Origin of the sequence: Escherichia sp. E1V33, assembly GCF_004211955.1 — a bacterium.
In the GTDB taxonomy this organism is placed as follows: Bacteria; Pseudomonadota; Gammaproteobacteria; order Enterobacterales; family Enterobacteriaceae; genus Escherichia.
Genome location: NZ_RHJI01000002.1, coordinates 1 through 57,671, shown reverse-complemented (window position 1 = coordinate 57,671; position 57,671 = coordinate 1). Strand labels below are relative to the sequence as shown.

Sequence of the window (57,671 nt, the reverse complement as noted above, 5' to 3'; positions counted from 1 at the left end):
AAAAGGTGTAATGCATTGCTGTCGCTGTTAAATCCTTGAGTTGGCCGGGAAACATCGTTCGCGCAGATCAAATCAAGGTTTTTACGAATACGTTTTTGCCGGGCGTATTCTTCCACATTATTTGTTTCGGCCGCAAATCCAACAACATAAGGCCTTTGGTCTTTTAGTGCGGCAACTCCGGCGACGATATCGGGGTTTTTGACCATTTTTATTGTTAATTCATCCCCCTGAGTCGCCTGCTTTTTGATTTTTTCACTGGCGACAGCGGCTGCGCGATAATCGGCCACGGCGGCGCAACCGATAAAAATATTTTGCTGCTGTACAGAGGCCTTCACGGCAGCTTCCATCTCCAGTGCGGTCATCACATCAACACGTTTAACAAACGGCGGTGTCGGCAGCGAAACCGGTCCGGAAACCAGCGTAACGTTCGCTCCGCGACGGGCAGCGGCAGCGGCGATAGCAAAGCCCATCTTGCCGGAGCTGTGATTGGAGATGTAACGCACCGGATCGAGCGGTTCGCGTGTCGGGCCGGCGGTAATCATAATGTTCAGATGTTTCAGGTCGTTGACGGGCGAAAAATGTGCGACTGCCATATCAACAATGGTTAATGGATCGAGCATTCGCCCTGGGCCAATATCACCACAGGCCTGACTGCCGCTATCTGGCCCCCAGATCAGCAAACCACGTGAGGCAAGCACCTCTAAATTATGTTGGGTCGCCGCAGCACGATACATCTGCTGGTTCATGGCTGGCAGTACGGCAACAGGCGCAGGCGTAGCCAGGCAAATCGTTGACACCAGATCATTCGCCATCCCGGCAGCTACGCGGGCAATCAAATCAGCGGTGGCTGGGGCGAGAATCACTAAATCAGCCCATTTACCCAGCTCAATATGACCCATCGCCGCCTCGGCTGCTGGATCCAGCAGACTATCGGAAACGGGGTAACCAGAAACCGCCTGCAAGCTAAGTGGGGTGATAAAGGCTTTTGCCGCTTCGGTCATGGCTACGCGGACGTCTGCTCCGCGATCGCGCAAACGACGCACCAGCTCAGGGGTTTTATAGGCAGCAATACCGCCGCTGATGCCGAGAACGATTTTTTTACCGGCCAGGCTCATGATGATTTTTCCTGTAGGGGGACACCAGAAGTTGGCGATTTTATCACAATACTTTTGTTGTCGTGCTTTCACCTGAGAATCACTTTGCGAGGCGCTTTCCAGGATTGAAAACTGGCCATCGATTTAACCAAACGACTATGACAGGATGCGCCCTCCACAAAGGAGGTGAAGGTGAAAAACAATGTAGAATTGTTGATGCCACGTGAAAAAATGCTGAAGTTGGGCATTGGCGCGTTAACGGATGTTGAACTGCTGGCGCTATTTCTGCGAACGGGTACGCGCGGTAAGGATGTCTTAACCCTGGCGAAAGAGATGCTGGAGAATTTTGGGTCGCTTTACGGCTTGTTATCCTCTGAATATGAACAATTTAGTGGCGTTCATGGAATTGGTGTGGCGAAATTCGCCCAGTTAAAGGGGATTGCTGAACTGGCGCGACGTTACTACAACGTACGGATGCGCGAAGAAAGCCCGTTGCTCAGCCCGGAGATGACGAGGGAGTTTTTACAAAGCCAACTTACGGGAGAGGAACGAGAGATCTTTATGGTGATCTTTCTCGATTCCCAACACCGGGTCCTTACCCACAGCCGACTCTTTTCCGGCACGTTAAATCATGTGGAAGTCCATCCACGAGAAATAATTCGTGAAGCGATAAAAATAAACGCTTCGGCACTGATCCTTGCCCATAATCACCCTTCTGGTTGTGCTGAACCCAGTAAAGCGGATAAACTCATTACCGAACGGATAATAAAAAGTTGTCAGTTCATGGAATTACGCGTGCTCGACCATATCGTGATTGGGCGTGGAGAATATGTTTCTTTTGCCGAACGCGGCTGGATTTAATCCGCTATGCGCGATCCTTCGGGATCTTTGTCTGTTCGGGACTTGAGCACATCGCCGAGTCAGCGTATACTACGCCACCTTTGAGAATCTCGGGTTTGGCATTTGGGCCTGGCAATCGAGAGTTCACATAGAACTGCGATGACCGGGCTGTAAAGCCTGACGAGGCGCCAATACCCCATACGAAGCTCGAGCTAATTTGATTTTTGGAGAATAGACATGTCCCGAGTCTGCCAAGTTACTGGCAAGCGTCCGGTGACCGGTAACAACCGTTCCCACGCACTGAACGCGACTAAACGCCGTTTCCTGCCTAACCTGCACTCTCACCGTTTCTGGGTTGAGAGCGAGAAGCGTTTTGTCACCCTGCGCGTATCTGCTAAAGGTATGCGTGTAATCGATAAAAAAGGCATCGATACAGTTCTGGCTGAACTGCGTGCCCGTGGCGAAAAGTACTAAGTACTTAGAGGAAATAAATCATGGCTAAAGGTATTCGTGAGAAAATCAAGCTGGTTTCTTCTGCTGGTACTGGTCACTTCTATACCACTACGAAGAACAAACGTACTAAGCCGGAAAAACTGGAACTGAAAAAATTCGATCCAGTTGTTCGCCAGCACGTGATCTACAAAGAAGCGAAAATCAAATAATTTTCGCTTTGATGTAACGAAAAACCTCGCTACGGCGGGGTTTTTTGTTATCTGCCTGCCCCCATATTGACTGCATCTGTTCATTCCTGGAGATGCTATGCCTGAATTACCCGAAGTTGAAACCAGCCGTCGCGGCATAGAACCGCATCTCGTTGGTGCAACCATTCTTCATGCGGTGGTGCGCAACGGACGCTTGCGCTGGCCGGTTTCAGAAGAAATCTACCGTTTAAGCGATCAACCAGTGCTTAGTGTACAGCGCCGCGCTAAATATCTGCTGCTGGAGCTGCCTGAGGGCTGGATTATCATTCATCTGGGGATGTCTGGCAGTCTGCGCATACTTACGGAAGACCTTCCCCCTGAAAAGCATGACCATGTTGATTTGGTGATGAGCAATGGCAAAGTGCTGCGCTACACCGACCCGCGCCGCTTTGGCGCCTGGTTGTGGGCCAAAGAGCTGGAAGGCCACAATGTGCTGGCACATCTTGGGCCGGAGCCACTTAGCGATGATTTCAATGGCGAATACTTGCATCAGAAGTGCGCGAAGAAAAAGACGGCGATTAAGCCCTGGCTGATGGATAACAAGCTGGTAGTAGGAGTGGGGAATATCTACGCCAGTGAATCACTGTTTGCAGCGGGGATCCATCCGGATCGGCTGGCGTCATCACTGTCGCTGGCAGAGTGCGAATTGTTAGCTCGGGTAATTAAAGCGGTGTTGCTGCGTTCGATTGAGCAGGGTGGTACAACGCTGAAAGATTTTCTGCAAAGCGACGGTAAACCTGGCTATTTCGCTCAGGAATTGCAGGTTTATGGGCGAAAAGGCGAGCCGTGTCGGGTGTGTGGTACGCCGATTGTGGCGTCTAAGCATGCGCAACGGGCGACGTTTTATTGCAGGCACTGCCAGAAATAATTGATGCGAGCCGGATGGTAAGCCATCCGGCATAAAAGCTACGCTAATTTTGCCATCAATGCCTGATGGACATTCTCCGGCAGGAAATGGGTGACATCGCCCTGATGGCGCGCCACTTCTTTAACCAGCGATGAAGAGATAAACGACCACTCTTTCGAAGGCATCAGAAAGACGCTTTCCAGTTCCGGCATTAAGTGGCGATTCATATGCGCCAGTTGCATTTCATATTCAAAATCCGCTACCGCACGCAGGCCACGAATCAGCACAGTGGCGTGTTGATTGCGGGCGAAGTTCGCCATCAAATCGCTAAATCCGACCACTTCAACGTTTCCCAGATGCGCAGTTGCCTGTTGTGCCAGCGCCACACGCTCTTCCAGAGTAAACATCGGTTTTTTACTGGGGCTGGCGGCAATCGCCAGAATAACGTGATCGAACATCTGCGTGGCGCGCGTCACGATATCGATATGACCATTGGTAATGGGATCGAAAGTACCCGGATAAATCGCCCGTTTTTGCATAACAACCTCAATGCGTTTTCGGTGGCAGGTAAGGTTCCAGCAGTTGAAGCAGACGCTGCAGCGCGCCCTGGTTTTGATACAGCACTTCAACGGCATGACGGCCATAGAAACTACGGTAATCAGCGTCAGTGAGTAAAGAGGAAACCTCTTTTGCCAGCGACGCGGCATCAGTGATGGTTATCAGCCCGCTTGCCTGCTCCAGCCGCGCGCAAATGTCTTTAAAGTTAAAGGTATGCGGCCCCATCAACACCGGGATAGCGTGTGCAGCGGCCTCCAGCGGATTATGCCCACCGCGTTCAACCAGTGAACCGCCAACAAACGCGAGATCGGCAATACCGTACAACAACATCAGTTCGCCCATCGTATCGCCAACCACCACCTGTGTACTGGCGGAAGGAACCTCTCCGGAAGAGCGTGTGATATAGCTTAGTCCAGCCTGACGGACAAGGTTAATCGCGTCCGGGAAGCGTTCAGGGTGACGAGGAACAAGAATGAGCAATAAATTCGGGAACTGTTGCAACAGTGCCTGATGGGCGGCAATCACTACGCTCTCTTCGCCATCATGAGTACTGGTGGCAATCCATACCGGACGATGCGGTGCCCACTGACGGCGCAGTGTTACTGCTTTAGCGGCCAACTGTGGCGTCACTGAAATATCGAATTTCAGGCTGCCGGTGACGGTTACCTGATTGTTTTTTGCACCCAGCGTCACAAAGCGCGCAGCATCTTCTTCATTTTGCGCAGCAATCAGCGTAATACGACGGAGCAAGCGACGAACAAATTTACCCAGTTTGGCGTAACCTGCGGCAGAGCGCGCAGAAAGACGCGCATTGGCAATAACCAGCGGAATTTTGCGCTTATGTAGTGCCGCGATCAGGTTAGGCCACAGCTCAGTTTCCATAATCAACACCAGCTTCGGGTCGACCTTATTAAGGAAACGGTTGAGTGCATCGGGCAGATCGTAAGGCAGATAGACGTGCTGAACATCTTTTCCAAAAGCCGATTGTACGCGCTCCGAACCAGTCGGCGTCATAGTCGTGACAGTGATTGGTAAATCAGGGTAGCGATGACGCAGCGCACGCACTAACGGGATTGCCGCCAGAGTTTCACCGACGGAGACGGAGTGCAGCATAATGCCGCCTGGTGTTAGCGGATGGCGGTAAAAACCGTAACGTTCACCCCAGCGTTTTCGATAGGCCGGAGCCTTACGTCCGCGCACCCAGAGCCGTATCCAGATTAGCGGCTGAATAAGGTAGAGAAGGGCGGTGTAAAGCAATTCGAGCATAATAAATAGCTGACTTATGGATGTGCTGGGGATTCTATGTATTTAGCGGTGGCTTTACCATTACTTTTCCCGTTTTTGACTTAAATAGCTTCAGTTTGGTCTGATCTGCCGCTACATCTTCATTTTTTTTGTATTTTTATGCGATTCATTGAAATCGGCCCCATTTTCAACTCTACATAGGCCGTACCGACCTTATCGGCATGATATTTTTTATCTATTTGATTTTTATAATTAAAACATATTTTGTGTATAAAAATCATTCGGGTCGGATTGCTGCGAAAGAAATGATACACTAGCACGTCAAAGTAAGTGCGTTATCAGTATTCAGGTAGCTGTTGAGCCTGGGGCGGTAGCGTGCTTTTTTTCTGCTTAACTTAACCAGACAATCATACAAAAGAGTCGCTAGTGGAAAAGCCATTTCGAAAAATCCTGGTCATAAAGATGCGATATCATGGAGATATGTTATTAACTACTCCTGTCATCAGTACGCTCAAGCAGAATTATCCTGATGCAAAAATCGATATGCTGCTTTATCAGGATACCATCCCTATTTTGTCTGAAAACCCGGAAATTAATGCGCTCTACGGGATAAGCAATAAAGGTGCGGGAACATTCGATAAAATTAAAAATGTGCTTTCGTTGATAAAAACTCTGCGCGCGAATAATTATGACCTGGTCATTAATCTTACGGATCAGTGGATGGTGGCGCTGCTGGTACGTTGTTTACCCGCACGGATGAAAATATCGCAACTTTATGGTCATCGGCAGCATGGCATTTGGAAAAAAAGCTTCACTCACTTAGCGCCAATACACGGTACACATATTGTTGAGCGGAATTTATCGGTCCTTGAGCCATTAGGTATTACCGATTTCTACACTGACACAACAATGAGTTACGCCGAAGATTGCTGGAAGAAGATGCGCCAGGAATTAGATGCCCTGGGCGTAAAAGATCATTATGTTGTCATCCAACCGACAGCGCGTCAGATATTTAAGTGTTGGGATAATGATAAATTTTCTAAGGTTATTGATGCGCTGCAACAGCGAGGGTATCAGGTTGTGCTGACCTGTGGGCCTTCGGCAGACGATCTCGCTTGTGTAGATGAAATTGCACAAGGTTGCAAAACGAAACCCATTACTGGCCTTGCAGGTAAAACACGTTTTCCTGAACTGGGTGCGTTAATTGATCATGCAGTGCTTTTTATTGGCGTAGATTCTGCGCCGGGACATATTGCAGCGGCAGTGAAAACGCCAGTCATTAGTCTATTTGGTGCAACGGATCACGTATTCTGGCGTCCCTGGACCGACAATATTATTCAATTCTGGGCGGGGAATTATCAGAAAATGCCGACCCGGCATGAACTTGACCGCAACAAAAAATATCTTTCTGTTATCCCAGCGGAGGATGTGATCGCCGCTACGGAAAAGCTGTTGCCAGAAGATGCCCCTTCAGCTGACAGGAATGCACAATTATGATCGTGGCGTTTTGTTTATATAAATATTTTCCATTTGGTGGGCTTCAACGTGACTTTATGCGCATTGCATCAACAGTTGCCGCACGGGGCCACCATGTTCGGGTTTATACGCAGTCGTGGGAAGGTGATTGCCCGAAAGCATTTGAGCTTATTCAGGTGCCAGTTAAGTCCCATACCAACCATGGACGCAATGCAGAATATTATGCCTGGGTACAAAATCATCTCAAAGAGCATCCCGCAGATCGCGTTGTTGGGTTTAATAAGATGCCTGGCCTGGATGTTTATTTTGCCGCTGATGTTTGTTACGCCGAGAAAGTTGCGCAAGAAAAAGGTTTTTTATATCGTTTAACATCACGATATCGCCATTATGCCGCATTTGAGCGAGCGACTTTCGAGCAGGGTAAATCGACGAAACTTATGATGCTGACCGATAAGCAAATCGCCGATTTCCAGAAGCATTATCAAACTGAACCTGAACGTTTTCAAATTCTTCCTCCCGGTATTTATCCGGACAGAAAATACAGTGAGCAAATCCCAAACAGCCGTGAAATTTATCGCCAGAAAAATGGCATAAAAGAGCAACAAAACTTATTACTGCAGGTTGGATCAGATTTTGGCCGTAAAGGTGTAGATCGCTCAATTGAAGCTTTGGCATCGTTACCGGAATCATTACGTCACAATACGCTTTTATTTGTTGTTGGTCAGGATAAGCCGCGAAAATTTGAAGCGCTGGCAGAAAAACTCGGCGTGCGGAGCAATGTGCATTTCTTCTGCGGTCGCAATGATGTGTCAGAATTAATGGCAGCCGCTGATTTATTACTGCATCCCGCTTATCAGGAAGCCGCGGGTATCGTTCTTCTAGAAGCGATCACTGCTGGGTTACCTGTTTTAACAACAGCGGTATGTGGGTACGCGCATTATATTGCGGATGCCAATTGTGGAACGGTCATCGCTGAACCTTTCTCCCAGGAACAATTAAATGAAGTTTTACGTAAAGCGTTAACTCAGTCGCCATTGCGAATGGCCTGGGCGGAGAATGCTCGCCATTATGCCGATACTCAGGATTTGTATAGCTTGCCAGAGAAAGCCGCGGATATCATTACAGGTGGTTTAGATGGTTGAATTAAAAGAGCCGCTTGCCACACTTTGGCGTGGTAAAGATGCTTTTGCAGAGGTCAAAAAACTGAACGGCGAGGTCTTTCGTGAACTGGAGACTCGTCGTACATTACGCTTTGAACTGTCCGGGAAAAGCTATTTTCTTAAATGGCACAAGGGGACGACATTAAAAGAGATTATAAAAAATCTACTCTCATTGCGGATGCCCGTTTTGGGCGCAGACAGAGAGTGGCACGCTATTCATCTCCTGAGTGATGTTGGCGTTGATACAATGAAGGGCATTGGGTTTGGCGAAAAAGGGTTAAATCCATTAACTCGCACATCATTTATTATTACCGAAGATCTCACTCCCACGATTAGCCTTGAAGATTATTGTGCCGATTGGGCAGTCAACCCGCCTGATATACGTGCTAAGCGCATGCTGATCGCACGTGTAGCAGGCATGGTGCGTAAAATGCATGCAGCAGGGATAAATCACCGCGACTGTTACATTTGCCACTTTTTGCTTCATTTGCCATTTACTGGCCGGGAAGATGAATTAAAAATTTCAGTTATCGATCTGCATCGGGCACAGATACGTGCAAAAGTACCGCGCCGCTGGCGCGATAAAGACCTGATTGGTTTATATTTCTCATCAATGAATATTGGCCTGACGCAAAGAGATATCTGGCGATTTATGAAGGTTTATTTTGGGATGCCTTTACGCAAAATATTGTCTCTTGAACAGAATTTATTGAACATGGCAAGCGTTAAGGCCGAGCGTATTAAAGAGCGAACACAACGCAAAGGATTATAAAAATATTTATCAGTATGTACTGGAACTAACTTTATTATGACTATTTATTTTATAAATTGGGTTGCAGATTATGAATTAAAAATGATCCAGTACCTGAAAAAAAAGTACAAGATAAAAAACATAACAACACCAAAAAAATATAACTGGATTAATAAAAAAATATCAAAAATAGGGATGGATAATGCATGGCTGGGGCGATTATTCATCAAGCATTACCTCAATGATATTAAAAAAGATGACATAATTATCATTAATGACAGTGTTGTTAATAAAGGTATCAATAAACAAATATTAAAAAATATTAACTGTCATAAAGTTTTGCTTCTAAGAAATACTGTTGGCGAAGATTTTATTCTTGATAACGCGAATTATTTCGATATTATATATGATTTTGAGCATAGATTTATAGGGAATGAAAAGATCAAGGCAATAGAACAATTTTTTCCTATAGGAATGGATGACATTAGAAATTATAGTTTATCTGACAAAAATAACAGCCAGCCAATATGTTTTTTCCTTGGTCGTGATAAAGGGCGTCTTCAAATAATTAATGAGTTAGCCGAGAGATTAACAACACTAGGATGTAAGCTAGATTTTAATGTTGTCAAAGATAAGACATCATCTACGACTTCAAAGTATTTGATTGAAAAACAAATATCTTATGAAGAGAATATTAGAAGAACATTAAATGCTAATATAATTGTTGATATAACCAAAGAAAACCAATCTGGCTGGACTCTTCGTATACTTGAGGCACTATTTTTCAATAAAAAATTAATTACTAATAATATAAATGTACTTGGTTCAGAAATCTATAGTGAATCTCGCTTTTTTATAATAGGTCATGATGATTGGGATAAGTTAGAGTATTTTATTAACTCATCTGTTAAACCAATGGATTATGATAGTTTATATAAATTCAGTCCAGATAAAATGATGTCAACGATTGTTTCTGATTTTATAGACAAATAAAACCGTTAAAACAGTGAGTTTTACTCAATTAATGAGAGTTTCTATGAAAATAGCGTTTATCGGCGAAGCTGTTTCTGGATTTGGCGGCATGGAAACTGTCATCCGTGATGTTATTACTACCTTCAGGCAACAACATATCCAAAGTGAAATGTTTTTCTTTTGTCGTAATGACAAAATGGATAAGGGATGGCTGGAAGGTATTAAATACTCATGTTCATTTTCCAATATTCGTTTAGGTTTTTTGCGTCGGGCGAAACATATTCATGCTCTAAGTAAATGGCTTCAGGAGTACCAACCAGATATCGTTATTTGTATTGATGTGATCTCCTGCCTGTTTGCCGCAAAAGCACGTAAAAAATCAGGAATTGATATGCCAGTATTTTCATGGCCACATTTTTCTTTAGATCACAAAAAACATGCTGAATATATCACCTGTGCCGACTATCATTTAGCAATCAGCTCTGGCATTAAACAGCAAATGATTAATCGAGGTGTAGCAGAATCGACGATAAATGTTATTTTTAATCCCGTCGAAACTAAAGACTCAGTCATTCCCGCGCCCGAGGAAGGTGAAACGGCAACGTTTATTTATGTTGGACGTATGAAATTTGAAGGCCAGAAGAGAGTTAAAGACCTGCTTGATGGCTTATCACAAGCGAAAGGTAACTGGAAACTCCATGTATTGGGTGATGGCTCCGATTTCGAAAAATGCCAGGCTTATGGTAGAGAATTAAATATTGATGATCGAATTGTCTGGTATGGTTGGCAACAATATCCCTGGGAATTGGTCCAGCAAGATATTGAAAAAGTGAGTGCGTTATTGCTCACGTCATCTTTTGAAGGTTTCCCAATGACCCTACTTGAAGCCTTGTCGTGGGGGATTCCTTGTATCAGTGCCGATTGTGTCTCCGGGCCTGCTGACATTATTCAACCTGATGTCAATGGCCATCTGTATCAACCGGGAGATATTGCTGGTTTTGTAACTCTTCTAAATAAATATATAGCAGGTGAAATTCATATCGAACATGAAAAAATTCCTGCGTCGATCGATGAATTTTACCAATCGAAGTATTACGATAGATTACATAAGGTAATTATTTCTGCTATTTCCCGGAGGAAATAATGCAGCAGGTGTTTTTCCAGGAAACTGAGTTTCTTAATTCAGTTATTGATTATGATCATAAAGTAGAAACAGAAAATCTTTGTCTGGACATCGCTTATGGAACCGACAAAAACTTTCTATTTGGTTGCGGAATTTCGATTGCTTCAATATTAAAATATAATGAAGGAAGTCGATTGTGTTTCCATATTTTTACTGATTATTTTGGTGATGATGATCGTAAGTATTTTGATGCCCTGGCGTTGCAGTATAAAACCAGAATTAAAATATATCTGATTAATGGTGATCGACTGCGCTCATTGCCTAGCACTAAGAATTGGACTCATGCAATATATTTTCGTTTTGTTATTGCAGATTACTTTATTAATAAGGCGCCTAAAGTCCTTTATCTGGATGCAGATATCATTTGTCAGGGGACTATTGAGCCACTAATTAATTTCTCATTTCCTGACGATAAAGTCGCAATGGTTGTTACAGAAGGGCAAGCTGACTGGTGGGAAAAACGCGCCCATTCGTTAGGTGTTGCGGGAATTGCTAAAGGTTACTTTAACTCCGGTTTTTTATTGATTAATACTGCCCAATGGGCGGCTCAGCAGGTTTCTGCACGAGCTATTGCAATGCTAAATGAGCCAGAAATAATCAAAAAAATAACACATCCTGATCAGGATGTGTTAAATATGTTGCTGGCGGATAAACTTATTTTCGCTGATATTAAATATAACACCCAGTTCAGCTTAAATTATCAACTCAAAGAAAGCTTTATAAACCCAGTAACCAACGATACTATTTTTATCCATTATATCGGGCCAACCAAGCCCTGGCATGATTGGGCCTGGGATTATCCTGTATCACAAGCCTTTATGGAGGCAAAAAATGCTTCGCCATGGAAGAATACGGCGTTGCTGAAACCGAACAATAGCAATCAATTAAGATATAGCGCAAAACATATGCTTAAAAAGCATAGATATCTAAAAGGATTTAGCAACTATCTTTTTTATTTTATTGAAAAGATAAAGCATTAAAACTGGGAAACTATAAAGTAATGATATAAGGGTAGCATTGTGGACTCATTTCCTGCCATAGAGATAGATAAAGTTAAAGCCTGGGATTTTCGGCTAGCTAATATAAATACTTCTGAATGTTTAAATGTTGCCTATGGTGTCGATGCTAATTATCTTGATGGTGTAGGTGTTTCCATCACATCAATTGTCCTAAATAATCGACATATTAATCTTGATTTTTATATTATTGCTGATGTTTATAATGATGGTTTTTTTCAAAAAATTGCAAAGCTTGCAGAGCAAAACCAATTAAGAATCACGTTATATAGAATTAACACTGATAAGCTCCAGTGCTTGCCTTGTACACAGGTCTGGTCAAGAGCAATGTACTTCCGTTTATTTGCATTTCAATTATTGGGTTTAACGCTTGATCGTTTGCTTTATCTTGATGCAGATGTTGTTTGTAAAGGCGATATTAGCCAACTATTACATCTGGGTTTAAATGGAGCGGTTGCTGCTGTTGTTAAAGATGTTGAGCCAATGCAAGAAAAGGCGGTATCCAGGTTGTCTGATCCTGAATTACTTGGGCAGTACTTTAATTCCGGTGTCGTTTATTTAGACTTAAAAAAATGGGCTGACGCAAAACTAACAGAAAAAGCGTTGTCTATTCTTATGAGTAAAGATAATGTTTATAAATACCCTGATCAGGATGTTATGAATGTCTTACTGAAAGGGATGACAATATTTTTGCCTCGTGAGTACAATACAATTTATACAATTAAAAGTGAATTAAAAGACAAAACACATCAAAACTATAAAAAGCTGATTACAGAAAGTACTCTTCTTATTCATTATACAGGTGCAACTAAACCGTGGCACAAATGGGCAATTTATCCATCGGTAAAATACTATAAAATAGCTTTAGACAATTCCCCCTGGAAAGATGACTCTCCACGAGATGCGAAATCAATTATTGAATTTAAAAAAAGATATAAACATCTTTTAGTGCAACATCATTATATCTCAGGAATTATAGCAGGAGTCTGTTATCTTTGCCGAAAATATTACCGTAAATAACATTTAACTGGTTTATTATGATTCAGAAGAGCAAGATCAAAGACTTGGTTGTTTTTACCGATGAAAACAATTCAAAGTACCTCAATGTATTAAATGACTTCTTGTCTTATAATATAAATATCATCAAGGTTTTTCGTTCTATTGATGATACAAAAGTTATGCTTATTGATACCGATTACGGTAAATTGATTCTTAAGGTTTTTTCTCCGAAAGTTAAGCGTAACGAACGTTTCTTTAAGTCTCTGTTAAAAGGTGATTATTACGAACGCCTTTTTGAGCAAACCCAAAAAGTACGAAATGAAGGGTTAAATACACTCAATGACTTTTATTTATTGGCTGAACGGAAAACCTTACGTTTTGTCCATACTTATATCATGATCATCGAGTATATTGATGGCATAGAGTTGTGTGATATGCCCGATATTGATGATGCGCTAAAAAATAAAATTCAGCAATCAATTAATGCCTTACATCAACATGGCATGGTTTCTGGCGACCCCCATCGTGGTAACTTCATTATAAAAAATGGTGAGGTTCGAATTATCGATCTCTCCGGAAAGCGTGCTTCAGCGCAGCGTAAAGCGAAAGATCGTATTGACTTAGAGCGTCATTACGGTATTAAAAATGAGATTAGAGATCTAGGCTATTATCTTTTAGTATATCGTAAAAAAATGCGCAATTTTATGCGGCGTTTGAAAGGGAAACCAGCGCGCTAAAAAAAATCCCACAATTACATGTCTTCACCAGGACAGTTTTAAGCGGAGTTATTTATTTCACAGGTTTATCATGAAGAATATTAGATACATTGACAAAAAAGATGTTGAAAACCTGATTGAAAATAAAACATCTGATGATGTTATTATTTTTCTTTCGGGCCCTACATCGCAAAAAACACCTTTGTCAGTATTACGAACAAAGGATATTATTGCTGTCAATGGTTCTGCGCAATATCTGTTAAGTAATAATATCGTTCCTTTTATATATGTACTTACAGATGTCCGATTTTTACATCAGCGTCGTGATGATTTTTATAAATTTAGCCAGAGAAGTCGTTATACCATAGTAAACGTTGACGTTTATGAACACGCTTCCAAAGAAGATAAACTTTATATCCTCCAGAACTGCCTCGTGTTACGGTCCTTTTACCGTCGGGAAAAAGGTGGTTTTATAAAGAAGATTAAATTTAATATTTTGAGACAGATTCACAAAGAACTGCTGATCTCTGTACCGTTGTCTAAAAAAGGTCGTCTGGTTGGATTTTGCAAGGACATTAGTCTTGGTTATTGCTCATGCCATACTATTGCCTTTGCTGCAATTCAAATCGCATATTCACTTAAGTATGCGCGGATTATTTGTTCTGGTCTTGATTTAACGGGTAGCTGTTCTCGTTTCTATGATGAGAATAAGAATCCCATGCCCTCGGAATTAAGTAGGGATTTATTCAAAATATTGCCATTTTTTCGTTTTATGCATGATAATGTAAAAGATATTAATATTTATAATTTATCAGATGATACAGCTATTTCTTACGATGTAATTCCATTTATTAAACTTCAAGACATCAGTGCAGAAGAATCAAAAGATATGACAAGAAAAAAAATGCAATATAGAACTTCAACCGATTCTTATGCTAATTAATCATCCTGAAACTAAAATAATATGGTATAAAAATGCGCTTAGGAACTTTTCACAAAAAGAAAAGATTTTATATAAACAAAATCAAGATTAATTTCCTTTCTTTTTTATTTCGTAAGAAAATAAATAATCAAATTACAGATCCAGCACAAGTTAAATCATGCCTTATTATTCATGATAATAATAAACTTGGTGATCTAATTGTATTAAGTTCGATTTATCGTGAACTTTATAGTAAAGGGGTTAAAATAACTCTTCTCACAAATAGAAAGGGTGGGGAATTTCTCTCTAATAATAAAAATATATTTGAGTTCTGCATTAAAGAATTAACTAGCTTTCATAAAATACTTACTCTATGTAAGCATCTGCGGGATTTGCAATTCGATATTGTATTAGACCCCTTTGAAACTATGCCTTCCTTTAAGCATAGTTTAATATTATCAAGCTTAAAAGATTCTTACATTCTGGGTTTTGATCAATGGTATAAGCGTTACTATTCATTTTACCATCCCCACGATGAATGTTTAAAAGAACATATGAGTACACGAGCAACAGAAATACTGAAGCATATTTATGGTGAGGGTGAATTTTCCACCGACTACGACTTGCATTTACCAGTAGATGTTGAAGATAAAATAAAAGAATTTATTGGAGATACAAGAATAGTCATTATTAACCCATTAGGTGCAAAAAAAATATGCCGTCTTACGTTTGAGCAAATAAAAGTTATATATCAAGAAGTGAAAACACACTTTGAAAATTATCGGGTGATATTTACCGGTTTACCGCAAGATTTATTGACAATACCAATACCTGAAATCGAAACACTACCATTTGATGAGTTTATTTATACCGTTGCGTTGACCAGGTATAGTGATTTTGTCATTTCTGTTGATACGGCTCTTGTTCATATCGCTGCGGCTTATCATAAACCAACGCTTGCATTTTATCCTAATTCCCGTACTCCAGAATACCCCTCACATTTAATTTGGTCCCCGAATAATCATCAATCTATACAAATAGTATCCCCAACATTTACGGTAAAAGATATAGCTCCAGGAACTTTAACTGATTCAGTAAAGAGATTAAGTTGTATAGATAAGAAGTGAGTTTTAACTCACTTCCTAAACTTGTCTATTCTTGATTCATAGTATTGTTACGATTATTAATAACGAGTAAGAGGACTATAGCGGATATAATGATAATTGGAATGCTGCGTGCCCATATGATCACATCACTAAGTCCAATCCCCACAATGCCAAGCATTAATATCAACAAACCCAAAGCTCGTTTTTTATATGCTGTATAAAATAGTGAAAAATAGAGAAAAAGGGTGGAAAAAATTCCTATCAGACCTTTCAGTGATGCTGCTTCAATTATCTCATTATGTAGGTGTACGTTAGCAAAATCTAATGCCCCTCTTAGTCTATTGTTTTCTGCGACTAACAAATTCATACTTTCAGCGCGCGACTCTGCGGATCTAAATGAAAAAGGCGATTTTTTGAATAAGTCAAAACCAATTTCGTACATTGCCAGTCTTGCACCTAAGGAAGTCACGCTATTAGCATTGGTATAACTGTTCAAATCATTCAATGCTTCGTTATAGCGATATTGAATGGGTTTATTAAATATAATTACAACACTGGCCAATATGGCAATTAGTAGAACGATAGCAGAAGTGAATTTTTTTGGGGATTTATTGTAATATGTAATTAGTGCAACAGCACAAATTACAGGGAACAGGAGTAGAGTTGCTCTGGTTTGTGTTAGCGCCAGAACATAAAGTACCGCGCAACTATTTAATAAAAATAAAAAAGGATGGTTTTTTTTAGTATAAAGGATTGCAACACCACTAACTATCCCTATTAGCATAGTTGAATATGCCGCTCCTGTTGCCGCTCCTATACCAAAAGAAATACGGTCATATTCATAAATGCTATTAATATACATTGCATATCCAGCAATTATAAATGACAGTGAATATAAAATGTATAATACACTCTCTTTTTTTGTTTTTAGCTGACTAGTTAGTGCTAAAAAAACAATAAAAGAACCAAATATAAATATCTTGGCAGTATTTAAATAACTATGGTAAGTAGCTCGAAATGGCGAGTTATCTACTTTAAATACAGAATACCAAATTAAATCAAGCAACCCTATAAAAAATATAGAAAGAGGCAGAACAAGATTTTTTATATTGTAATTTTTTTGTCTACCACGTAAAATTAGTGCTAATAAGCAAGTTATAGCAGTGATGTTATACATCTTTATGCTGAAAGTGTTATCGACGAATGCAATTATTAATGAAAAAAAACATAATATATAAGTTATTATCTCTAAAATCATAGATGATTTCAGAGTGTAAGGTTTCCATGAATGAAGTTTAATGAAGGTTGGCATGTTTTACCTTTATAATGATGATAACTTTTCCAAAACTGCTTGACCGTTGAGATTATTTAAACTTTTTCCCGGTGCCATGCAAACTACCTGATTCTTTCCATAACCGCCAATTAATCCCGGGTCTGTAGGCCCATAAACCGTGATATTCGGTCGATCCAGTGCCGCAGTTAAATGGCTCAATCCCGTATCCACAGATACCACAAATTTAGCCCCAGCCAGCACACGGGCAACGCCTTCCAGAGTCATCTTCGGCAGTACGTCGACATAATCAAAGCCTTCTGCCAGCCTTTTTGCCCGCTCTTCTTCATGCGGCGCACCCCACGGTAGTTTAATTCGAATCCCTGAACCAGCCAGTAGACCAATTAATTCTCGCCAGTGCTCTTCCGGCCAGTGTTTATCATCGCGGGTGGTCGCATGGAGGAATACAGCATACTCTCCAGCATCTGGTAGTGGGTTTGTCAGGAAATGCTGCGCAATAGCATAATCGCCCTGGGTCTGCGGTTTGCTATACCCAAGGCTTTTTGCGAACAGTTCGCGGGTACGTTCAACAGCGTGCTGCTGTTTCGCAATATGATGTTTGCGATTGTAAAACAGGCTGGCTAAAGGCTCGCGAGCGGTTTGCCAGTCCATTCCATGCTTAATGCCATGTGCCAGACGTGTCACCAGCGCTGCGCTTTTTACCAGCCCTTGGGCGTCGATAATTGCGTCATAGTTTTTTGCCTGAAGGGCTTCACGAAACGCTTTCCGTTCCGCTTTTATGGGCGCCGAGAACCAGGCTTTTCGCCAGCGACGTATCGCCACCGGAATCACCCTCTCAACAGCGGCGTGCCAGGACGGAATTTGCGCGAAGCCCTCTTCCACCACCCAATCAAATTTAATCCCCGGAATTGCCTGCTGTGCATCAGTAAGTGCGGGCAGCGTGTGGAGGACATCGCCCATCGACGATGTTTTGACGATCAAAACCCGCATCCGTCAGGCTTCCTCTTGTAACAATAGCGCGTTGAGTTCTTCAAGTACGCGCTGGGGAGTAATGTCGATCAGGCTCTGGTGATAACCCTCCGCAGCGTCGCCTTTGCGTACTTTGTGATAGCCGGTAATCAGGCGGATCACGCGTGCTTTATGGGAAAGCGGCGGCGTAAAGTCCGGGCTACTCGGACCATACAGGGCAACCAGCGGACGATTGAGCGCCGCCGCAACGTGCATCAGACCAGAATCGTTAGTGACAATGGCTTTACAGGCGGCTATCAGGATAACCGCTTGATCAAGCTGTGTTTCCCCCGCCAGGTTCCGACACCATGACTGCTGCTCGGTATTCAAAGCGGCAAGAATCTCATTGCCCGCCTCATGATCTTTCGCCGAGCCAAACAGAACCACCTGATAACCTTCATCAATCAGCTGTTTTGCCAGTTCAGCGTAGTGATAGTGTGGCCAGCGTTTTGCTGGGCCAAACTCCGCACCCGGGCAAAAGCCAATCATCGGACGTTCTGATGAAAGCGAAAATTGATTACAGGTATATGATTTTTCACCTTCGCTCACCTGTAACTGCGGCCATAACAATGGCTGCGGCAGATCTTGTGCTGAACGCATAATGCCTTTGTCATAGGCCAGTGCGACATAGCGTTCCACCATTAGCGGCCAGGCTTCTTTATCGAGCACACGCACATCGTTGAGTAAACCGTAGCGCATTTCACCGCGCCAGCCGGTGCGATGCGGAATCCCCGCGAAGAAAGGCACCAATGCGGATTTGAAGGAGTTAGGTAAGACGTAGGCACGGTCGTAGCGTTTTTCGCGCAGACTATGGCCCAGCTTGCGGCGTTCACCGATTTCCAGCGCCCCGTGACCGAGAGGCATAGGGATAGCTTCGTTAACTTCCGGCATCCGCGATAATAATGGACGGCACCATGCCGGTGCCATCACGTCGATTATCGCCTGGGGATAGCGCGCCTGGAGCGTGCGATAGAGACTTTGCGACATCATCATGTCGCCAACCCAAGACGGGCCGATCACCAGTATTTTCATGCAGAGCTCTTATGCGTCGCGATTCAGCCAGGCCATGTATTCCGTTACACCTTCTGCAACGGTTTTGAACGGTTTATCGTAACCCGCCGCGCGCAGATTCGTCAGATCCGCCTGAGTGAACGCCTGATAACGTCCTTTTAGTTTATCCGGGAACGGAATGTATTCGATCTGGCCTTTTTTATGATAAGCCAGCGTTGCATCTGCTACTGCCTGGAAAGATTCTGCACGGCCCGTACCGAGGTTGAAGATGCCGGAAACGCCATTTTCCAGGAACCACAGATTCACATCTGCCACGTCGCCCACGTAGACGAAGTCGCGTTTGAAATTCTCGCTACCCTCGAACAGCTTCGGTGATTCACCGTTATTAAGCTGGGTATTGAGATGGAAAGCGACGCTCGCCATGCTGCCTTTATGGCCTTCACGCGGCCCATAAACGTTGAAATAGCGGAAGCCAACAATCTGCGAGTTCGCTTCCGGCAGGATTTGGCGAACATATTCATCAAACAGGAATTTCGAATAACCGTAGACGTTCAGTGGTTTTTCGTATTCGCGGGATTCAATAAAGTCGGAGGTGCGACCACCGTAAGTAGCTGCGGAAGAGGCGTACAGGAACGGGATTTCACGTTCCAGGCAGTAGTGCAGCAGCTCTTTGGAGTATTGATAGTTGTTATCCATCATATACTTGCCGTCCCACTCGGTGGTGGAAGAGCACGCGCCTTCGTGGAAAATTGCTTCGACATCGCCGAACTCTTCGCCCGCCATAATCTGGATCAGGAAGTCTTCCTTATCCATATAGTCCGCGATGTTCAGGTCCACCAGGTTCACAAACTTGGTGCCGTCTTTCAGGTTGTCCACCACCAGAATATCGGTGATGCCTTTATCATTCAGGGCCTTAACGATGTTGCTGCCGATAAAGCCCGCGCCGCCGGTAACGATGATCATAACTGTAACCTTCGAATTATGGAGTCAGAGACAATCTCAGACACGAATACTTCTATCATATCACTACACGGCGTTGGCTTCAGCCATTCGCCGAAAGTGAGGGTGATGGGCGTTATTTATCCCGAATTTTACAGAAGTGTTAACGCGTCATCTCGTCGCGAACTATAAGTTTGGGTAATATGTGCTGGAAATTGCCCTGTCTGGAGAATCGCAATGCGCGGAGAATTTTATCAGCAGTTAACTAACGATCTGGAAACCGCAAGGGCGGAAGGGTTGTTTAAAGAAGAACGCATTATTACGTCTGCGCAGCAAGCAGACATCACTGTGGCTGATGGAAGCCACGTCATAAACTTTTGCGCCAATAACTATCTCGGACTGGCGAATCATCCGGAGCTGATTGCGGCGGCAAAAGCGGGAATGGATTCTCACGGTTTCGGCATGGCTTCGGTGCGATTTATCTGCGGCACCCAGGATAGCCATAAAGAGCTTGAGCAGAAACTGGCCGCATTTCTCGGCATGGAAGATGCGATTCTCTACTCTTCCTGTTTTGATGCCAACGGCGGTCTGTTTGAAACGCTGCTGGGCGCGGAAGACGCCATTATTTCCGACGCGCTGAACCACGCTTCTATTATTGACGGTGTGCGTCTGTGCAAAGCTAAACGCTATCGCTACGCCAACAACAATATGCAAGAGCTGGAAGCATGCCTGAAAGAAGCGCGTGAAGCCGGTGCCCGCCATGTACTGATTGCCACCGATGGTGTGTTCTCTATGGATGGCGTGATTGCCAACCTGAAAGGGGTTTGCGATCTCGCGGATAAATACGACGCTTTGGTGATGGTTGATGACTCTCATGCCGTCGGTTTTGTCGGTGAAAACGGTCGCGGCTCCCATGAATACTGCGATGTGATGGGCCGGGTTGACATCATCACCGGCACGCTGGGTAAAGCCTTAGGTGGCGCTTCCGGAGGTTACACCGCGGCGCGCAAAGAAGTGGTTGAGTGGCTGCGCCAGCGTTCTCGCCCGTACCTGTTCTCCAACTCGCTGGCACCGGCCATTGTCGCCGCTTCCATCAAAGTGCTGGAGATGGTTGAAGCGGGTAGTGAGCTTCGTGACCGTCTGTGGGCGAACGCGCGTCAGTTCCGTGAGCAGATGTCGGCGGCGGGCTTTACCCTGGCGGGTGCCGATCACGCCATTATTCCGGTCATGCTTGGCGATGCTGTAGTGGCGCAAAAGTTTGCTCGTGAGCTGCAAAAAGAGGGCATTTACGTCACCGGTTTCTTCTATCCGGTCGTTCCGAAAGGTCAGGCGCGTATTCGTACACAGATGTCTGCGGCGCATACCCCTGAGCAAATTACGCGTGCGGTAGAAGCGTTCACGCGTATTGGTAAACAACTGGGCGTAATCGCCTGAGTGAGGATGTGAGATGAAAGCGTTATCCAAACTGAAAGCGGAAGAGGGCATCTGGATGACCGACGTTCCTGAACCGGAACTCGGACATAACGATCTGCTGATTAAAATCCGTAAAACAGCCATCTGCGGGACTGACGTTCACATCTATAACTGGGATGAGTGGTCGCAAAAAACCATCCCAGTACCGATGGTTGTAGGCCATGAATATGTCGGTGAGGTGGTTGGCATCGGTCAGGAAGTGAAAGGCTTCAAGATCGGCGATCGCGTTTCTGGCGAAGGCCATATCACCTGTGGTCATTGCCGCAACTGTCGCGGTGGTCGTACCCATTTGTGCCGCAACACGATAGGCGTTGGTGTTAATCGCCCGGGCTGCTTCGCCGAATATCTGGTGATCCCGGCATTCAACGCTTTCAAAATCCCCGACAATATTTCCGACGACTTAGCCGCAATTTTCGACCCGTTCGGTAATGCGGTGCATACGGCGCTATCGTTTGATCTGGTCGGCGAAGATGTTCTGGTTTCTGGTGCAGGCCCAATTGGTATCATGGCCGCGGCGGTGGCGAAACACGTCGGTGCGCGTAATGTGGTTATCACTGACGTTAATGAATATCGTCTCGAACTGGCGCGCAAAATGGGTATCACTCGTGCGGTTAACGTTGCCAAAGAAAATCTCAATGAGGTGATGGCAGAGTTGGGCATGACTGAAGGCTTTGATGTTGGTCTGGAGATGTCTGGTGCACCGTCAGCGTTTCGCACGATGCTGGACACCATGAATCACGGTGGCCGTATTGCGATGCTGGGTATCCCGCCGTCTGATATGTCTATCGACTGGACAAAAGTGATCTTTAAAGGACTGTTCATTAAAGGTATTTACGGTCGTGAGATGTTTGAAACCTGGTACAAGATGGCGGCGCTGATTCAGTCTGGTCTGGATCTCTCGCCGATCATTACCCATCGTTTCTCCATCGATGATTTCCAGAAAGGCTTTGATGCTATGCGTTCGGGCCAGTCCGGGAAAGTTATTCTGAGCTGGGATTAAAACGAATAAGGGCTGGTATTCCAGCCCTTGAAGCTGATGGCAAACACAAAATTGCCTGATGCGCTACGCTTATCATGCCTACTCGGTTCCTGCAAAATATTAAATTTGCACAATTTGGTAGGACGGATAAGGCGTTTACGCCGCATCCGGCATAAACAAAGCGCACTGTGTCTACAATCTGAAAATCCAAAATACCAGCCCTTTTCCCTGAGGATAATCCGTTAAATATGTAAAGTCCTGTCAGTGTAATAAAGAGTTCGTAATTGCGCTGTTATCTTATATTACTGTTTTCATTATCTCTATAGTCTGAAGCTACTCGCTCACCCGTAAAAATAATATCTCACAGGCTTAATAGTTTCTTAATACAAAGCCTGTAAAACGTCAGGGTAACTTCAGAGGTCGTCGGTAATTTATGATGAACAGCACTAATAAACTAAGTGTTATTATCCCGTTATATAATGCGGGTAATGATTTCAACGCTTGCATGGAATCTTTAATCGCGCAAACCTGGACTGCTCTGGAAATTATTATTGTTAACGATGGAACAACGGATAATTCTGTTGATATAGCAAAGCATTACGCAGAAAACTATCCGCATGTTCGCTTGTTGCATCAGGCGAATGCTGGCGCATCGGTGGCGCGTAATCGTGGGATCGAGGCGGCGACGGGCAAATATGTCGCTTTTGTCGATGCTGATGATGAGGTCTATCCCACCATGTATGAAACGCTGATGACCATGGCGTTAGAGGATGATCTCGACGTGGCGCAGTGTAACGCTGACTGGTGCACCCGTGAAACAGGAGAAACCTGGCAATCCATTCCCACCGATCGCATACGCTCAACCGGCGTATTAACTGGCCCGGATTGGCTGCGGATGGGGCTTTCTTCCCGCCGTTGGACTCACGTTGTCTGGATGGGGGTTTATCGCCGCGATCTCATTGTCAAAAATAACATTAAATTTATTGCCGGATTACATCATCAGGATATTGTCTGGACAACAGAATTTATGTTTAACGCGCTACGTGCGCGATATACCGAGCAATCGTTATATAAATATTATCTGCATAATACGTCAGTAAGTCGCTTGAAAAGACAAGGGAACAAAAACCTTAATTATCAACGTCACTATATTAAGATAACGCGGCTGCTGGAAAAATTAAATCGTAATTACGCCGACAAAATTCCTATTTATCCAGAGTTTCATCAGCAAATAACTTACGAAGCATTACGCGTTTGCCATGCGGTGCGCAAAGAGCCGGATATTATTACCCGCCAGCGGATGATTGCCGAGATATTTACTTCTGGTATGTATAAGCGCCTGATTACCAATGTGCGCAGCGTGAAGGTGGGTTATCAGGCGTTACTGTGGTCTTTCCGTTTATGGCAATGGCGCGACAAAACACGATCGCATCATCGCATTACGCGTAGCGCCTTTAATTTGCGCTAGCGTTAAACTTCGCCGCTTCGGGCTGCTTGCCCCAGCCTTGCCACTGATGCTGAAAGTAAACGATCAGTGTGCTCTGGCTGATGCTTTCGCTTAATACTTCAAAGAAGCGATTCGCATAAACTGGCTTCAGCGGTTTTTTCGGTTTACACAGCTTCACGCCACGGAACGGATTACGCGGTGCATCAGGCACAGTGTTCTTCGGCGGTGTAGACGTATCGACCTGCGGCTGATTCAACAGACTGCTGGCTTTCACCAGCGTAATGTCCGGCGGCAGGTTATAAACCATCTGTTGCAACACGCGTACCGTTGAGGGATGCGGATGACCAATGGCAATGGTCGAACCGTTGCGACGCGCGAGGTCAATTGCACGATTAAACTGCACACGAATATCCGCTTCATTTTGCGAATCGTCGAGGAACACCTTCCGTTTGATCACCTTCACGCCAGTGCCTTGCGCGGCGCGCATCGCCTGGGTATTACCGATGGTTACGCTATCGAGGAAGTAAAGATTGTAACGCTCCAGCGCCTGCATCACTTTCTGCATACCAAACAGGTTAGAGGTCATCTTGCTACCCATGTGGTTGTTGATCCCCACGGCATAGGGCACGTTATTGACCGCGCTACGAATAATGCGCTCAATTTCGTCGCTGCTCATCTCCGGGCGCAGCGTATTTTTCTCCAGCGGCTGTTTACTCAACGGTGCCATTGGCAGATGAATCAACACTTCGTGACCGCTGTTATGCGCTTTGGTCGCCATCTCTCTGGCGTGCGGTGAATCGGGTAATACAGCGACGGAGATAGCGGATGGCATCGCCAGCACCTGGTTTTCGTTATGCGGGCGATAACCAAAATCATCAATGACGATGGCAAGTTTGCCAGCAAGTACGGGGGAGGAGAGCGCCAACAGAGCGGCAAATGCAAGAACGTTACGACGAAATGGAAACAAAACTTATCTTCCCAACCACGGCTGTGGATTGACCGCCTGACCCTGGCGGCGAATTTCGAAATAGAGTGAAGGCCGACCCTGACCACCACTGCTGCCCACCAGTGCAATTGGCTGGCCCGCGCGAACCTGCGAACCAACGCTCACCAGTGCGCTCTGATTATAGCCGTAAAGACTCATATCGCCTTTACCGTGCTCAACCACCACCACCAAGCCGTAACCTTGCAGCCAGTCAGCCAGAATTACCCGGCCATCGGCAATCGCTTTAACTTCAGTACCTTCAGAAGCACCGATAACCATCCCTTTCCAGCGCAGTTCGCCTTGTAGCTGTTCGCCATAGCGATGCAGCGTTGGCCCGCGAACCGGCCAGAATGCCTGACCGCGCGGTGCGCCCAGACCACCGGTACGGGACATCAGCGATTTTTCGCTTTCGGTCGGCTTGTAGGTGGTGCCTTTACGCGTCGCTTCTTTCTGCCTGTCGCGAACTGCCTGAGCCTCACGCGCTTCACGCTCAGCACGCGCTTTCGCTGCCGCTTCCGCGCGAGCAATACTGTTACGCAGACGGGATTCGTTGGCACGCAGTTCACTTAATTGCTGCTGACCTTGCTGGATGGAAGACTCCAGTCCTGCCAGCGTCTTTTTACGCTCGTTCAGCGCCTGAGTCAGTTTCGCCTGTTGGGCGCGCTGCTCATATAGCAGCGTTTGCTGCTCGCTCTGTTTCTCTTCCAGTTCAGCACGCTGCATAGCGACTTCTTCACGCGTTTGCTTCAACTGGGCGATGGTTTCTTGTCGCGCCTGGTTGAGATAGCCGAAATAAGCCTGCAAACGCTGACCGCGCTGGCTTTCTTCACCGCTAAGAATGAGCTGAATACCGGTATGTTCACCCTGACGAAACGCGGCATCCAGTTGCGCGGCGAGGCTGCGTTCCTGGGCGGCTTTTTGCTGCTCCAGTTTGGCAATCGACGCGTTCATCTCATCAATCTGTTTATTCAGTTGATTGAGCGTGTTTTGCGTTTCGCGCAGCTTGCGGGTGGCTTCGGAGATCGCCTCTTCCTGCTTTTTCAGTTGAGCAAGCAGGCTTGAGCGTTGTTGCTGCTGTTGGCGTACCGCGCGCTCTTTCGCGGCGATATCGGCCTGAATAGACTTGAGTTGGTCGCGGTCATCCGCGTGGGCGGAAAACGCGCACAACAATACGCCAGCGCTAAGAACGCTGGCGTAAATGATGGGCCTGACTGCAAACCTGCGCGGTTTCGTGGCCCGTGTCATGGTATTAATCGCCTTTCCCCTCATGGGGAGGGATTATTCCACGATGAACAGCGGCTTACCAGTCATCTCTTGCGGGATTTCCATCCCCATCAGTGACAACATGGTCGGTGCGATGTCAGAAAGTTTGCCGCCTTCAACCGCTTTCACGTTCTTATCACCAACGTAAATCAGCGGAACTGGCAGGTTGGTGTGCGCCGTGTGTGCCTGACCCGTTGTCGGATCGCGCATTTGTTCAGCGTTGCCGTGGTCAGCAGTGATCAGCAGTTGTCCCCCCACGGACTCAACGGCTTTTGTCACTTCTTCAACACAGTGATCCAGCGCTTCAACCGCTTTAACCGCCGCTTCCATCACCCCGGTGTGACCTACCATGTCGCCGTTCGGATAGTTACAGATGATAGTGTCGTATTTGCCGCTCTTGATTGCCGCAACCAGTTTTTCGGTCAGCTCTGCGGAGCTCATTTCCGGTTGCAGGTCGTAGGTTGCGACTTTCGGCGAGTTGATCAGAATGCGATCTTCGCCTTTGAACGACTCTTCTACGCCACCGTTGAAGAAGAAAGTGACGTGGGCATATTTTTCGGTTTCGGAAATACGCAGCTGAGTTTTGTCGTTTTTCGCCATCCACTCGCCGAAGGTGTTAACCAGAGACGCTGGTGGGTAAGCCACTGCGGTTTTGATGTCGGCAGCATATTCGGTCAGCATGACGAAATCGACGTTAACCACTTTCTTACGCGCGAAGCCGTCGAAATCAGCATTTACGAACGCACGAGTGATTTCACGCGCACGGTCAGCGCGGAAGTTCATGAAAATCAGCGCGTCGCCGTCTTCCATTGCCGCATCTGGCTGACCTTCTGCACGAATAACGGTCGCTTTCACGAATTCGTCGTTTTCGTCACGAGCATAAGCAGCCTGCAAACCGGCAACAGCGGTGTCGGCCTGGAATTCGCCCTGCGCCAGAGTCAGCAGGTCATAAGCTTTTTCAACGCGATCCCAACGGTTATCGCGGTCCATTGCGTAGTAACGGCCAATGATAGACGCTACGCGGCCTTTACCCAGCGCGGCAAATTTCTCTTCGAATTTTTTCAGCGAGGATTCAGCACTGCGCGGCGGAGTGTCGCGACCGTCAAGGAATGCGTGCAGGTAGATTTTTTCTGCGCCGCGTTCAGCAGCCAGTTCTACCATTGCCATGATGTGATCTTCGTGGCTGTGTACGCCGCCTGCGGAGAGCAAACCCATAATGTGTACAGCTTTGCCCGCGTTTTTCGCTTTATCTACCGCGCCAGTCAGCACTGGGTTAGCGAAGAACGCGCGATCTTTGATTTCAACGTCCAGACGAGTCAGGTCCTGATACACGATGCGGCCGGCACCCAGGTTAACGTGGCCTACTTCGGAGTTACCCATCTGACGATCAGGCAGACCAACTTCCAGACCAGAAGCGTCGATCAGGGTATGCGGACGATTGGCCCACAGTGCATCCATTACTGGGGTTTTAGCACTAAAAATGGCGTTATCCTGTTGTTCTTCGCGATAGCCATAGCCATCCAGAATCACCAGTACCATAGGTTTTTTAGAAACCGACATTGCGACAACCTCACACTCAAGAGTCAAAATTTGCGTAATTTTACTACAGCTGAATCGATAAAATAGCCTCTGAAGATCAAAATATACGACCGCTCGCTGCAAGCTAGTGCCAGATTTGCGATTTTTTTTCGTCGCGCCCCGCAAAATTGCATTCCAGTGCACGCGCTGGCTGTATTTGCCGCAACGCGCAGGTATACTCGTTTCCTGGTTTTTTTAATCACTACGTCGGGAGTTGTTACCCCCCATGCAAGAAATTATGCAATTTGTTGGCCGTCATCCCATACTGAGTATCGCCTGGATCGCGTTACTGGTGGCGGTTCTTGTTACTACGTTTAAGAGCCTGACCTCGAAAGTGAAGGTGATTACTCGTGGTGAAGCTACGCGTCTGATCAACAAAGAAGACGCTGTGGTTGTGGATTTACGTCAGCGTGATGACTTCCGTAAAGGCCATATCGCAGGTTCTATCAATCTGTTGCCGAGCGAAATCAAAGCCAACAATGTTGGTGAGCTTGAGAAGCACAAAGACAAACCGATTATCGTGGTAGACGGTTCTGGCATGCAGTGTCAGGAGTCTGCAAACGCGCTGACGAAAGCTGGATTTGCGCAAGTATTCGTGCTGAAAGACGGCGTAGCTGGCTGGGCTGGCGAGAACTTGCCTCTGGTGCGCGGCAAATAATTTACCTGCCGTTTTTCATGCCGCAGGTGGTGAGCTGCAATTATGCCCCCAGTGACTTATTGATATAAGCTTCTGGGGACACTCCAATTTGTGCCACCCATGCGACATGAAATCACAGGGTAAAAAACAGGAGCTAAGTTATGGCCAATGTTGAAATCTATACCAAAGAAACCTGCCCGTATTGCCATCGTGCGAAAGCACTGCTGAGCAGCAAGGGCGTGAGCTTCCAGGAACTGCCGATTGATGGCAATGCCGCCAAGCGTGAAGAGATGATCAAACGCAGCGGTCGCACCACGGTTCCGCAGATTTTTATTGACGCACAGCACATTGGCGGCTGTGATGACTTGTATGCATTGGATGCACGTGGTGGACTGGATCCCCTGCTGAAATAACGTGTGAACGTTGGCATTACATTGCGCAGTATTTAAGGACAACACTTAAGGGTTTTCGACACATGTCAGAACAAAACAACACTGAAATGACTTTCCAGATCCAACGTATTTATACCAAGGATATCTCTTTCGAAGCGCCGAACGCGCCGCACGTTTTCCAGAAAGATTGGCAGCCAGAAGTTAAACTTGATCTGGATACGGCATCTTCTCAACTGGCAGATGACGTTTACGAAGTGGTACTGCGTGTTACCGTAACGGCATCCCTGGGCGAAGAAACCGCGTTCCTGTGTGAAGTTCAGCAGGGCGGTATTTTCTCCATCGCGGGTATCGAAGGCACCCAGATGGCACATTGCCTGGGCGCGTACTGCCCGAACATTCTGTTCCCGTATGCTCGTGAGTGCATCACCAGCATGGTATCCCGCGGTACATTCCCGCAACTGAACCTTGCGCCGGTTAACTTCGATGCGCTGTTCATGAACTATTTGCAGCAGCAGGCTGGCGAAGGTACTGAAGAACATCAGGATGCCTGATGAACCAACGTAATGCTTCAATGACTGTGATCGGTGCCGGCTCGTACGGCACCGCTCTTGCCATTACCCTGGCAAGAAATGGCCACGAGGTTGTCCTCTGGGGCCATGACCCTCAACATATCGCTACGCTTGAACGCGACCGCTGTAACGCCGCGTTTCTCCCCGATGTGCCTTTTCCCGATACGCTCCATCTTGAAAGCGATCTCGCTACCGCTCTGGCCGCCAGCCGTAATATTCTCGTCGTAGTGCCAAGCCATGTTTTTGGTGAAGTGCTGCGCCAGATTAAACCGCTGATGCGTCCTGATGCGCGTCTGGTGTGGGCGACCAAAGGGCTGGAAGCAGAAACCGGACGTCTGTTACAGGACGTGGCGCGTGAGGCGTTGGGCGATCAAATTCCGCTGGCGGTTATCTCTGGTCCAACTTTTGCGAAAGAACTGGCGGCAGGTTTACCAACGGCTATTTCGTTGGCCTCTACCGACCAAACTTTTGCTGATGATCTTCAGCAGTTGCTGCACTGTGGCAAAAGCTTCCGCGTTTACAGCAACCCGGATTTCATTGGCGTGCAGCTTGGTGGCGCGGTGAAAAACGTTATTGCGATTGGCGCGGGGATGTCCGACGGTATCGGTTTTGGCGCAAATGCGCGTACGGCGCTAATCACCCGTGGGCTGGCTGAAATGTCGCGTCTTGGCGCGGCGCTGGGGGCCGATCCTGCCACCTTTATGGGTATGGCGGGGCTGGGCGATTTGGTGCTTACCTGTACCGACAACCAGTCGCGTAACCGCCGTTTTGGCATGATGCTCGGTCAGGGCATGGATGTACAAAGCGCGCAGGAGAAGATTGGTCAGGTGGTGGAAGGCTACCGCAATACGAAAGAAGTCCGCGAACTGGCGCATCGCTTCGGCGTTGAAATGCCAATAACCGAGGAAATTTATCAAGTATTATATTGCGGAAAAAACGCGCGCGAGGCAGCATTGACTTTATTAGGTCGTGCACGCAAGGACGAGCGCAGTAGCCACTAACCCCAGGGAACCTTTGTTACCGCTATGACCCGGCCCGCGCAGAACGGGCCGGTCATTATCTCATCGTGTGGAGTAAGCAATGTCGTGTGAAGAACTGGAAATTGTCTGGAACAATATTAAAGCCGAAGCCAGAACGCTGGCGGACTGTGAGCCAATGCTGGCCAGTTTTTACCACGCGACGCTACTCAAGCACGAAAATCTGGGCAGTGCACTGAGCTACATGCTGGCGAACAAGCTGTCATCGCCAATTATGCCTGCTATTGCTATCCGCGAAGTGGTTGAAGAAGCCTACGCCGCCGACCCAGAAATGATCGCCTCTGCGGCCTGTGATATTCAGGCGGTACGTACCCGCGACCCGGCGGTGGATAAATACTCAACCCCATTGTTATACCTGAAAGGTTTCCATGCCTTGCAGGCGTATCGCATCGGTCACTGGTTGTGGAATCAGGGGCGTCGCGCACTGGCAATCTTTCTGCAAAACCAGGTTTCTGTGACGTTCCAGGTTGATATTCATCCGGCAGCAAAAATTGGTCGCGGTATCATGCTCGACCACGCGACGGGCATCGTTGTGGGTGAAACGGCGGTGATTGAAAACGACGTATCGATTCTGCAATCTGTGACGCTTGGCGGTACGGGTAAATCTGGTGGTGACCGTCACCCGAAAATTCGTGAAGGCGTGATGATTGGCGCGGGCGCGAAAATTCTCGGCAATATTGAAGTTGGGCGTGGCGCGAAGATTGGCGCAGGTTCCGTGGTGCTGCAACCGGTGCCGCCGCATACCACCGCCGCTGGCGTCCCGGCACGCATTGTCGGTAAACCAGACAGCGATAAGCCATCAATGGATATGGACCAGCATTTCAACGGTATTAACCATACGTTTGAGTATGGTGATGGGATCTGACGTCCTGTGATCGTGCCGGATGCGATGTAATCATCTATCCGGCCTACAGTAACTAATCTCTCAATACCGCTCCCGGATACCCCAACTGCCGCCAGGCTTCATACACCACTACCGACACTGCATTAGACAGATTCATACTGCGGCTGTCCGGCACCATTGGAATACGAATTTTTTGTTCAGCGGGCAGGACATCAAGAATGCTCGCTGGCAGGCCGCGCGTTTCCGGGCCGAACATCAGATAATCACCATCCTGATAACTTACGGAGCTATGTGCGGGCGTACCTTTAGTGGTGAGGGCAAACAGACGCTGGGGATTTTCCGCCTCAAGAAACGCTGCGTAGTTATGATGACGCGTAACGGCGGTAAACTCGTGGTAGTCCAGCCCTGCGCGGCGCAGGCGCTTGTCGTCCCAGGCAAATCCCATCGGTTCGATGATATGCAGACGAAAGCCGGTATTAGCGCAAAGACGGATGATGTTGCCAGTATTTGGCGGAATTTCTGGTTCGTAAAGTACGATGTTTAGCATACTGCCCCCTTAGTGCGGGGGCAGGATAGCAGAAAATTGGTGAGCCGTGCGGCCTTTTCCCCTCACCCTGAGGGAGAGGGTTAGGGTGAGGGGCGCAAACGGCTATGCCGCATTCCCTTTCGCCATCGGGGCCAGCGCCGCAGGCAACTCTTTACCCAGCCCTTGCACCAGCGAATCTTGCGTAATTTCACTGATCGATTTCGCGCCAGTCAGCGTCATCGCCACTTTCATCTCTTTTTCGATCAGATTTAGCAGGTTAGCTACACCCGCCTGGCCCGCTGTTGCCAGCGCATACAGGAAAGCACGACCCAGCAGTACGGTGTCGGCACCGAGCGCAATCATACGCACGACATCAAGCCCGTTACGAATGCCGCTATCCGCCAGAATGGCGATATCACCTTTCACCGCATCCGCAATAGCGGGCAGTGCACGGGCAGAAGAGAGCACACCGTCCAGCTGGCGGCCACCGTGGTTAGAAACCACAATCCCATCAGCACCAAAACGGACTGCATCACGGGCATCTTCCGGATCGAGGATCCCTTTGATCACCATCGGACCATCCCAGAAATCGCGGATCCACTCAAGGTCTTTCCATGAGATGGACGGATCGAAGTTATTCCCCAGCCAGCCGATGTAATCTTCCAGTCCGGTCGGTTTGCCGAGGTAAGCCGAGATATTACCTAAATCATGCGGACGACCATTCAGACCCACATCCCATGCCCATTGTGGGTGAGTCACCGCCTGCAAGTAGCGGCGCATTGCCGCATTTGGGCCGCTCATACCAGAGTGCGCATCACGGTAACGTGCGCCCGGTGTTGGCATATCCACGGTGAAAACCAGTGTCGAACAGCCCGCCGCTTTTGCTCGCTCCAGCGCGTTACGCATAAAGCCGCGATCGCGTAGTACATAAAGCTGGAACCACATTGGGCGCTTGATGGCGGGTGCGACTTCCTCAATCGGGCAAACGGAAACCGTCGAGAGAGTAAATGGAATGCCATGCGCATCAGCCGCTTTTGCGGCCTGAACTTCGCCGCGGCGCGCATACATGCCGCACAAGCCCACCGGAGCCAGCGCTACTGGCATCGACAATTTCTCATTAAACAGTGTCGTTTCCAGACTTAAGTCGGACATGTTTTTCAGAATACGCTGGCGCAGCGCCACATCTGACAAATCTTCTACGTTACGACGCAGGGTATATTCAGAATATGCGCCGCCATCCATATAGTGGAACAGGAACGGCGGCAGAATGCGTTGTGCTGCGGCGCGATAATCGCTGGCTGCGGAAATAATCATGCGTTTTTCTCCCTCGAATGCTCATTATGCTCACCGGGCAGGCGGGTAATACGTGCACGGCGCGCCTGATCTTCATCGAATCTTTTCATGGTGCTGTGGACAAAACTGAGGTGCGCCATCATCGCTTTACGCGCCCCGTCGGCATCACCGGCAAAAATGGCGTCAATGACCGCCTGATGTTGCTCGGTCAGTTGTGAAAAAACGGGTGGTACAAGATACATTCGTTGACGGCTTTGCATCACCGAGGATTGCAGAACATCAAAGAAACCACGCATGGTTTGTAGCAGCACGATGTTATGCGAGGCTTCAGCAATCGCCAGATGAAAACGAACGTCCGCTTGTGAGGCGATATCCGGGTCTTCACTTAGCGTTGCTTCAAAGCAAAGCTGAATCTTTTCTTTGTCGCCAGGTGTGGCGCGCATTGCCGCATGCCATGCGGTGCTGGCTTCAATGGCGTAGCGGGCTTCCAGAATATCGAAACTGTAATCCGGATCATCGGCCATCAGCGTTTTTAGCGGCTGGACGATGTTTTGCTCCGACCATGTGTCATGACGCCAGCGAATAAACGTCCCGCCGCCGCGTCGACTGAGCAGCACGCCTTCGCTCACCAGTTTTGCCAGCGCTTCGCGCAGTGAATTACGCGACACGCCGAGCTGCATCGCCAGTTGGCGTTCAGCGGGCAACTTCATGCCCGCCTCCAGCTGTTTTTCATCAATCAGCGCCCGCACACGGGAGGCAACCTCGTCTGACAGGCGTCTGGGTGTAGCAATCATTAAGGAATCATCCACGTTAAGACGTAAGCCTGAAGCGTAGTGATTACGCCCACCATACAGGTGAAAATCAGGCTGTGTTTGACAGTAAAGCGGAATAAATCTGACTCTTTACCCACCAGGCCTACCGCCGCACAGGCGATGGCGATGGATTGCGGAGAGATCATCTTGCCGGTGACGCCACCGGTGGTGTTGGCTGCAACCAGCAACAGGTCAGAGACGCCAATTTGTTGTGCGGCAGTGGCTTGCAGAGCAGCAAACAGAGCGTTAGATGACGTATCCGACCCGGTCAGGAATACCCCCAGCCAACCAAGGAACGGTGAGAAGAAGGTAAAAGCATGACCGGTGTGCGCCAGTGCCAGCGCCAGTGTTGATGACAGCCCGGAATAGTTAGAGATAAAGGCGAACGCCAGCACCATACCTATAGAGTAGATGGGCAGGGCCAGTTCTTTCAGTGTGCTGCCGAAGGTGCTGATAGCGTCAGACGGTTTCATCTTCAACCAAACAATTGAGAGCAGTGCAGCAAACAGAATGGCGGTGCCAGTGGCAGAGAACCAGTCAAACTTAAACACGGCGGCGTAAGCGGTAGCTTCGCTGACGACCGGCGGCATACGAGCAACCAGTTTGTCGAGATACGGCACCGGAATGTTGATCACCCATTCATAAAGCGCGCCGCCCGAAGCGAACAGGGCTTTAAACGGCGGGATACTCCACAGTGTTACGGTAGCGGTCAGGAACAGGAACGGTGTCCAGGCACGCAGCACCTGACCCGCCGTGTAACCGGTGTGGGCCAGCGTCATATCAACCTGCGATGCACCCAGATCGCCGAAGCGGAAAACGCGTACCGGCTGCCAGCGTTTGAGGAATAGCGTCAGGCAGAGCAGCGATACCAGAGAAGAGATAATGTCCGGCAGTTCCGGCCCAATGAAGTTGGAGCTGAGATACTGTGCGATGGCAAACGAACCGCCTGCAACAACGACCGCAGGCCACGTCTCTTTGATACCACGCCAGCCGTCCATAATCGCCATGATCCAGAACAGCACGATAATGGTCATAAACGGTAGCTGACGCCCCACCATCTGGCCAATCTCAAAGCTGTCGATGCCTGTTACCTGTCCGGCAACCAGAATTGGAATGCCCATCGCGCCAAATGCCACTGGCGCGGTGTTAACAATCAGGCACAGCCCGGCGGCGTATAACGGTTTAAAGCCCAGACCGACCAGCAATGCGGCGGTGATCGCCACCGGAGCACCAAATCCCGCAGCCCCTTCGAGAAATGCGCCGAAACAGAAACCGACGATCAGCATTTGCAGACGCTGGTCAGGGGTTATCGAAAGAATCGACGAGCGGATGATGTCAAATTGCCCAGTTTTTACGGAGATTTTATAGACGAAAACCGCCGCAATAATGATCCACGCGATTGGCCACAAGCCGTAGAAGAAGCCATAAACCACTGAGGCCAGCGCGTTGGCGACCGGCATTTTATAAAACAGCAAAGCCACGGCCAGGGCGATGGCGACCGTCCACGAGGCGGCAACATAGCCTTTGAGTTTGAGCTTAATCAGCGCAAAGAAGAAAAACAGGATGGGAAGCGATGCTATCAGGCTGGAAAGCCAGATATTCCCGGCGGGATCGTAGTTTTGTTGCCAGAGATTCATTGCAGGTCTCCTGGAGTCCACGCACATCGTGTAATGAGTCTGTTGCTCATCTCCTTGTTACACTTTGTGTAAAAGTGGCACTGCCAATTTTGTTGTGTAGGGATAATGACAATGAATGGTTAATCAAATGTTATTAATTAGCAACGGTGATGTGAGTTTTAATTGGGGAACTGTGAACCAGAGGTCAGATAAGCGAAGAATTGGTAGGGCCAATTTTTGTAGGGAGAGAATAATTTGCTGCGGAGTTGGCTTGCGCCCCTCACCCTAACCCTCTCCCCAAAGGGGCGAGGGAACCGATTGTGCACGGTGTTTGATGGAGCGCGTCCTCCAGCAATGCAAGGAAACCATTCTGCACAGTGTCAAATGCAGCACGTTTTTCCCCCTCGCCCCTTTGGGGAGAGGGCCGGGGAGCAGCGTGCATGCAGCCTCGCGCTAATGTAAAAAAACCGAAGTCACAATCCATGCGATTTTCAGGCAAAAAAAAGGGCAACCCTCCTCAGAGAATTGCCCTTCGTCACACTAACTTAATGGCTGATTACCACTGAATACCGGCACCGAGGGCGGCGGAGTATTCACCCTGGCTATTGGTACTACCTTGTAATTTGTAGACCCAACGACCATTGGCGCTCACCATCGACACACCTAAAGCAACAGCTGATTCACCGTTGTAGGTACCGCCACCAATAGAGGCCATGCTGGCACCCGGAGTGTAAGCCTGCGGCAGACCGGTCATTGCCATTGCAGAAGCGATACCACCACTCAGCTTGCTTTCAGTTTTGGACAGTTTGTTATCCATCTCAACCATGCGCTGATCGGTGTATTGCTTTGTTTCCTGCACGCTTTGCTTCAACTGCGCGTAGTTCACCGCGTCGTTGTTGTTCACACCTGCGGAAACGTTGCTGATGCGAGTCGTACCTCCGTTGCCACCACCGAGAGTGATGTTGCTGTAGTCGATAGAGCCATCCGCTTTGGTGTCGTAGCGAACGCCGCCTGCTTCAGAAGATTTCAGCTGCGACACGTTAACCGCATCGGTGGCATTAACACCGGCAGCTACGTTGGTGATACGGCGCTGGTTGGTAGAAGAACCCACAGAGATCGTGTTTTCTTCGTTGGCCACGGAGCCTGTACCCAGTGCGACGCTGTTGTCAGCGGCAGCAATGGAACCAGAACCAATCGCAACGCTATCTTTACCCTGGGCGTTGGCATCTACGCCATCGGTGTTGGTCTTGAAGTACTTGGTGCTACCGGTGGTCACGATATCGCCAATACCGTTTTCGATATTAGTAACGCGAGTATCAAGATTAGTGACCTGATTGTTCAGGTTAGTAATGCTCTGGGTATTTTGCGCTACGCGCTCATCAGTGACTTTCAACTGACCTACGTTAACCGCATCGGTATCCGCTGAACCAGCTGCGACGTTTGTGATCTGACGTTGACCGTCTTCACTACCGACAGAAAACTCACCTACAGAGTTCTGCGGTGCGTCCATGTTGTAGGCGGTGTAGCCAGTCTGTGCACCACGGGTGGTCTGAGAACCGTTACCCATTGCAATACTGTTTGCATGGTTTGCGCGTGCGTTACTGCCGATAGCAATACCGTTGATCGCATCAGCCAGAACCAGAGTGTTCAAACCGATACCAATACCTGCGTTACCATTAACGACAGTTTTCGCACCCATTGCCAGCGAATCTTCGCCAACGGCCAGTGAGTCTTCTGCCGTTGAGTTGGCGTGATAGTACTTGGTTGGCGTAGTGGCGACCGCTCCAATAGCGTTCTGCAACTGGCGAACCGTAACGGCGTCATGGGCTTCTGAACCATCAGCTACGTTGATGATTTGGCGGTATTTACCGTCATCACCAATTGACAATGCACCTAGCAGTTCGCCGTCAGTGGTGTCGTAACCAATCATCACGCCATTTTCCGTTACGCTGGTGTCACGAGAACCTTTGGCAATCACACGGCTGGAAACGGAACTGCTACCCAGCGCAATACCGGTATCAACGGTGCTGCTGCTGTTCTGACCAATGGCTACGCTGCTGGCACCAGACGCGACAGCGTTATAACCTACAGCTGTAGCGCCGACACCAGAGGCGCTTGCATCGTTAAAGGCTAAACCGTTGTCGTTAGTACGAACGTAGTTGATACCAGCGCCATTTTCTTCGATATAGGTTGCGTCGGTGTTACCAGCGAGCTGATTGATGATTTGGGTGTTCTGCTCAATCATCATATTCGTCGCATTCAACTGAGAACCGTTCACTGCATCGGTGCTGTCCTCACTAATACTGCCATTAGCGACATTAGTGATGATGCTGGCTTTACCGTCATGGCTGGCATTGTAGGCTCCTGCACCACCATTGGCAGTCTCATCCCACAGCAGGGCGTTATCATCAAGCGCATCCAGAGCGTCACCGACGTTGTTGTACTCGGCGTTCGCAATGGTGTAAGTCGGTGCGGTGATGGTGCCGTCAGCGTTGACTTCTGCGTCACCACCCAGCGCATCGACAATGTACTGATTGGTAGTATAGAGTTGTGAGCCGTTCACAGCATCGCTGCTGGTGGAGGAAATTGCACCGTTTGCGACGTTAGTGATTACACTGGCAGTTTTATCTTTTCCGTGAGCGGCGCTAAATGCACCATTTTCACCGGCGTCTGCATCCCATAACAGAGCATCCTCCAGTGAGGCATCGAAAGATGTGTTCATTGCGGCCAGGGCATCACCGACATTGGTGTAGTCAGTGCCGTTAATGTTATAGGTTGGGCCGGTAAACGTACCGTCATCACCCACAGAAGCATCACCACCAAAGTAGTTGGCGATGTTACTGCTTAAGCTGTGAAGCTGGCCGCCGTTAATGGCATCAGTGCTGGTTTCGGTGACTGCGCCAGCCAGAACGTTGGTGATTTTGCTGTCATTTTTATTATGGCTGGCGCTGAATGCGCCAGAGCCGCCGTTTGCATTTTCATCCCACAACAGAGCATCTTCAAGTGAGGCATCGAACGAGCTGTCCATGGCAGCCAGGGCATCACCGACATTGGTGTAGTCAGTGCCGTTAATGTTATAGGTCGGGCCGGTAAACGTACCGTCATCACCCACAGAAGCATCACCACCAAAGTAGTTGGCGATGTTGCTGCTTAAGCTGTGAAGCTGGCTGCCGTTAATGGCATCAGTGCTGGTTTCTGTGACCGCGCCAGCCAGAACGTTGGTGATTTTGCTGTCATTTTTATTATGGCTGGCGCTGAAGGCCCCAGTGCCGCCGTTTGCATTTTCATCCCACAACAGAGCATCTTCAAACGAGGTGTCAATGGCGGCCAGGGCATCACCGACATTGGTGTAGTCAGTGCCGTTAATGTTATAGGTCGGGCCGGTAAACACACCGTCATCACTCACAGATGCATCGCCACCAAAGTAGTTGGCGATGTTGCTGCTTAAGCTGTAAAGCTGGCTGCCGTTAATGGCATCGGTGCTGGTTTGCGAGACAATACCTGCCGCCATATTGACGACTTTACGCTGTAGAGTGCTGCTACCCACGGAAACGGTATTATCATCTTCGGCAATAGAGCCCGCACCTAAGGCAACAGAATTGAGACCTTCTGCGCTGGATTCACTACCGAGGGCAACACTATTATCCTTGCCAGCATAGCTGGATTGCCCCAGAGACATGGAATTTAAACCATTCGCAAAACTGTTATAACCCAGGGCAATAGCTGCTTCCGCACTGGTTTTTGATGCGACGCCAAGGGACATTGATTGAGCACCCGTTGCAAAACTGTTCGCACCAAGGGCAATGCTGGAGTCAGAAGCGGTATTACTTCCGGCACCTAGCGCCAGACTGTGGTGACCGAATGCTTTAGCTTGCGCTCCTATCGCGGTGGAGAAATCGTCATCTGCTATGCTATTCGGACCAACCGCAAGCGACTGTTCGCCACTGGCATAAGCGTTATACCCCACCGCCGTCGCAATAGTCCCGGTAGCGCGGGCATCCTTAAAGGTCATGCCTGCGTCATTGGTACGAACATAATTGATCCCCGCACCGTTCTCCTGCACATAGGTACTGCTGGTGTCCCCGGCAATTTGGGTGATCAGCATATTGGTGTCGTTGAGCTGGGAGCCGTTAACTGCGTCGCTACTGGTTGAGGATATATCGCCATCTTTAACATTGGTGATTTTGCTGGTGGCATCGGTACCGTGCGCGGCGCTGAATGCTTTCGCTGTATCATTCCACAGCAGAGCATCAGCCTGAAGGTCACCAACGGAATCCGTCAGGCTGGTGATATTGGAGGTGTTGGTGGCAATACTTGCCGTATTCGTGGCAATGTTGCTGGTATTAGTAGCGATATTGGCGGTGTTGGCTTCGACATCGTCATTGGTAGCTTGCAGTTGGGAACCGTTAACTGCATCCTTACTGGAGGCTGAAATCGTGCCATCCGCAACATCGGTGATTACGCTGGCAGTTGGGCTACTAGTACCATGAGCAGCGCTGTATTTGCCTTTGATTTGGTCCCATTGCAGGGTGTTTTCATCAAGTACAGCGAGCGCAGCCCCTACGTTATTTTTGCTACCATTTTTTAAATTGTAGGTTGGTGCTGTAACAGTACCGTCATCAACATCTACTGATGATCCTCCCCCAAGCCTTTTTGCTACCGAGTCGCTAATGGCATAAAGCTGTGAACCATTAATGGCATCGTAACTGTCAGACTTGATCGAGCCATTTTTCACATTAACGATCTTGCGTTTTAATGAACTATTGCCGACAGAGACGGTATTGTCTAAATCCGCAGTGGAACCTGCACCCAATGCGACGGAGTTAATACCGTTGGCAGTGGTATCACTACCAAGCGCAAGACTCTTATCACCAGTTGCATTACTGGCTGTGCCTAAGGCAATGGTGTTTAAGCCTCTCGACTGGCTACCATTACCCAGAGCGATGGCATCCACGCCATCAGCTTTGTTGCCCTGGCCTATGGCGATTGCATTATCTGCCAGAGCCTGGCTGCCATTTCCTAATGCGATAGTATTGACTTTATCGGCGTGGCTTCCGAACCCCATTGCCATGCTATTAGTCCCTTTTGCCTTCGCATTATTGCCAACGGCCGTCGCATTTTCAGCGGCTTCGGTCTCAGCACCTATCGCAATGGAGTTTGCTGCACTGGCGAGTGATTGTCTGCCTAATGCCAGAGAGTCTGCGCTGTTCGCCTTTGCAGATTTCCCCAGCACTAAAGAATTGCTGGCAGTATCAGCAGCTTGTGCTCCAGCCCCCAGGACAATTGAATATTCTGCGAATCCGTCAGCCCCACTACCGATTGCGATCGCTCGGCTTCCGGAAGCTTCTGCCAGTTGTCCGATTGATACCGATCTCTCTCCGGTTGCGTGGCTTTGGTAACCTAAAGCTGTCGAACCAACACCTGTAGCCCAGGCGTTCGCGCCCACCGCAACTGCACCAGTCCCATTGCCCGCTGAGGACGCTAGTGCATCCTGGCCAATAGCTACCCAGACACTATTGATTTCTGTTGGATCAGAGAATGTGCCACCATCAAGTGTCGCACTGGCGTTTGCCCCAAACGACGACAACATTCCACCCGCAACCAGTGCAGAAATTAACAGCTTACTGCGACCAGATTTCTTACCACGACTCTTTGCTGTTTCACTGGCAACACTATAACTGCCCGTCGCCGGATTCCAGATGACTTTAAATATTTTGTTCATTATTGATGTTCTCTATTCCTTGATATAAGCGCAGAAGCTGCATTTATTTTTTGTTTTTTCGCTGCCGAGTTTCAGCAGATTGAACAGTGTCGAACTGGAGATTGGCCATATTGATGGACAACTTCAGATACTTCAGGTTATTAGGCGAAACGCCTTTTAATGTCAGATTAATGTCTTGCCATTGACCAGGCATTAATTGCAGAGTGGAGTTCAGAGCGGTATTGAAAAGTAATTGTTGCCACTTCGCCAGAGCTTTGGCATCGGTGGGCCTTTCATTGCCCCATGTAGCATGAAAACCAATATTTGATACGGGAACGCTTAATAGGTTGACCAGCGAAATACGAATAACGCTGCCGTTTTCAACTGCATCAATAGCCAGCACCCGACCCGCCAAACCGACAGAGCCGTTATTTAAAATGAAGTATTGTGTTTGTGCTGGGTTAAATTCTGTGAAGACAAATTCATCCTGCTTTTCTTTAACCGCCTTCACCACACTAGCAAGTGTTTTGGTACTACTTATGATGGCAGTTTGCTGCTTTTCAAATAGTTCTATCTTGCGTTTATCTTGTTCTTGTTGTTTTTCAAGTTGCTCTATTTTACCTTTTTGCAACTCTTGCTGTTTGGAGAGATCGTCGATTAGTTTTGCTTTTCCAATATAGTCACACCCTGTCAATATGCAGAGTGGCGATATCATTAACACGCTTAATAGTGTTTTTTTTAGATTCATAGGATGAATTCCTTTTCATAATCCTGATGCGTTGAAAATTACTTTACAATCATTTGTTTTATGAATGATCAAGCCAAATAAATTCACGGTGAAAATTTATAATGTTTTTTAATTGGTCGTTGCTATGAATGTGTTATTAAATGCAGAAATATTTTAGTTTGTTGCCGATTGTTATATTAATCGCGCGGATTCTAATGATTGGTGTCAATCGATGTCAAATTTTTAAAGGGATAAGGTGAGAAAAAGTCAAGGGATAATATTTGTGTGGTGAATATTTTATGGTGATAAGGACAGTTTGAGTTGGAAAATATAAATAAATAGTTATGATATAAGCATGTTTATGCTGATATTTATAGCTGTAAATTATATATTAATCTTTATTGCGTAACATATTTTCAGATTTTAGCCTGCTAAAATTATTCAGGTGAGTGGGAAGAATTGAAAAGATAATGTTAATAGATTTCGATATCTGAAATATGCTCCTGCATGTGCCAGCAGGAGCGAATAAAAATGAGGAAACTTTAGTTGTATTGACCAGTAGGGGACTTAAAACGCGGTCTTTGAGAAGCCGGTCATCTCTTGTAGGCCCATTTCACGGCCCAGTGCGGTCATCGGGTGCACAACGACCAGTCCGCGAACACTTTTCTTCAGCTTGCCCATATCAGCCTGCTCTTTTTTGGTAATCGCGCGCTGGAACGGCATCTTCATCAGCTTTTGCGCTTCTTTACTGAGTTTTTGGCTGTGAACTTCACGCAGGCGGGCAATTTCCGCTTCCAGGGTAGCTTTTTCTTTTTCCAGCTCGGCATATTTGTCTGCGGCTTCAACCAAAGACAGATCGGCTTGCTGATGGCGGATGGCGTCCAGGCGATCGCTGAGACGTTTGATTTCGTTTTTTTCGACTTCTTTCATGATATGGCTTCTGATAAAGATAAATTTATAGTCCCTAGTATGCGCGACCAGGCACTTTGTTCACAACTGATGGCATTGTAATAGTTCTTCCTTGCAACCATTTACATGCTCAAAAACCATGTAACATTTTGATTTGTTGTAAAATTAAAAGAAAAAGATAACCAGTGAGGATGAGCGTTGAGGATTAAGCACGTTTTCCTTAATGCCTTCTTTACCGGGATCCTAAACTAAAATTGGCGGCCGCGCATTCCCGGCGCGGGGTGATACGGAGAGATTATCATGGGCAAATTAGGTGAAAACGTTCCGCATCTTATCGATAAAGCCGTAGATTTTATGGCATCAAGCCAGGCGTTCCGGGAGTATCTGAAAAAGCTTCCTCCCCGTGACGCTATTCCGTCCGGTATACCTGAGGAAAGCGTGCCGTTATATCTGCAACGTCTGGAGTATTATCGTCAGCTTTATCGGCCAAAGCAGGTTGAGAAGCTGTAATCGCTTACTTTTGAAAGGCTTTTTTTAAGCTGATTTTGGAAATCAGCTCTGTGAGTGAAAGGACCATAGTTGAACGCACAGCTTGTTGGTAACGCTGAATTTGCATCGCATACAAACTGGAATCCGTTGGTTCAAATTGTGGCGGCGGTGGGATCGCCGCCACACAGTGCAGCTCGCCAAATGGCCCAATAATTTCATCATCGGTAAAGGCGTATTCGTTACCGTCGTGATTCAGCTCTTCACGCAGCGCCATCAAGAGTTCCGCATCTTCATATTCGTTGCGGCTAATCACGCCAAGCCCATAAATCAGCTTTAAGCGCACGGAAAGGTCGCCCAGCGGACCATCGCCGTCGAGTAACGGTTCTACAGCATACTTCACCGCGTAATCGTCTTTGCGGAATACCTGAAGCACCAGAAGATTTACCGCCTCGGTCAGGAGATCAACGGCGGTGATCAAAAAGCTTCGCACGGTTTTGCCAGCATTCAGACGTTCAAGCACACGGTTTTCAAAGGCCTGGGTTTGTTCCATTGTTGCCTGCATATCTGACAATCTGTTGTTCAGGCGCAGGGTTTTCTGCGCCTGGTCTATCATTATTTTGCGTTATAAGCCGTGACTGCTTCGGCGACGACCTCGCTGTTAGCATCAAGCCCGGAAATTTGCGCCAGCGCTTCCTGCGGACCTTTCTCGGTAATCAGCGCCGCCAGTTCCTGCGCCTGCGGATCATCTTCACTACGGAAATGCATCGCGGCGGCGATACCTTCAATCAGGTTTTTGTGTGGCAAACCGTACTCCAGCGTACCCAACAGCGGTTTTACCAGACGGTCGCCAGCACTCAGTTTACGCAGCGGCTGACGGCCTACGCGCTCTACATCATCTTTCAGATACGGGTTCTCAAAACGACCGAGGATTTTCTGGATGTACGCCGCATGCTTGTCAGCGTCAAAGCCGTAACGCTTGATCAGTACCGTGCCACTTTCTTCCATCGCACCTTTTACCACTGCACGGATTTTCTCGTCGAGAATCGCATCACGAATGGTCTGATGGCCCGCCAGTTTTCCGAGGTACGCGGTTATAGCATGACCTGTGTTCAGGGTGAAGAGTTTACGTTCGACAAATGCCATCAGGTTATCTGTTAATTCCATACCTGGGATATTCGGCAGTGTGCCTTTGAACTGGGTTTTATCGACAATCCATTCGCTGAAGGTTTCGACTGTCACTTCCAGCGGATCGTTAGTTGCAGAAGCGGAAGGCGGTACGATGCGGTCAACGGCAGAATCCACAAAGCCAACGTGTTCTTCTACACACGCTTTGGCGTCTTCTGGCAGGGCGTTCATCACATGACCTTTCAGCTGCGTGGTGCCGCGCACCATGTTTTCACAGGCGATGATGTTCAGTGGAGATTCATTACCTTGTTCTTTACGTTTCACCAGCCCTTTGGCGATGGCAGGAGCTATACGTTCCAGCACGACCGGGCCAACGGCGGTGGTGACCAAATCAACCTGGGCAATCAGATCAACGACATCATCACCAATGCTGCTGACGGCATTTACACCGGAAACGGTATCCACCTGCTCGGTTTCGCCGACCACATGAACCTGATAGCTATGACGGGCATTCAGGGCATCAAGCACCACCTGATTTACATCGGCAAACGTCAGTTGGATACCTGCGTCTGCCAGCAGTTTACCGATAAAGCCACGACCGATATTACCTGCGCCAAAATGTAATGCTTTCATAGTATTAACCTTCATCAATGTTTTTACCCGAGAGGGCTGGGGTGAGGCATTTCCCTCACCCAAACCCTCTCCATGTGGAGAGGGGCAGCGCCGGATGCGGCGTAAACGCCTTATCCGGCCTACAAGAACGTGCAAATTCAACAAACTGCGCTTTGTTTTGTAGGCCTGATAAGCGAAGCGCATCAGGCAATCAGCCCCACCGTCTCCATGTGGAGAGGGTGGGGTTGGATTACTTACGACCTGCCAGCAGTTCCAGCACTTCATCCACGCTGGTGGTGTGTGCCAGACGCTCAATGACAGACTCATCATCCAGTGCGTTGGTCAGGCTGGTGATCACCTGAATGTGCTCGTTGTTACGGGCAGCAATACCAATTACCAGACGGGCAATGTCATCTTCTTCTTCGCCGAAGCGCACGCCTTCCGGATACTGGCAGAACACGACGCCCGTTTTCAGTACGCGATCTTTCGCTTCAACCGTACCGTGTGGCACCGCGATAGACTCACCCAGATAAGTCGGGGTCAGTTTTTCACGATCCAACATCGCCTGAACGTACTCCGGCTCAACGTAACCACCTTTCACCAGCTGCTCGCCAGCAAAACGAATCGCTTCTTCTTTAGTTGCCGCTTTGCGACCGAGGAAGATGTTCTCCGCGCCGAGCTTAAACAGGTTGGCGCTGGAATCGTCAAAGCTGTCTTTCAGGCTGTCTTTTACTTTCTCTTCGTTTTCAGTATGGCGCTGGGCAGCAACCAGACGTTCGGTCAGGCTGGTGTACAGGCCGCTGTCGAGGAAGTTAGTCAGCGAAATATGCTGTGCCTGCGGAACCTGACGCATAGCGCGTTCGGTCAGGTCACGGTGAGTGATGACCAGGTCCACATCCGGCGGCAGGTTGTTGATCGCGCTGTTGGTTACAGAAATCTGCGACAGACCGGCATCCTGAATTTTCTTACGCAGCACACCTGCGCCCATCGCACTGGAACCCATACCGGCGTCACAGGCAACGATGATTTTACGTATGTGGCTCAGGTCGTTAGTCACATCGCCAGCAGACAGCGGAGAAGCGCCTTTAGACTCAGCCTTCATGTCCTGCATACGACGAGTTGCTGCTTCAATATCATCTTCTTCTTTCACTTTGCTGGTTTTCAGCAAAATAGCAGAGACAACAAAGGAGACAGCCATCGCCGCACACACACCGGCAATGTTAGCGAAGTAAGCGCCTTTTGGCGTCATCGCCAGTACCGCAAGGATAGAACCTGGAGATGCCGGAGAAACCAGACCACCGCCCAGAATAGTCAGCGTGAACACGCCAGTCATACCTCCGAGGATAACGGCCAGAATCAGACGCGGGTTCATCAGCACATACGGGAAGTAAATTTCGTGGATACCACCCAGGAAGTGGATGATTGCCGCACCGCCCGCAGATTGTTTAGCGCTACCACGACCAAAGAACATGTACGCCAGCAGAACACCCATACCCGGACCCGGGTTAGCTTCAATCAGGAAGAAGATGGATTTGCCCATCTCATGGGACTGCTGAATACCCAGCGGCGAGAAGATACCGTGGTTAATGGCGTTGTTGAGGAACAGGATTTTCGCCGGTTCAACAAAGATAGACGCCAGTGGCAGCATGTCATGGACGACCATGAAGTTAACGCCCGCAGCCAGCATTTTGGACAGGGCTTCAACTAGCGGGCCAATCCCCATGAATGCCAGAATAGCGAGGATCATCCCCATGATACCGGCAGAGAAGTTGTTCACCAGCATCTCAAAACCGGATTTGATCTTACCGTCTACCCAGCGGTCAAAGTGCTTAATACACCAGCCGCCCAGTGGACCTGCAATCATGGAGCCGAGGAACATCGGCATATCTGCGCCGACGATAACGCCCATGGTGGTGATGGCACCGACTACGCCGCCACGTTCGCCGCCTACCAGCTTACCACCGGTATAACCGATCAGCAGCGGCAGGAGGTAAGTGATCATCGGCCCGACCAGCTTCGCCAGCGTTTCGTTCGGTAACCACCCTGTTGGAATAAATAACGCGGTGATGATACCCCACGCGATAAACGCGCCGATATTCGGCATCACCATGTTGCTGAGGAAACGACCAAAGCTTTGCACTTTGATCTTAATATCGGATGACATAAAAACACCCCTTCTTATGTTTGCTGTCGCGCAGGCTGGAAGCCCGAGGTTTTTTGTTAATGTGGCGGCAGAGGTAGCCGGACCTTGTAGATACAGCGAAATCTGGCACTGAATCGGTTAACTGTCCAGTCGACGGCCTTTTGTGTGATATCAGTCACATAAATATAGGGGGTAGAGAGGTAATTAGCGTGATATTCCTCACAAAATGTTTGTGTAAAAAAACAACAAGACGGCAATATTGGCCAAAAATGGCATTTAAATGTGAGTAGAGTCACATTTTTTGTTTGGTGGTTTGTTGAATCTTTGTGATCCAAATCACAAGATATTTTCTTACGGCGTTCAGCTGATGTGATCTACAGCATGTTATGCCTAAGTCATAAAATCGTTATGTAACTAAGCAACTCATCGCCTCTAAAAATTATTCTTCGGTGTTATGGCGAGAATCGCGAACCCGGATTATTGTCAAATAATCAGCCTGACTCCCATCTGGCTGCCAGCCAAAAAAACAACACTGATAAACGTGAATCCGAGGCAGGTATGTTTCTAAACTATTTCGCGTTGGGAGTGCTGATCTTCGTCTTTCTGGTGATTTTTTATGGAATCATCGCGATTCATGACATCCCTTATCTGATCGCCAAAAAGCGTAATCATCCCCATGCCGATGCGATCCATACTGCGGGCTGGGTGAGCCTTTTTACCCTCCATGTAATTTGGCCGTTCCTGTGGATTTGGGCAACGCTCTACCAGCCAGAGCGCGGCTGGGGCATGCAGTCGCATGCTACGCCACAAGATAAGGCGCCTGACCCGGACATCGCTGCGCTTTCTGACCGTATTTCCCGGCTGGAACATCAACTCGCCGCCGAGAAAAAAACTGACTACTCCACGTTTCCGGAGATCTAATCATGGATCTGTTGATTGTCTTAACATACGTGGCGCTGGCGTGGGCAGTATTTAAAATCTTCCGCATTCCGGTGAATCAGTGGACGCTGGCGACGGCGGCGCTCGGAGGTGTGTTTTTGGTGAGCGGTTTGATTTTGCTGATGAACTACAACCATCCTTACACTTTTACGGCGCAAAAGGCAGTGGTTTCTATCCCCATTACGCCGCAGGTGACGGGGATCGTCAGCGAAGTGACGGATAAAAATAATCAGCTTATTCAAAAGGGTGAAATACTCTTTAAACTCGACCCGGTGCGTTACCAGGCGCGAGTGGCGCGGTTACAGGCCGATCTGATGACGGCAACCCATAACGTGAAAACGCTGAGAGCGCAGTTAGCCGAAGCGCAGGCCAATACCACACAAGTTTCAGCAGAACGCGATCGTCTGTTTAAAAACTATCAGCGCTACCTTAAAGGTAGTCAGGCCGCAGTGAATCCTTTTTCTGAACGTGATATCGATGATGCCCGACAAAATTTTCTCGCACAGGATGCGCTGGTAAAAGGTTCGATAGCAGAGCAGGCACAGATTCAAAGTCAGCTAGACAGCATGGTTAACGGTGAGCAGTCACAGATTGTCAGCCTGAGAGCACAATTGACGGAGGCGGAATATAACCTGGCGCAAACCATCGTGCGGGCGCCAAGTAATGGATACGTAACTCAGGTGTTGATTCGCCCAGGCACCTACGCTGCTGCGCTACCACTACGTCCGGTAATGGTGTTTATTCCTGAGCAGAAGCGGCAAATTGTCGCCCAATTCCGGCAAAATTCGCTACTGCGTCTGGAACCTGGTGATGAAGCTGAAGTGGTATTTAATGCGCTGCCGGGTCAGGTATTTCGCGGCAAACTGAGCAGTATTTTGCCGGTTGTACCAGGCGGTTCCTATCAGGCCCAGGGTGTACTGCAATCGCTGACCGTTGTGCCAGGCACAGACGGCGTACTCGCATTGATTGATCTCGAACCTAATACTGAGGTTGATTCTCTGCCAGACGGCATCTACGCCCAGGTGGCGGTTTACTCCGACCATTTCAGCCATGTTTCGGTGATGCGGAAAGTGCTGCTAAGAATGACCAGTTGGATGCATTATCTTTATTTGGATCATTGAGACTTGTATCACCTGTGCTTTGCGTGAGTCTGGGCCATACTGATATTTTTCCTCGCACAAAGGACTCGGCATGAAACTCGTCGGTAGCTACACCAGCCCGTTTGTACGCAAACTTTCTATTCTGTTGTTAGAAAAGGGCATAACTTTCGAATTTATTAATGAACTGCCCTATAACGCGGACAACGGCGTGGCGCAATTTAACCCGTTAGGAAAAGTGCCGGTGCTGGTGACCGAAGAGGGCGAATGCTGGTTTGATTCGCCGATCATCGCCGAATATATTGAATTAATGAATGTCGCTCCGGCGATGTTGCCGCGCGATGCGCTGGAGTCGTTGCGAGTGCGCAAAATAGAGGCGCTGGCCGACGGCATTATGGATGCCGGGCTGGTGTCGGTGCGTGAACAGGCGCGTCCGGCGGCGCAGCAGTCTGAAGATGAATTGTTACGCCAGCGGGAGAAAATCAACCGTAGTCTGGATGTGCTGGAAGGATATCTGGTCGATGGCACGCTCAAAACCGATACGGTCAATCTGGCGACTATTGCCATTGCCTGTGCCGTCGGGTATCTCAATTTCCGCCGCGTTGCGCCGGGCTGGTGTGTGGACCGCCCACACTTAGTCAAACTGGTCGAGAATCTCTTTAGCCGCGAAAGCTTCGCTCGCACCGAACCGCCAAAGGCTTGATGCGCGATATGTCCTCCTGACGCTTCTCACGTTACAATCCGTGGTTATGTTAAACGCCCTTCTCCGTGCGAGAGGGCCTTGATGAGCCTGGTTTCCTATGACAACCGAAACGCGTTCCCTCTATAGTCAGCTTCCAGCTATCGATCGCTTATTGCGCGATAGCTCTTTCCTTTCTTTGCGTGATACTTATGGCCATACCCGTGTCGTGGAGTTGCTGCGTCAGATGCTCGACGAAGCGCGGGAAATGATTCGCGACAGCCAGTCGCTGCCTGTATGGTGTGAAAACTGGGCGCAAGAGGTTAATGCTCGTCTGGCGAAAGAGGCGCAGAGCGCGCTGCGTCCGGTGATCAACCTGACGGGAACCGTGCTGCATACCAATCTTGGGCGAGCTTTACAGGCGGAAGCCGCGGTGGAAGCCGTTGCGCAGGCTATGCGTTCACCGGTGACGCTGGAGTACGATTTGGACGACGCCGGACGCGGGCATCGCGATCGGGCGCTGGCGCAACTGCTGTGCCGCATTACGGGCGCGGAAGATGCCTGCATCGTCAATAACAATGCGGCGGCGGTGCTGCTGATGTTGGCAGCAACTGCCAGCGGTAAAGAGGTGGTGGTATCTCGCGGCGAACTGGTGGAGATTGGCGGCGCGTTTCGTATTCCTGACGTAATGCGTCAGGCGGGCTGTACCCTGCATGAAGTGGGGACCACCAACCGTACGCACGCGAATGATTATCGTCAGGCAGTGAATGAAAATACCGCGCTGCTGATGAAGGTGCATACCAGTAATTACAGCATTCAAGGCTTCACCAAAGCGATAGACGAAGCGGAACTGGTGGCGCTCGGCAAAGAACTGGATGTTCCCGTGGTGACGGATTTAGGCAGTGGTTCGCTGGTGGATCTCAGTCAGTATGGTTTGCCAAAAGAGCCGATGCCGCAGGAGTTGATTGCGGCGGGTGTCAGTCTGGTGAGCTTCTCCGGCGACAAGTTGTTAGGCGGGCCGCAGGCAGGGATTATCGTCGGTAAAAAAGAGATGATTGCGCGTTTGCAGAGTCACCCGCTGAAACGTGCATTACGTGCAGATAAAATGACTCTCGCGGCGCTGGAAGCCACGTTGCGTCTTTATTTACACCCTGAAGCATTGAGTGAAAAATTACCGACGCTGCGTCTGCTTACTCGCAGCGCAGAGGTCATTCAAATCCAGGCGCAACGGTTACAGGCCCCCCTTGCCGCTCACTACGGCGCGGAGTTTGCAGTACAGGTTATGCCATGCCTGTCGCAGATTGGCAGTGGTTCGCTGCCGGTAGATCGCCTGCCGAGCGCGGCATTAACGTTTACGCCCCATGACGGACGCGGTAGCCACCTTGAGTCATTAGCTGCTCGCTGGCGTGAATTACCGATTCCGGTGATTGGCCGCATTTACGACGGGCGTCTGTGGCTGGACTTACGCTGCCTTGAAGATGAGCAACGGTTTTTGGAGATGTTGTTGAAATGATTATTGCGACTGCCGGACACGTTGACCACGGCAAAACGACGTTATTACAGGCGATTACTGGCGTAAATGCTGACCGTCTGCCGGAAGAAAAGAAGCGTGGGATGACCATCGATCTCGGCTATGCCTACTGGCCGCAGCCGGATGGACGCGTGCCTGGATTTATTGATGTTCCCGGCCATGAAAAGTTTCTATCTAATATGCTGGCGGGCGTCGGAGGTATTGATCACGCGCTGTTGGTGGTGGCGTGCGATGACGGCGTGATGGCGCAGACCCGTGAGCATCTGGCGATTTTGCAGCTGACTGGTAACCCGATGTTAACAGTGGCGCTGACTAAAGCCGATCGCGTGGACGAAGTGCGGGTACAGGAGGTTGAACGCCAGGTAAAGGAGGTACTGCGGGAATACGGTTTTGCTGAAGCAAAACTGTTTATCACCGCAGCAACCGAAGGGCGGGGCATTGATGCTTTGCGTGAGCATCTGCTTCAGCTGCCGGAACGTGAACACGCCAGCCAACATAGTTTTCGCCTCGCTATCGACCGCGCTTTTACCGTAAAAGGCGCCGGGCTGGTGGTCACGGGTACGGCGTTAAGTGGCGAAGTGAAGGTAGGTGATTCTCTGTGGCTGACGGGGGTAAATAAACCGATGCGCGTGCGTGCGCTGCATGCGCAGAATCAGCCAACAGAAACTGCCCACGCCGGGCAACGTATTGCGCTTAACATCGCCGGCGATGCGGAAAAAGAACAGATTAACCGTGGCGACTGGTTGCTGGCTGATGCGCCGCCAGAGCCGTTCACACGGGTCATTGTCGAACTTCAAACCCATACGCCGCTGGCCCAGTGGCAGCCGCTGCATATTCACCACGCAGCCAGCCACGTTACGGGGCGCGTTTCGCTGCTGGAAGATAACCTTGCCGAACTTGTGTTCGACACGCCGCTGTGGCTGGCGGATAACGATCGCTTAGTGCTGCGCGATATCTCTGCCCGCAACACGCTGGCGGGGGCGCGCGTGGTGATGCTTAACCCACCGCGCCGCGGTAAACGTAAGCCGGAATATCTGCAATGGCTGGCGTCTCTTGCACGGGCGCAGAGCGATGCCGATGCGTTATCTGTTCATCTGGAACGCGGAGCGGTTAACCTTGCGGATTTCGCCTGGGCGCGCCAGCTCAACGGCGAAGGGATGCGCGAACTGCTGCAACAGCCTGGCTATATTCAGGCTGGTTATAGCTTGTTGAATGCGCCGGTTGCCGCCCGCTGGCAGCGGAAAATTCTCGACACATTAGCGACTTATCATGAGCAACATCGTGATGAACCTGGTCCTGGGCGCGAACGTCTGCGACGTATGGCGTTGCCAATGGAAGATGAAGCGCTGGTACTGTTGCTGATTGAAAAGATGCGCGAAAGCGGCGACATCCTCAGTCATCACGGTTGGCTGCATCTGCCAGATCACAAAGCGGGCTTCAGCGAAGAGCAGCAGGCCATCTGGCAAAAAGCGGAACCGATGTTTGGCAACGAGCCGTGGTGGGTGCGTGACCTGGCAAAAGAGACGGGAACTGACGAACAGACAATGCGCCTGACTCTACGGCAGGCAGCGCAGCAGGGGATAATTACGGCGATCGTTAAAGATCGTTATTACCGTAACGATCGGATTGTCGAGTTTGCCAACATGATCCGCGATCTCGATCAGGAGTGTGGCTCGACCTGTGCGGCGGATTTCCGCGATCGCTTAGGTGTTGGTCGAAAACTGGCAATTCAAATTCTGGAATATTTTGACCGAATTGGTTTTACGCGTCGTCGGGGAAATGATCATTTATTGCGTGACGCATTATTATTTTCGCATAAATAAGATAATGATTAATTCATATTAAATACGAATTACTTTAAAAGTCTTATAAATTTTGAAAAAGCGCATTAGAACATGAGTCTAATGTGCTTTTTTTAATATTTGATTTTAAAAAGAACAATATCGATCAACTTTTTAAATATAAATCATCTGTAAGCTGCCCGCCCTCTTATCCTCGTTCTGGAGTGTGTTATGGCAGCTTCCACGTTTTTTATTCCTTCTGTTAATGTCATTGGCGAAGATTCTTTAAAAGATGCGCTGAATATGATGGCGGGATATGATTTTCGCCGTACATTAATTGTTACTGACAGTATGCTAGCGAAATTAGGTATGGCGGGAGAGATACAAAAAGCCTTATATGACCGCAATATTTTTAGCATTATTTATGATGGTACCCAACCTAATCCGACCACGAAGAATGTCGCAGAAGGTTTGAAAATGTTGAAGGAAAATAACTGCGACAGCGTGATCTCCTTAGGCGGTGGTTCTCCGCACGATTGCGCGAAAGGTATTGCACTGGTAGCCGCTAACGGTGGCGATATCCGTGATTATGAAGGCGTAGACCGCTCTGCAAAACCGCAGTTGCCGATGATTGCCATTAATACCACGGCGGGTACAGCGTCTGAAATGACCCGTTTTTGCATCATCACCGACGAAGTGCGACATATCAAAATGGCTATTGTGGATAAACACGTTACCCCGTTGCTTTCGGTTAATGATTCCTCTCTGATGATCGGTATGCCTAAGTCACTGACCGCAGCTACCGGGATGGATGCTCTCACTCATGCCATCGAAGCGTATGTGTCTATTGCGGCAACGCCAATTACTGATGCCTGCGCGCTGAAAGCAATGACCATGATTGCGGAAAATCTACCGTTAGCCGTCGAAGATGGCAGCAACGCTAAAGCGCGTGAAGCAATGGCTTATGCCCAGTTCCTCGCAGGTATGGCATTCAACAACGCTTCTCTGGGTTATGTTCATGCGATGGCGCATCAGTTGGGGGGCTTTTACGATCTGCCGCACGGCGTTTGTAATGCCATTCTGCTGCCGCACGTGCAGTTATATAACAGCAAAGTTGTCGCATCACGTTTGCGTGACTGCGCGGCGGCGATGGGCGTTAACGTCACAGGTAAAAATGATGCTGAAGGGGCCGAAGCTTGTATTAACGCGATTCGCGACCTGGCGAAGAAAGTAGATATCCCGGCAGGTCTGCGTGACCTGAACGTTAAAGAAGACGATTTCCCGGAGCTGGCAAGCAATGCCCTGAAAGATGCTTGTGGCTTTACTAACCCGATTCAGGCAACTGAGGAAGAAATTGTGGCGATTTATCGCGCTGCAATGTAATTCCCATTCTCCTGCGGCTGGCGTATTGCCAGCCGTTTTTTATTAACTATCTCAAAATTTGCGATTTTTGAGATAGTTTTAGTTATCTCTGTAGTCCTTGCCGGTAAATTCGTGATAGCCGTCGTAAAGCTGTTACCGACTGGCGAATATTTCGCCAGTCACGTCTACCCTTGTTATACCTCACACCGCAAGGAGACGATCATGACCAACAATCCCCCTTCAGCACAGATTAAGCCCGGCGAGTATGGTTTCCCCCTCAAGCTAAAAGCCCGCTATGACAACTTTATTGGCGGCGAGTGGGTCGCGCCCGCCGATGGCGAGTATTACCAGAACCTGACGCCGGTAACCGGGCAGTTGTTGTGCGAAGTGGCGTCTTCGGGCAAACGAGATATCGATCTGGCGCTGGATGCTGCGCATAAAGTGAAAGATAAATGGGCGCATACCTCCGTACAGGATCGCGCGGCGATTTTGTTTAAGATTGCCGATCGGATGGAGCAAAACCTCGAACTGTTAGCGACAGCAGAAACCTGGGATAACGGTAAACCCATTCGCGAAACCAGTGCTGCCGATGTGCCGTTGGCGATTGACCATTTCCGCTATTTCGCCTCATGTATCAGGGCGCAGGAAGGCGGTATCAGTGAAGTTGATAGCGAAACCGTGGCTTATCACTTCCACGAACCGTTAGGCGTGGTGGGGCAGATTATCCCGTGGAACTTCCCGCTGCTGATGGCTAGCTGGAAAATGGCGCCCGCGCTGGCGGCTGGCAACTGCGTGGTGCTGAAACCTGCACGACTTACCCCGCTTTCTGTACTGCTGCTAATGGAGATCGTTGGTGATTTACTGCCGCCAGGCGTGGTGAACGTGGTAAACGGTGCGGGCGGCGAAATTGGCGAATATCTGGCGACTTCAAAACGTATTGCCAAAGTGGCATTTACCGGCTCAACGGAAGTGGGTCAGCAGATTATGCAGTACGCCACGCAAAACATTATTCCGGTAACCCTGGAGCTGGGCGGCAAGTCGCCAAATATCTTCTTTGCTGACGTGATGGATGAAGAAGATGCCTTTTTCGATAAAGCGCTGGAAGGCTTTGCATTGTTTGCCTTTAATCAGGGCGAAGTTTGCACCTGTCCAAGCCGTGCTTTAGTGCAGGAGTCTATCTACGAACGCTTTATGGAACGCGCCATCCGCCGTGTCGAAAGCATTCGCAGCGGTAATCCGCTCGACAGCGTGACGCAAATGGGCGCACAGGTATCTCACGGACAACTGGAAACCATCCTCAATTACATTGATATCGGTAAAAAAGAGGGCGCAGATGTGCTCACCGGCGGGCGGCGCAAGCTGCTGGAAGGCGAGTTGAAAGACGGCTACTACCTTGAACCGACCATCCTGTTTGGTCAGAACAATATGCGCGTTTTCCAGGAAGAAATTTTTGGCCCGGTGCTGGCGGTAACCACCTTCAAAACGATGGACGAGGCGCTGGAGCTGGCGAACGACACGCAATATGGTCTGGGCGCAGGCGTCTGGAGTCGTAACGGCAATCTGGCCTATAAGATGGGGCGCGGCATTCAGGCTGGGCGCGTATGGACCAACTGTTATCATGCCTACCCGGCACACGCAGCGTTTGGCGGCTATAAACAGTCGGGCATCGGGCGCGAAACTCATAAGATGATGCTTGAGCATTACCAGCAAACCAAGTGCCTGCTGGTGAGCTACTCGGATAAACCGTTGGGGCTGTTCTGATGTTTTAGGCAGGCAACATTAATTGTTGCCTGCCTATGTTTTAATTGTATAAAGCGGCAGTCGCTTTTAACTCATCGCTGAAAGAATAAATATCATCGAGAGATTCAATAGGATGGCGGGTTTCGTTTTTCTCTAAGTCAAATAGACCAATATATTTTTGATTTCGATTGAAATGTAATCTACAGAGTGGCTTTCGATTATTGTCATCTACAAGTATACCAAAATAGCTTTTTGTATCTCTGTGGACTATTCGTGGTGCATCAAGCACTACGCGAACTATAGCTTTAACAATATGAAATCCTTCAAGCTCCTCCATAGTAGTAGCAATATCGGTTTCTTCTTTATTAATACATTCTACTTCTTCATTATGTGAATTCGAATCAATTACAGATAATGAACCACCACCCATTGCCGATTTCAATCTTTCGTTTATTTGAGAGTTAATATATTGATTGGCAGCTTTCTTTGTTAATTTTGTAAACGTATCTTTTACTTTTTGTGTTAACATACCTTCATAAATTCTTGCTGCAAAGAATTTTACAAAATCCTCTTCAGGATTATTCATTTGTGCATGGAGAACTTTTTTAATTAAACTAACATATTTTAATTCACCTGCAGCATTAATTATTGATTCCAAATCAAATGCTGATTTAGTAAGTTTCTTTATCTCGGGAACAACTGTTTCATCTAAGTCAAGTAGATCTATCTCAAGAAATGGTTTTTCATCCATTTTATTAGGTGCTTCTAAATCAGTAAAAAATTTATAAACTTGTCCATTGGTTAGAATAGATATTCTTGCATTTGTTACATGAAAGTATCGAAAAAGCTGTGAAGCATGATTTATATTTAGAGGATCGCCAATTTTTTTGCATTCAATGAGAATCTGAACCTCGCCATTTTTTAAGATTGCATAGTCAATCTTTTCACCTTTCTTCGTTCCAATATCGCATACAAACTCTGGGATAACTTCGGTAGGATCAAAGACATCATAACCTAACACATTGTTAATGAACGGCATTACGAAAGCATTTTTAGTAGCCTCCTCCGTTTCAATGACTCCGGCTTGTTGTTTTATTTTTGCGGATAATGAATTCAGCTTATCTATAAACTCCATAGACATTATAACTCCTTTTATATAATTAATAAAAATGCGTTTTATAAAAATATAGGAAATATTTATATATTAACGCTTTATCATTGGTCATAGTTAATGTATAACACACAAAAAATAATGTTTGCACATTGTAAATACAATGGTGAAACAAACTTGATATTTATCAAGAAAATAAAACAATGTCTTTTATTGGTTGTTTTAAACGCTCAATGAATACGAGTTGGAGCTATAGCAAGACTAGTTTCGATATCGCATGGATAATCTAATACAGATTTTTTAACACCTAATACTATGAGTTATATGTAAATTGCGAGCATCCTCGCATATTTTATACCAATTACTGTAAACCGTTATTCTTCTTCCGAGCGGCATTCCTGAGTCAACTTTATCCTCCTTGTAAATAGACCCGTTTTAG

Annotated in this window: 51 protein-coding genes (1 of these 51 running past the window's edge); 30 read left to right on the top strand and 21 right to left on the bottom strand. The window is 48.1% G+C overall.

Annotated elements, in window-relative coordinates:
* Window positions 1-1,115: the 5' portion of a bifunctional phosphopantothenoylcysteine decarboxylase/phosphopantothenate--cysteine ligase CoaBC gene (gene coaBC / locus D9742_RS01230; RefSeq protein WP_130235734.1), read on the bottom strand. 106 nt of this gene lie to the left of the window's left edge; the window shows 1,115 of its 1,221 coding nt (coding positions 1-1,115); the start codon lies at window positions 1,113-1,115; its stop codon lies off the left edge, out of view.
* Window positions 1,116-1,286: 171 nt separating this feature from the next.
* Here coaBC and radC point away from each other — a divergent pair, with 171 nt between their 5' ends.
* From radC to mutM, 4 genes are all read left to right on the top strand, one after another.
* A complete protein-coding gene (gene radC / locus D9742_RS01225) occupies window positions 1,287-1,955 on the top strand; it encodes a DNA repair protein RadC (protein WP_130235733.1) in 669 nt (222 codons plus the stop codon).
* Window positions 1,956-2,171: 216 nt separating this feature from the next.
* Complete coding sequence (gene rpmB / locus D9742_RS01220) at window positions 2,172-2,408, top strand: 50S ribosomal protein L28 (RefSeq protein WP_000091955.1); 237 nt, start codon at window positions 2,172-2,174, stop codon at window positions 2,406-2,408.
* Between the two features lie 20 nt (window positions 2,409-2,428).
* Window positions 2,429-2,596 carry a 50S ribosomal protein L33 gene (gene rpmG, locus D9742_RS01215; protein ID WP_001051798.1) on the top strand — a complete coding sequence of 56 codons (168 nt, stop codon included), beginning with the start codon at window positions 2,429-2,431 and terminating at the stop codon, window positions 2,594-2,596.
* Window positions 2,597-2,693: 97 nt separating this feature from the next.
* Window positions 2,694-3,503: a bifunctional DNA-formamidopyrimidine glycosylase/DNA-(apurinic or apyrimidinic site) lyase gene (gene mutM / locus D9742_RS01210; protein WP_130235732.1), complete on the top strand. Its 810-nt coding sequence runs from the start codon at window positions 2,694-2,696 to the stop codon at window positions 3,501-3,503.
* Between the two features lie 38 nt (window positions 3,504-3,541).
* On the opposite strand, the gene coaD is transcribed toward mutM, so the two are convergent.
* Window positions 3,542-4,021, bottom strand: a complete 480-nt coding sequence (coaD, locus tag D9742_RS01205) for a pantetheine-phosphate adenylyltransferase (RefSeq protein ID WP_001171866.1) — start codon at window positions 4,019-4,021, stop codon at window positions 3,542-3,544.
* 7 nt (window positions 4,022-4,028) lie between these two features.
* Window positions 4,029-5,306, bottom strand: a complete 1,278-nt coding sequence (waaA, locus tag D9742_RS01200) for a lipid IV(A) 3-deoxy-D-manno-octulosonic acid transferase (RefSeq protein ID WP_097714620.1) — start codon at window positions 5,304-5,306, stop codon at window positions 4,029-4,031.
* A 405-nt stretch (window positions 5,307-5,711) separates the two neighbouring features.
* On the opposite strand from waaA, the gene rfaQ reads away from it, so the two are divergent.
* The 10 genes from rfaQ to D9742_RS01150 all read left to right on the top strand — a co-directional run bounded on the left by rfaQ (window position 5,712) and on the right by D9742_RS01150 (window position 15,607).
* Entirely contained in the window at window positions 5,712-6,782 is a 1,071-nt protein-coding gene (rfaQ, locus tag D9742_RS01195; protein ID WP_130235731.1) for a lipopolysaccharide core heptosyltransferase RfaQ, read from the top strand.
* On the top strand, window positions 6,779-7,903 hold the full coding sequence (gene rfaG / locus D9742_RS01190) for a lipopolysaccharide glucosyltransferase I (protein ID WP_130235730.1): 1,125 nt from the start codon (window positions 6,779-6,781) through the stop codon (window positions 7,901-7,903). The genes rfaQ and rfaG overlap by 4 nt, the downstream gene beginning before the upstream one ends.
* A complete protein-coding gene (gene rfaP / locus D9742_RS01185; protein WP_130235729.1) occupies window positions 7,896-8,693 on the top strand; it encodes a lipopolysaccharide core heptose(I) kinase RfaP in 798 nt (265 codons plus the stop codon). Before rfaG ends, rfaP begins: the two co-directional genes overlap by 8 nt.
* 36 nt (window positions 8,694-8,729) lie before the next feature.
* Complete coding sequence (gene rfaS / locus D9742_RS01180; protein ID WP_130235728.1) at window positions 8,730-9,665, top strand: LPS core biosynthesis protein RfaS; 936 nt, start codon at window positions 8,730-8,732, stop codon at window positions 9,663-9,665.
* Window positions 9,666-9,708: 43 nt separating this feature from the next.
* Window positions 9,709-10,788, top strand: a complete 1,080-nt coding sequence (gene waaB / locus D9742_RS01175; RefSeq protein ID WP_000683964.1) for a lipopolysaccharide 1,6-galactosyltransferase — start codon at window positions 9,709-9,711, stop codon at window positions 10,786-10,788.
* On the top strand, window positions 10,788-11,807 hold the full coding sequence (gene waaO / locus D9742_RS01170; RefSeq protein WP_001188013.1) for a lipopolysaccharide 3-alpha-galactosyltransferase: 1,020 nt from the start codon (window positions 10,788-10,790) through the stop codon (window positions 11,805-11,807). The genes waaB and waaO overlap by 1 nt, the downstream gene beginning before the upstream one ends.
* A gap of 39 nt (window positions 11,808-11,846) precedes the next feature.
* The gene (rfaJ, locus tag D9742_RS01165) at window positions 11,847-12,863 is read left to right on the top strand and encodes a lipopolysaccharide 1,2-glucosyltransferase RfaJ (RefSeq protein ID WP_130235727.1); all 1,017 of its coding nucleotides are present in this window, start codon (window positions 11,847-11,849) and stop codon (window positions 12,861-12,863) included.
* Between the two features lie 17 nt (window positions 12,864-12,880).
* A complete protein-coding gene (gene rfaY / locus D9742_RS01160; RefSeq protein WP_000615254.1) occupies window positions 12,881-13,579 on the top strand; it encodes a lipopolysaccharide core heptose(II) kinase RfaY in 699 nt (232 codons plus the stop codon).
* A 70-nt stretch (window positions 13,580-13,649) separates the two neighbouring features.
* Complete coding sequence (gene waaZ, locus D9742_RS01155) at window positions 13,650-14,501, top strand: 3-deoxy-D-manno-oct-2-ulosonate III transferase WaaZ (RefSeq protein WP_000790283.1); 852 nt, start codon at window positions 13,650-13,652, stop codon at window positions 14,499-14,501.
* A 32-nt stretch (window positions 14,502-14,533) separates the two neighbouring features.
* Entirely contained in the window at window positions 14,534-15,607 is a 1,074-nt protein-coding gene (locus tag D9742_RS01150; protein WP_130235726.1) for a glycosyltransferase family 9 protein, read from the top strand.
* A 25-nt stretch (window positions 15,608-15,632) separates the two neighbouring features.
* Here the strand turns inward: D9742_RS01150 and D9742_RS01145 are convergent, their stop codons facing one another.
* Genes D9742_RS01145 through rfaD form a run of 4 tightly spaced genes read right to left on the bottom strand, consistent with a single transcriptional unit; the run spans window position 15,633 to window position 19,859 of the window.
* Window positions 15,633-16,898 carry an O-antigen ligase gene (locus D9742_RS01145; RefSeq protein ID WP_130235725.1) on the bottom strand — a complete coding sequence of 422 codons (1,266 nt, stop codon included), beginning with the start codon at window positions 16,896-16,898 and terminating at the stop codon, window positions 15,633-15,635.
* Window positions 16,899-16,907: 9 nt separating this feature from the next.
* Window positions 16,908-17,867: a lipopolysaccharide heptosyltransferase RfaC gene (gene rfaC / locus D9742_RS01140; protein ID WP_130235724.1), complete on the bottom strand. Its 960-nt coding sequence runs from the start codon at window positions 17,865-17,867 to the stop codon at window positions 16,908-16,910.
* 3 nt (window positions 17,868-17,870) lie between these two features.
* Window positions 17,871-18,917, bottom strand: coding sequence for an ADP-heptose--LPS heptosyltransferase RfaF (gene rfaF, locus D9742_RS01135; RefSeq protein ID WP_130235723.1), 1,047 nt, complete (start codon window positions 18,915-18,917; stop codon window positions 17,871-17,873).
* A 9-nt stretch (window positions 18,918-18,926) separates the two neighbouring features.
* On the bottom strand, window positions 18,927-19,859 hold the full coding sequence (rfaD, locus tag D9742_RS01130) for an ADP-glyceromanno-heptose 6-epimerase (RefSeq protein ID WP_000587764.1): 933 nt from the start codon (window positions 19,857-19,859) through the stop codon (window positions 18,927-18,929).
* A gap of 213 nt (window positions 19,860-20,072) precedes the next feature.
* Here rfaD and kbl point away from each other — a divergent pair, with 213 nt between their 5' ends.
* From kbl to waaH, 3 genes are all read left to right on the top strand, one after another.
* A complete protein-coding gene (kbl, locus tag D9742_RS01125; RefSeq protein ID WP_130235722.1) occupies window positions 20,073-21,269 on the top strand; it encodes a glycine C-acetyltransferase in 1,197 nt (398 codons plus the stop codon).
* Window positions 21,270-21,282: 13 nt separating this feature from the next.
* Complete coding sequence (gene tdh / locus D9742_RS01120) at window positions 21,283-22,308, top strand: L-threonine 3-dehydrogenase (protein WP_130235721.1); 1,026 nt, start codon at window positions 21,283-21,285, stop codon at window positions 22,306-22,308.
* 412 nt (window positions 22,309-22,720) lie between these two features.
* Window positions 22,721-23,755 carry a UDP-glucuronate:LPS(HepIII) glycosyltransferase gene (gene waaH, locus D9742_RS01115; protein WP_130235720.1) on the top strand — a complete coding sequence of 345 codons (1,035 nt, stop codon included), beginning with the start codon at window positions 22,721-22,723 and terminating at the stop codon, window positions 23,753-23,755.
* Here the strand turns inward: waaH and D9742_RS01110 are convergent.
* From D9742_RS01110 to gpmM, 3 genes are read right to left on the bottom strand one after another with little or no spacing between them, the layout of a single operon-like run.
* Window positions 23,742-24,701 (bottom strand): divergent polysaccharide deacetylase family protein, encoded by a 960-nt coding sequence (locus tag D9742_RS01110; protein ID WP_130235719.1) that lies wholly within the window; start codon window positions 24,699-24,701, stop codon window positions 23,742-23,744. The two genes, waaH and D9742_RS01110, sit on opposite strands and share 14 nt — an antisense overlap.
* 3 nt (window positions 24,702-24,704) lie before the next feature.
* A complete protein-coding gene (envC, locus tag D9742_RS01105; RefSeq protein WP_240780491.1) occupies window positions 24,705-25,964 on the bottom strand; it encodes a murein hydrolase activator EnvC in 1,260 nt (419 codons plus the stop codon).
* A gap of 33 nt (window positions 25,965-25,997) precedes the next feature.
* A complete protein-coding gene (gene gpmM / locus D9742_RS01100) occupies window positions 25,998-27,542 on the bottom strand; it encodes a 2,3-bisphosphoglycerate-independent phosphoglycerate mutase (RefSeq protein ID WP_130235717.1) in 1,545 nt (514 codons plus the stop codon).
* A 244-nt stretch (window positions 27,543-27,786) separates the two neighbouring features.
* Between gpmM and D9742_RS01090 the strand changes: the two genes are divergently transcribed.
* From D9742_RS01090 to cysE, 5 genes are all read left to right on the top strand, one after another.
* Entirely contained in the window at window positions 27,787-28,218 is a 432-nt protein-coding gene (locus D9742_RS01090) for a rhodanese-like domain-containing protein (RefSeq protein WP_130235715.1), read from the top strand.
* A gap of 140 nt (window positions 28,219-28,358) precedes the next feature.
* Complete coding sequence (gene grxC / locus D9742_RS01085) at window positions 28,359-28,610, top strand: glutaredoxin 3 (RefSeq protein WP_000024392.1); 252 nt, start codon at window positions 28,359-28,361, stop codon at window positions 28,608-28,610.
* 62 nt (window positions 28,611-28,672) lie between these two features.
* Window positions 28,673-29,140, top strand: coding sequence for a protein-export chaperone SecB (secB, locus tag D9742_RS01080; protein ID WP_000003377.1), 468 nt, complete (start codon window positions 28,673-28,675; stop codon window positions 29,138-29,140).
* Window positions 29,140-30,159: an NAD(P)H-dependent glycerol-3-phosphate dehydrogenase gene (gene gpsA / locus D9742_RS01075; protein ID WP_105289412.1), complete on the top strand. Its 1,020-nt coding sequence runs from the start codon at window positions 29,140-29,142 to the stop codon at window positions 30,157-30,159. Before secB ends, gpsA begins: the two co-directional genes overlap by 1 nt.
* 79 nt (window positions 30,160-30,238) lie before the next feature.
* Entirely contained in the window at window positions 30,239-31,060 is an 822-nt protein-coding gene (cysE, locus tag D9742_RS01070) for a serine O-acetyltransferase (RefSeq protein WP_001277561.1), read from the top strand.
* A gap of 52 nt (window positions 31,061-31,112) precedes the next feature.
* On the opposite strand, the gene trmL is transcribed toward cysE, so the two are convergent.
* From trmL to D9742_RS01035, 7 genes are all read right to left on the bottom strand, one after another.
* Window positions 31,113-31,586: a tRNA (uridine(34)/cytosine(34)/5-carboxymethylaminomethyluridine(34)-2'-O)-methyltransferase TrmL gene (trmL, locus tag D9742_RS01065; protein WP_130235714.1), complete on the bottom strand. Its 474-nt coding sequence runs from the start codon at window positions 31,584-31,586 to the stop codon at window positions 31,113-31,115.
* Between the two features lie 102 nt (window positions 31,587-31,688).
* A complete protein-coding gene (gene lldD, locus D9742_RS01060; RefSeq protein ID WP_130235713.1) occupies window positions 31,689-32,879 on the bottom strand; it encodes a quinone-dependent L-lactate dehydrogenase in 1,191 nt (396 codons plus the stop codon).
* Window positions 32,876-33,652, bottom strand: coding sequence for a transcriptional regulator LldR (gene lldR / locus D9742_RS01055; protein WP_130235712.1), 777 nt, complete (start codon window positions 33,650-33,652; stop codon window positions 32,876-32,878). Before lldR ends, lldD begins: the two co-directional genes overlap by 4 nt.
* Complete coding sequence (gene lldP / locus D9742_RS01050; RefSeq protein WP_001297977.1) at window positions 33,652-35,307, bottom strand: L-lactate permease; 1,656 nt, start codon at window positions 35,305-35,307, stop codon at window positions 33,652-33,654. The genes lldR and lldP overlap by 1 nt, the downstream gene beginning before the upstream one ends.
* Window positions 35,308-35,842: 535 nt before the next feature.
* Window positions 35,843-41,008: a YadA-like family protein gene (locus D9742_RS01045; protein WP_130235711.1), complete on the bottom strand. Its 5,166-nt coding sequence runs from the start codon at window positions 41,006-41,008 to the stop codon at window positions 35,843-35,845.
* A 43-nt stretch (window positions 41,009-41,051) separates the two neighbouring features.
* Window positions 41,052-41,735, bottom strand: a complete 684-nt coding sequence (locus D9742_RS01040; protein ID WP_130235710.1) for a DUF3251 domain-containing protein — start codon at window positions 41,733-41,735, stop codon at window positions 41,052-41,054.
* Window positions 41,736-42,281: 546 nt separating this feature from the next.
* Entirely contained in the window at window positions 42,282-42,644 is a 363-nt protein-coding gene (locus D9742_RS01035; RefSeq protein ID WP_000665680.1) for a YibL family ribosome-associated protein, read from the bottom strand.
* A gap of 279 nt (window positions 42,645-42,923) precedes the next feature.
* Here D9742_RS01035 and yibT point away from each other — a divergent pair, with 279 nt between their 5' ends.
* Complete coding sequence (gene yibT, locus D9742_RS01030; RefSeq protein ID WP_130235709.1) at window positions 42,924-43,133, top strand: protein YibT; 210 nt, start codon at window positions 42,924-42,926, stop codon at window positions 43,131-43,133.
* A gap of 4 nt (window positions 43,134-43,137) precedes the next feature.
* Here yibT and mtlR read toward each other — a convergent pair whose 3' ends face one another.
* The 3 genes from mtlR to mtlA all read right to left on the bottom strand — a co-directional run bounded on the left by mtlR (window position 43,138) and on the right by mtlA (window position 47,013).
* A complete protein-coding gene (gene mtlR / locus D9742_RS01025) occupies window positions 43,138-43,725 on the bottom strand; it encodes a mannitol operon repressor MtlR (RefSeq protein ID WP_130235708.1) in 588 nt (195 codons plus the stop codon).
* A complete protein-coding gene (gene mtlD, locus D9742_RS01020; protein ID WP_130235707.1) occupies window positions 43,725-44,870 on the bottom strand; it encodes a mannitol-1-phosphate 5-dehydrogenase in 1,146 nt (381 codons plus the stop codon). Before mtlD ends, mtlR begins: the two co-directional genes overlap by 1 nt.
* A gap of 229 nt (window positions 44,871-45,099) precedes the next feature.
* Window positions 45,100-47,013 (bottom strand): PTS mannitol transporter subunit IICBA, encoded by a 1,914-nt coding sequence (gene mtlA, locus D9742_RS01015; protein ID WP_130235706.1) that lies wholly within the window; start codon window positions 47,011-47,013, stop codon window positions 45,100-45,102.
* Between the two features lie 537 nt (window positions 47,014-47,550).
* Between mtlA and D9742_RS01010 the strand changes: the two genes are divergently transcribed.
* The 7 genes from D9742_RS01010 (at window position 47,551) to aldB (ending at window position 56,142) form a co-directional block, all read left to right on the top strand.
* A complete protein-coding gene (locus tag D9742_RS01010) occupies window positions 47,551-47,913 on the top strand; it encodes a DUF3302 domain-containing protein (protein ID WP_130235787.1) in 363 nt (120 codons plus the stop codon).
* A 2-nt stretch (window positions 47,914-47,915) separates the two neighbouring features.
* Complete coding sequence (locus D9742_RS01005) at window positions 47,916-49,052, top strand: HlyD family secretion protein (protein WP_130235705.1); 1,137 nt, start codon at window positions 47,916-47,918, stop codon at window positions 49,050-49,052.
* 70 nt (window positions 49,053-49,122) lie between these two features.
* On the top strand, window positions 49,123-49,731 hold the full coding sequence (locus D9742_RS01000; RefSeq protein WP_130235704.1) for a glutathione S-transferase: 609 nt from the start codon (window positions 49,123-49,125) through the stop codon (window positions 49,729-49,731).
* A 97-nt stretch (window positions 49,732-49,828) separates the two neighbouring features.
* Window positions 49,829-51,220, top strand: coding sequence for an L-seryl-tRNA(Sec) selenium transferase (gene selA, locus D9742_RS00995; RefSeq protein WP_130235703.1), 1,392 nt, complete (start codon window positions 49,829-49,831; stop codon window positions 51,218-51,220).
* Window positions 51,217-53,061 carry a selenocysteine-specific translation elongation factor gene (gene selB, locus D9742_RS00990; RefSeq protein WP_130235702.1) on the top strand — a complete coding sequence of 615 codons (1,845 nt, stop codon included), beginning with the start codon at window positions 51,217-51,219 and terminating at the stop codon, window positions 53,059-53,061. Before selA ends, selB begins: the two co-directional genes overlap by 4 nt.
* 189 nt (window positions 53,062-53,250) lie before the next feature.
* The gene (gene yiaY, locus D9742_RS00985) at window positions 53,251-54,402 is read left to right on the top strand and encodes an L-threonine dehydrogenase (RefSeq protein ID WP_130235701.1); all 1,152 of its coding nucleotides are present in this window, start codon (window positions 53,251-53,253) and stop codon (window positions 54,400-54,402) included.
* Window positions 54,403-54,603: 201 nt separating this feature from the next.
* Window positions 54,604-56,142, top strand: coding sequence for an aldehyde dehydrogenase AldB (aldB, locus tag D9742_RS00980; protein WP_000183976.1), 1,539 nt, complete (start codon window positions 54,604-54,606; stop codon window positions 56,140-56,142).
* Window positions 56,143-56,182: 40 nt separating this feature from the next.
* Here the strand turns inward: aldB and D9742_RS00975 are convergent, their stop codons facing one another.
* Entirely contained in the window at window positions 56,183-57,262 is a 1,080-nt protein-coding gene (locus D9742_RS00975) for a type I restriction endonuclease (protein ID WP_205712862.1), read from the bottom strand.
* Window positions 57,263-57,671: the final 409 nt, after the last annotated feature.

Bases quoted from the DNA above. Each gene is read 5' to 3' on its own strand.
- rpmB (WP_000091955.1), top strand. From the start codon at position 2,172: ATGTCCCGAGTCTGCCAAGTTACTGGCAAGCGTCCGGTGACCGGTAAC.
- rpmG (WP_001051798.1), top strand. From the start codon at position 2,429: ATGGCTAAAGGTATTCGTGAGAAAATCAAGCTGGTTTCTTCTGCTGGT.
- mutM (WP_130235732.1), top strand. From the start codon at position 2,694: ATGCCTGAATTACCCGAAGTTGAAACCAGCCGTCGCGGCATAGAACCG.
- coaD (WP_001171866.1), bottom strand. From the start codon at position 4,021: ATGCAAAAACGGGCGATTTATCCGGGTACTTTCGATCCCATTACCAAT.
- waaA (WP_097714620.1), bottom strand. From the start codon at position 5,306: ATGCTCGAATTGCTTTACACCGCCCTTCTCTACCTTATTCAGCCGCTA.
- rfaG (WP_130235730.1), top strand. From the start codon at position 6,779: ATGATCGTGGCGTTTTGTTTATATAAATATTTTCCATTTGGTGGGCTT.
- rfaP (WP_130235729.1), top strand. From the start codon at position 7,896: ATGGTTGAATTAAAAGAGCCGCTTGCCACACTTTGGCGTGGTAAAGAT.
- rfaS (WP_130235728.1), top strand. From the start codon at position 8,730: ATGACTATTTATTTTATAAATTGGGTTGCAGATTATGAATTAAAAATG.
- waaB (WP_000683964.1), top strand. From the start codon at position 9,709: ATGAAAATAGCGTTTATCGGCGAAGCTGTTTCTGGATTTGGCGGCATG.
- waaO (WP_001188013.1), top strand. From the start codon at position 10,788: ATGCAGCAGGTGTTTTTCCAGGAAACTGAGTTTCTTAATTCAGTTATT.
- rfaY (WP_000615254.1), top strand. From the start codon at position 12,881: ATGATTCAGAAGAGCAAGATCAAAGACTTGGTTGTTTTTACCGATGAA.
- waaZ (WP_000790283.1), top strand. From the start codon at position 13,650: ATGAAGAATATTAGATACATTGACAAAAAAGATGTTGAAAACCTGATT.
- D9742_RS01150 (WP_130235726.1), top strand. From the start codon at position 14,534: ATGCGCTTAGGAACTTTTCACAAAAAGAAAAGATTTTATATAAACAAA.
- D9742_RS01145 (WP_130235725.1), bottom strand. From the start codon at position 16,898: ATGCCAACCTTCATTAAACTTCATTCATGGAAACCTTACACTCTGAAA.
- rfaC (WP_130235724.1), bottom strand. From the start codon at position 17,867: ATGCGGGTTTTGATCGTCAAAACATCGTCGATGGGCGATGTCCTCCAC.
- rfaF (WP_130235723.1), bottom strand. From the start codon at position 18,917: ATGAAAATACTGGTGATCGGCCCGTCTTGGGTTGGCGACATGATGATG.
- rfaD (WP_000587764.1), bottom strand. From the start codon at position 19,859: ATGATCATCGTTACCGGCGGCGCGGGCTTTATCGGCAGCAACATCGTT.
- kbl (WP_130235722.1), top strand. From the start codon at position 20,073: ATGCGCGGAGAATTTTATCAGCAGTTAACTAACGATCTGGAAACCGCA.
- tdh (WP_130235721.1), top strand. From the start codon at position 21,283: ATGAAAGCGTTATCCAAACTGAAAGCGGAAGAGGGCATCTGGATGACC.
- waaH (WP_130235720.1), top strand. From the start codon at position 22,721: ATGATGAACAGCACTAATAAACTAAGTGTTATTATCCCGTTATATAAT.
- envC (WP_240780491.1), bottom strand. From the start codon at position 25,964: ATGACACGGGCCACGAAACCGCGCAGGTTTGCAGTCAGGCCCATCATT.
- gpmM (WP_130235717.1), bottom strand. From the start codon at position 27,542: ATGTCGGTTTCTAAAAAACCTATGGTACTGGTGATTCTGGATGGCTAT.
- D9742_RS01090 (WP_130235715.1), top strand. From the start codon at position 27,787: ATGCAAGAAATTATGCAATTTGTTGGCCGTCATCCCATACTGAGTATC.
- grxC (WP_000024392.1), top strand. From the start codon at position 28,359: ATGGCCAATGTTGAAATCTATACCAAAGAAACCTGCCCGTATTGCCAT.
- secB (WP_000003377.1), top strand. From the start codon at position 28,673: ATGTCAGAACAAAACAACACTGAAATGACTTTCCAGATCCAACGTATT.
- gpsA (WP_105289412.1), top strand. From the start codon at position 29,140: ATGAACCAACGTAATGCTTCAATGACTGTGATCGGTGCCGGCTCGTAC.
- cysE (WP_001277561.1), top strand. From the start codon at position 30,239: ATGTCGTGTGAAGAACTGGAAATTGTCTGGAACAATATTAAAGCCGAA.
- trmL (WP_130235714.1), bottom strand. From the start codon at position 31,586: ATGCTAAACATCGTACTTTACGAACCAGAAATTCCGCCAAATACTGGC.
- lldD (WP_130235713.1), bottom strand. From the start codon at position 32,879: ATGATTATTTCCGCAGCCAGCGATTATCGCGCCGCAGCACAACGCATT.
- lldR (WP_130235712.1), bottom strand. From the start codon at position 33,652: ATGATTGCTACACCCAGACGCCTGTCAGACGAGGTTGCCTCCCGTGTG.
- lldP (WP_001297977.1), bottom strand. From the start codon at position 35,307: ATGAATCTCTGGCAACAAAACTACGATCCCGCCGGGAATATCTGGCTT.
- D9742_RS01045 (WP_130235711.1), bottom strand. From the start codon at position 41,008: ATGAACAAAATATTTAAAGTCATCTGGAATCCGGCGACGGGCAGTTAT.
- D9742_RS01040 (WP_130235710.1), bottom strand. From the start codon at position 41,735: ATGAATCTAAAAAAAACACTATTAAGCGTGTTAATGATATCGCCACTC.
- D9742_RS01035 (WP_000665680.1), bottom strand. From the start codon at position 42,644: ATGAAAGAAGTCGAAAAAAACGAAATCAAACGTCTCAGCGATCGCCTG.
- yibT (WP_130235709.1), top strand. From the start codon at position 42,924: ATGGGCAAATTAGGTGAAAACGTTCCGCATCTTATCGATAAAGCCGTA.
- mtlR (WP_130235708.1), bottom strand. From the start codon at position 43,725: ATGATAGACCAGGCGCAGAAAACCCTGCGCCTGAACAACAGATTGTCA.
- mtlD (WP_130235707.1), bottom strand. From the start codon at position 44,870: ATGAAAGCATTACATTTTGGCGCAGGTAATATCGGTCGTGGCTTTATC.
- mtlA (WP_130235706.1), bottom strand. From the start codon at position 47,013: ATGTCATCCGATATTAAGATCAAAGTGCAAAGCTTTGGTCGTTTCCTC.
- D9742_RS01010 (WP_130235787.1), top strand. From the start codon at position 47,551: ATGTTTCTAAACTATTTCGCGTTGGGAGTGCTGATCTTCGTCTTTCTG.
- D9742_RS01005 (WP_130235705.1), top strand. From the start codon at position 47,916: ATGGATCTGTTGATTGTCTTAACATACGTGGCGCTGGCGTGGGCAGTA.
- D9742_RS01000 (WP_130235704.1), top strand. From the start codon at position 49,123: ATGAAACTCGTCGGTAGCTACACCAGCCCGTTTGTACGCAAACTTTCT.
- selA (WP_130235703.1), top strand. From the start codon at position 49,829: ATGACAACCGAAACGCGTTCCCTCTATAGTCAGCTTCCAGCTATCGAT.
- selB (WP_130235702.1), top strand. From the start codon at position 51,217: ATGATTATTGCGACTGCCGGACACGTTGACCACGGCAAAACGACGTTA.
- yiaY (WP_130235701.1), top strand. From the start codon at position 53,251: ATGGCAGCTTCCACGTTTTTTATTCCTTCTGTTAATGTCATTGGCGAA.
- aldB (WP_000183976.1), top strand. From the start codon at position 54,604: ATGACCAACAATCCCCCTTCAGCACAGATTAAGCCCGGCGAGTATGGT.
- D9742_RS00975 (WP_205712862.1), bottom strand. From the start codon at position 57,262: ATGTCTATGGAGTTTATAGATAAGCTGAATTCATTATCCGCAAAAATA.